The following is a 57671-nucleotide window of genomic DNA, read 5'->3' as shown; positions in this document are numbered from 1 at the left end:
GATGGTGAAGGCTACTATCCAAACATCCTTGTTTAGAATTTGTGTAAAATCAGGAAACACAAACAACCCCGTAAATTCGGTAAATGAGGATACCACCGGAATGGATACTAGATGATCTGGATTTAAGCCCCAAGAACTACCTGCGAACGCCATGCTTAGTCCTACTCCCACAAGCACAACCACTAGAGGAGCTGGAACCTTATTTAACGTTTTGATCTTCGGCCAATATATGAGTATTGCCAATGACAAAAAACAGATTATAGCGGCTCCCCAGTTTACTGCTGAAAAAATGGTGTCAGAAAAAGCTGTAATTCCGCCTCCGTTATCCAGTTCAAAAGCGTGAGATTCAGAAAGACCTACTGCTAAGGGAAGTTGTTTTAATATGATAGTAATACCTATCGCCGCGAGCATCCCTAGAATCACAGCTGAAGGAAAATAATTTCCTATCATTCCAGCTTTCAAAATACCCAGAACCAACTGTACCGCACCGGCAATTAACACCGCTAATGTAAAGGTTTCATAGGCGCCGAGGTCCTGTATAGCACCTAATACGATAACCGTCAATCCAGCGGCCGGTCCGCTGACACTAAGTGGAGAACCCGAGATAGACGCTACCACAATCCCCCCAATAACACCTGTTAATACTCCGGCAAATAATGGCGCACCGGATGCCATTGCAATACCCAAACATAGGGGTAAAGCTACCAGGAATACAACAATACTCGCTGGTAAGTCATATTTTAAGTCCCTTTTCGATAATTTTAGAAAAGCAGACATACGAGTTCCTAACATAATTTCTATAAAATTTTTTTTAAAAATCTACTGAATAATCACAACACAGACTAGTTTAGCTAAGCTGTTAGCAAACAAATCATAAATACGATGCGTAAATTTAGCAGTTAGGAGGGGGGGTGGGCACAGTAGGGTGGTAAGAGGTAATACTCCGTTCGTTTTGAAGATAAGTCTTACTCTGGCTCTGGTTTTCGATGGTGGGATTAAAAGCTAAGAAATCTATAGCATCAGGTTTGAATACTTTTACGCCATGCTCATGAAGATCTTCATTGTTAGAATTGCTATTGCTTTTTGCACTTTCAATTTCCAGTTGCATGACTACCTGAAGGATAGTTCCTTGGTCAACATTGTCGATAAAAATAGGCGTAGCAGAAATCAGCATCTTCGTAAAGAAGATAAAGAAGCAAATCTTTGCTGATACTATTCTATATACCTTATTATACATCTATTTTCTTTATTGTACTTTCACAAAAATAAAATAATTCGTTAGAAAGCCAAGCTTTTTTTTAATTATATGGTATAAATATTACAAAACTTCTTATAAAATCTACATAAATTAACGATTTGTTAATATAGAAAACCTTGTCTTGTTAAATATTGCAATAATCTCTCCAAATATTTATAAATTCGATAGCTGAAACTTTTGTTTATTGCGAATTATATTCTGAACTGTTTCCGCCTAATTAAGTTATTGAAGTTTAATAAACGTATTTTTTAAAGAGTTGAATTTTTATTAATAATACTATGAGCCAACCATTTATCGATAAAATTAATGCCTCTTATAATCCCAAGGGTTCTTTTATACAACTGGGGTCGGGGATACTTAAGGGAGAAGTCATTACGGACGCTAAAGTGAATTTGGCATTAAAGATGATGAACCGTCATGGTCTTATTGCCGGTGCTACAGGTACTGGTAAGACGCGCACCTTGCAGCTGATGGCCGAACAACTTTCGGATGCAGGCGTGCCGGTATTTATGCTAGACGTCAAGGGTGATTTATCAGGGCTCGCTGAACCGGGTAATACAAACGATGCGTTATTGGAGCGGGGTAGTCTCGTTGGCATTCCGTTTATCCCTGCCGCGTTTCCCATAGAAATTTTTTCCATTAGTGGCAAATTGGGTTCTTCTATGCGTATTACAGTAGAAGATTTCGGACCAATACTTCTTGCTAGAATTCTGGATCTTAATGAAACGCAGTCAGGCGTATTAAGTGCTATGTTTAAATATGCAGATGACACCAAATTACCTTTGGTTGATCTCGATGACCTCAAGAAATTATTGTCATATTTATCTGAAGGCGCGGGAGCAGAGGAGATCAAGGCAGATTATGGGAAGATAAGTACGGCTAGCGCAGGGACGATATTACGAAAAATAGTTGCCATTGAACAACAGGGGGTCGCGCATATCTTTGGAGAAAGGGAATTTGATATTCAAGATTTATTTGGGAAAGTAGACGGTAAAGGTGTGATTACGCTCTTAAATATAGCAGATATCCAAGATCAACCCCTATTATTTTCTACGTTCCTCTTGAGCCTTCTAGCACAGCTTTTCAAAAAAATGCCGGAGGTTGGTGATGTAGAAAAACCTAAATTGGTGTTTTTCTTTGATGAAGCGCATTTGCTGTTTAATGGAGCGTCTAAAGCTTTTTTGATGCAGGTAGAGCAGATTGTGAGGTTGATCAGATCCAAAGGGATAGGGGTGTTCTTTTGTACACAAGCGGCTACAGATATTCCTGAGAGTGTTTTAGGTCAATTGGGTAATAGAATCCAACATGCACTGCGTGCTTTTACACCTAATGACGCAGAAAACCTCCGTAAAACCGTAAAAACGTACCCTACATCCGAATTTTATGAAATCGATAAAGTTCTTACCTCGCTAGGTACTGGGCAAGCGCTGATTACGGTATTAAATGATAAGGGTATTCCCACAGAAGTCGTAGCTACGCATCTCGTTCCAGCGCGGGCGATAATGGGACCTGCTAATCCGGAGATGTATAACACTATCGTAAGAAATTCCGAATATTATTCGAAATATCAACAAAGAGTAGAGAGACGTACAGCGTCAGAAATTATAGTAGAGCGTCAAACTTCTGCTGAAGCAAAACGTGTGGAAGAAAAAGCGCAGGAGGAGGCTGAAAAGACAACTAAAACCAATACGTCTTCCAGGTCACGCAGGCAAACACCTTTGGAGGCAGCTCAAACACAAGCTAGTCGGACACTCGCCCGAGAAGGTGCTAAATTGCTGGGGAAAATTGCCAATGGGATATTAAATTCAATATTTAAAAGGAAATAGGCTCATCGAAAATAAATCGATAAAACGCGGAGCACTCATGCAATAAAAAATGAATAATGTTTTTCTATTAAGCTTTGGCGAATGCAAAGCATTTTATCTAAGTTTGTAGGATACGTAAAGGAGTTAACAAGATAAATTTATAATGAGCAAACCTACTTTATTAGTACTTGCTGCAGGAATGGCAAGCAGATACGGTTCTTTGAAACAAGTTGATAGCTTTGGTCCTCATGGTGAGACTATTATTGATTATTCTATCTATGACGCCATAAAATCGGGATTTGGCAAAGTAGTTTTTCTAATCCGTAAGGAATTTGAAACGATAATGCGAGAAAAATTTGACGAAAAATTGAAAGGTAAAATAGAGGTGGATTACGCTTTTCAGGATTTTGACTTACGTAAATTTGGTGTAGATAGAGATATTGTACGCGAAAAGCCTTGGGGTACAGCTCACGCTGTAATGAGCGCGAAAGATAATATTCATGAACCTTTTTGTGTGATTAACGCGGATGACTTTTATGGTACGGATGCATTTCAAAAAATGGGTCTATTCCTTACTACAGAAGTTTCCGATACCCACATGTCATTAATAGGCTTTAAGGTAGGTAACACGATGTCAGACTACGGTTACGTGTCGCGCGGGGTTTGTGAGGTGACTCCTGAGGGCAATATGGCGTCTGTGAAAGAACGAACGAATATTTATTATGTAGATGATGAAACAACAAAACATAAAAAAATTGTTTACGAAGAGGACGGTGTTCAATATAATCTTAATGCCGACTCCCGTGTCTCTATGAATTTTTGGGGATTTACGCCAAAGGTGTTTGAAGTTGCACTGGATATGTTCCCTGCGTTTGTGGAAGAGAATAGCGAAAATTTAAAAGCCGAATTCTTTATCCCTTCCGTTCCGGATTATATGGTAAGACATGGCTTAGCAGACTTCAAAGTGATACCGACGTCTGCCAAGTGGTTTGGTGTGACGTATAAGGAAGATAAGCCCATTGTACAGGAATCGATTTCAAGATTAATAGAAAACGGCACTTATCCAGAGAAATTATTTTAAGCAATTATCTGTTTAAAAACGATGATGATGAAAGGCTTTTCCAAATTCGGATTAGCTTTTTTTTATGACTTATAGCTTATGAAAATACTACTCGTGTTGACTTATGTTGTTGCTGGGCTTCTTTTTGTAATCTTCATTTATTTTGGTGCAGAGTTTATTTTGTCGCGTATTCCAGCTGTTAAAAAGAAGGTTTCCACATCAAAGGATGTAACCATTTACCTTCTCTCTAACGATGTACATACAGACCTTGTCTTTCCTGTGCAAAATGATTTGATGAACTGGTCGAGCATTTTTCCATTTGATAAAACCCGCGGTAAAGATACTGCTCAGCAGTGGGTTTCTATTGGTTGGGGTGATAAAGGTTTTTATCTCAAAACTCCCGAATGGAAGGACTTGAAAGTTTCGACAGCATTGATTGCCGTTTCGGGACTAGGTGAAACGGCTTTACACGTTACGTACTATAAAGATATGACAGAAAGTTCGCTTTGTTATAAAATAGCGATCGATTCCAATCAATATAAACTACTTGTAAATTATGTTTTAGCGAGTTTAGATAGCGATTCCGAAAATAATGCAGTATATATTGAGACCACAGCACAGTATAACCAGGATGACGCATTTTACGAAGCTAAAGGAGCATACAATCTCCTTTTTTCCTGTAATACATGGACTAATAATGCATTGAAAAGGGCTGGACTTCCGTCTGGAGTTTGGACCGTTTTTGATAAAGGGATTTTAAGGCATTACCGATAAGGTAAACGAAAAGTCAGTATTCGATAACATATAAATAATAAGCCCGAAGATGTAATCTTCGGGCTTATTATTTATATAGAACAACAGGTGAATTATTTCACTTCTTCGAAATCTACATCCTGTACATCATCTGCTCCACCTTGGTTCGCGTCACCTCCGGTGTTAGCTTTACCTGCATCACCTTGTGGTTGTGAGCCGTCTTGAGAAGCTGCGTACATTTCTTCTGAAGCTGCATTCCAGGCATTTTGTAATTCAGCTGAAGCGGTATCAATGTCAGTGAAGTTTCTAGCGGCGTAAGCTGCTTTCAACTTTTCTAAGCCTGCATCGATAGGCGCTTTTTTCTCTGCAGAAATTTTGTCACCGTACTCTTTCAGTTGTTTCTCTGTAGAGAAGATTAAAGCATCGGCAGCATTGATTTTATCTGCTTCTTCTTTAATTTTTTGGTCAGCTTCTGCATTTGCCTCCGCCTCTTGTTTCATTTTTTGGATATCTTCTTCGGATAAGCCAGAAGATGCTTCAATACGGATATTTTGCTCTTTGCCAGTTGCCTTATCTTTAGCAGACACTTTGATAATACCATTTGCATCGATATCAAAAATAACCTCAATTTGCGGGATTCCGCGAGGAGCCGGAGGTATGTCCGTCAATTGGAAACGACCCAACGTCCGGTTTTGAGAAGCCATAGGACGCTCGCCTTGCAATACGTGAATTTCTACCGAAGGCTGATTGTCTGATGCCGTAGAGAATGTTTCCGATTTTTTAGTCGGAATAGTGGTATTCGCTTCGATCAATTTTGTCATTACACCACCCATAGTCTCGATACCCAATGAAAGCGGAGTGACATCTAATAACAATACATCTTTTACTTCACCTGTCAATACACCACCTTGGATGGCAGCACCTAACGCAACGACTTCATCAGGGTTAACGCCTTTTGAAGGTTCTTTTCCGAAGAATCCTTTAACTGCATCTACGATTGCAGGAATACGGGTCGATCCACCTACCAAAATGATCTCGTCGATATCTGACGTGCTGTAGCCTGCATTTTTCAATGCTGTACGGCAAGGATCTATCGTGCGTTTGATTAAATCTGCCGCTAAGTTTTCAAATTTAGCACGTGATAATGTACGGACTAAGTGTTTTGGACCTGTCGCGTCAGCTGTAATATATGGTAGATTTATCTCTGTAGAAGACGTACTTGATAATTCAATTTTTGCTTTCTCAGCAGCTTCCTTCAGACGTTGTAATGCCATTGCATCTTTTTTCAGATCAAAACCATTATTTTCGTTTGAAAATTCTTCAGCTAACCAGTTGATAATTACATTATCAAAGTCATCACCACCTAGGTGAGTATCACCATCAGTTGATTTTACTTCGAATACGCCGTCGCCCAACTCTAGTACGGATACATCATGTGTACCACCACCACAGTCAAATACGACAATTTTCATGTCTTTGTTTGCTTTGTCAAGACCATACGCTAAAGCAGCAGCCGTAGGCTCGTTGATGATGCGTTCTACTTTAAGACCTGCAATTTCGCCCGCTTCTTTAGTCGCTTGACGTTGTGCATCATTGAAGTACGCCGGTACCGTGATTACTGCACGACTCACCTCTTGACCTAAATAATCCTCCGCAGTTTTTTTCATTTTCTGAAGTATCATTGCAGATATTTCTTGCGGTGTGTATTTGCGGTCGTCGATTTCTACACGAGGCGTGTTGTTGTCACCTTTAACAATGTTATAAGGAATATGAGAAAGTTCTTTTTGTGCTTCGTTAAAAGAAGTCCCCATGAAACGTTTTATGGAATATATGGTCTTATGTGGATTTGTAATAGCTTGACGCTTAGCTGGGTCACCAACTTTTCGCTCGCCACCATCTACAAAAGCAACAATAGAAGGTGTAGTACGTTTACCTTCGTTGTTAGCTATAACTACCGGTTCGTTACCTTCCATCACAGCAACACATGAATTGGTAGTCCCTAAGTCGATTCCTATAATTTTTGACATATCTTGTATTTTGTTTTTTACTTAATTTAAATAGTTGTTTCGTATATAACAACCCTTATGCCAAGAAGTAAAAACCGCTTTATACAAGAAAATAGGATCCATATTGTCGGAAATATGACATGTTTTTGTGACAAACTGTCATTTTTCTCGTTTGGACAACGTTAGTATATTAGTTGTTCTAATATCAACCGCTTATTCGAGGTATTGTTATCTTCTCTTCCACGCGAGAAAAAGCGGCCGAAGCTCTCCGAAAATTCCGATAGCGGCATACTTTTTATTTTTTTATCTTTCCAATTCGCCGGAACCAGCTCGTTAGAATAGGTTACACCCGTTGCCCAATAGTGAATGTGCATTTCGGGTATTACCAAGCCCATAATCATTCCGGGAAGGCCATGGCTTAACGCCGGCCCAGCAGATACCGGAATCTGGTCTGTGTAGTAAGCGATGAGATATAGTGAATCTGGGGTCGCACCATTCACCCTACGACATTCATACCCAGCAATGGTACGATATTCGTCTGTAAAGCGCCAGGTAATGGGGGATAGCGAATCTTTAAGGACATACTTTTCATCAATTTCAACCTGTATTTCAGCGGTCTGATCCTTTAAGTTTTGATAGAGTACTTTGTTATTTCCTCCCATTCGTCGCGCATTCATGCCCATCCCGCCCCCTGCTCCGCGGTTACCGCCTGGCGACCTTCCGCCGGAGAACCCTGCCGCTGCTCTTCCTGAGGGGCCGCCTCCGGTTTGGTTATTCTCCTGCTCGACTGCTGTCATCAAGCTTTGCTTTTCATCAAAAGTAAGTTCGAAGTATTGCGTAGAAGATTCTGGCATGTTGTCGAGATTGCCGCCCATGCGCATTATGCCTCCTCCGCCTTGCCTTCTTCCCGTGTTGTTACCGGCATCCATGTTTGCCATTAGGTCCCGTATCCGTGCTCGGGTGTACGTAATCTTTTCGAATGATATTTTGCCCTGCGTTGCAAAATATGCGTACTGTGCCTCTGCATCATATATAAAGAATAAGGCTAGTAGTATGAATAATATCCTAGTCATTTTTTTTACCTAAATTTTTGTTAAAATCCCATTTTAACCCAACAAGTATGTATTGTGTTAATATAAGTTGCCTTGATTCGGTGAAATCCGTGTCAGAAATGCTTCTGTTGACATTGTTGAACGTATTGAAGATGTCAAATGCTTTAACGCTAGCGACCAAGCTTTCGTTCTTTAATAGTTTTTTGCTCAACTCTACATTCGCGTAAAATTGATGTATGGATTGCGGGTAGAGCTTAGTTGGTCCTTCGTACGAATAGTTGACATTGGTCGTTGCCTGGAATTTCCATGGGAAAAAATACTTGATGTAGCCAGCGCTGCTGCCTGTCATATTGGTGTAGTTCAGATCCGACCGTAAACTATTAAGCTGGTTGTTTACTCCAATCCGGGCATTCACCTCAAAATCGAATCCCTTAGAATTTTGTTCATTCAAGCCCACACCGATGTTTCCGTTGGTGTTTTGAAGATTATTAAGTTCGAATGACCCAGATTCTGAATTTTCTATAAAGCTGAAACTATTCTGATAGTTAAGGCTCGAGAATATATTAAACTGTACCTGCTTGTTAAACATAGGCTTGTTGAAATTTCCATTCACACTAGCACGCCAGGTCGATCTGTCGCTTATGTTGACATATGAGCTTCTTGTTACGTTGGTTTCCCTGTCAATCTGTAGCTGGTTGATAATTGGGTTGACGACAAAGCCAATATCACCATTTAGGTTAAGATTTGTACCCCTTAGGAGGCTAATCGTATTGTAATTTAACCTGAAATTATTGTTTGTTGCTCTTTCCAGGTCAGGGTTCCCGATCGGTATAAATAATTCGTTGCGTCGGGGTTGCGTGGGCTGTAGCTGCTCGAAAGAAGGAATAGTATTGCTATTCTGATAAGAGACCCGCAAGTTTTTTCTGGTAGAAAGTCGATAGTTGATGTCCATATTGAAGCTATTATCCCAGAAACTTCGCGATAGGTCTACATCGCGGTAAGTGTCTTCCAAATTTTGATTTTTATAAAGCGTTTTGTTCGACACATTGATGTTAAGCAATTCATGGTTAAAGTTCATCGTTGCATTAATGCCTTGGTTGGTCGAAAAATCATGTTGGCGCTGCGAATAATTGAGATCGAGGTCCGATGGGGAGCCGTTGGCGTCTAGATCAAAAGCATCAAGGAAATTCTTCCTATTCGAGTTCGAAAAGCTATATCCCAATGAATAATTAATCTGTTCGCTCAAGCGATTACCAAAGTTAGCCTCAGTGGAGAAATTGTTCGAAAAATTATCCCCCAATCGTCTTTGGTTGATGTTTGTTTGTATACTGTCGACAAAAGTTGTAGTTTGTTCGTCGGTACGATTTTCGGAGTCGGATTGTGAATAATCATTGCTCACGTGTACATTTAAAGACGCCCCCTTCTTATTTAACCGTTTTCTATAGTTGATGCGAATGTCGTTTGAGTTGCTGTTTGTTTTTGTGTTTTGATCACTAATAAAGCTATTGATGTCATTCCCTTCTTCGCCACGCGTAAAGTTATTGGAACTGTTTCCACTTTCTTGCCGGGATAAACCCGCATTGATACGTACCTCCATGTTCTGGGTGGAGTCGATCCGTATCCGGAACTGGGAACGGACACCATGAGACTGATTGTTGCTCATGGATCGAGAAGAACGTGTAGTTTCTCTTACTTCTCCATTCGACTGGATCTGTTTATTGAAGCTCTCTCTTTCATTGCGGTTGCTATTATCATTTAAATTATAGTTCGCATTTACATTCAACTTTCTGTCAAAAAATTGATTTTCATAGTTTGCACCTACAGAGGTGAAGACAGGTTCCCCCTGGATTTGATTATTCATGCGGAGGTTACCTTCCCTACCCGATGCACCCATATTGTTGGTGTTGGCCGTTACCCCAATGCGTTCTGTTCGGTTGAATTTCGCCGCAAAAAGATTTCCTGCATACAAATTGTCGGTGCCGTACAACGCCTCTAAATTACCAAAAATGCCCTCCCTGGCCTCCTCTTTGAGTACGACATTGACTGTTTGTAATCGTACGCCATCGTCGATGCCGGTAAGTTCGGACTGTTCCGATTTCCGCTCATAGACCTGTACTTTATCTACTGCATCTGCTCGTACGTTTCGAATTGCAATCTTGGGGTCGTAACCAAAGAATTCCTCGCCGTCAATCAGCACTTTCGAAACAGACTTTCCTTGAGCCGTGATCGCACCATCAGCAGATACAGTGAGTCCCGGTAGTCTGCGGAGTAAATCTTCCAGCTTAGCATTCTTTTCCGTCTCAAAACTTCCTGCATCGTATTCAATCGTATCTCCTTTTAAGGTAATAGGTAATTTCTGTCTAACGATTACCTCTTCGATAAGATTGGCTTGCGAACTGATCAGTATGCTTTCCAGATCAAGGTTTTTGTCTTCTATTGTTATTTTTTGAGAATAGACTTCAAATTTAGGATAGGATACCAAGAGAATGTAAGATCCGGGTGCGACACTCTTTATTTGAAATTTCCCGTTTTCATCCGCCCGTACGAAGTACTTCATGATGGAGTCTTGATTTAACAGGACTACTGAGGCATTGGTCAGAGGACCATCATCAGCTTGGTCGGCAATCTTTCCTGAAATGACCACCTGACTTATGGCGTAGTGCCCTAAGAATAAAAATATGAAAAATGCTAAAATTCTTTTCATTAAATTGGTTGATATCTTTCCAAAGATAGAACGAGAAGTATTAAATAGTGTTAAATGAATTGCAACATTTTTATGATTTTTACTTCGATAAGAATCTCTATTTTTACATCAAAATTGGAATAATGACATTTGAAGAATACCTTACTTACTTTGAGGCCATATTGGCAAATCCGACAGATCATCCTACTTATGCAGATCCTGAATATCTCAGCTATACCAAATTGAACTGGTCGAGAATGAACCGTTGGTTGAAGAAATTTGAAGCAAATGCACATACGCGCACCGTTATTAGTGCTATTCAAACGCCACAACGTTGGATTTTGATTACAGAACCTTGGTGTGGTGATGCTGCACACTCCGTTCCGCAGATTTATAACATGGTGAAGGATAATCCACATATACAGTTGGAAATTCAGCTGCGGGATTCTCCACCACTCTTGATTAATGATTACTTGACAAATGGGGGGAAATCTATTCCGAAGCTTGTGGTTCGAAATGCGAACAACCGAGATTTAGCTATTTGGGGCCCGAGACCTGAAAAAGCACATGCTCTTTTTCAATCGATGCAATCTGAAGGGAAATCTTTTGATGAAATAAAAGAAGCCTTGCAAAGATGGTATAATGAAGATAAAGGGCAGGAGACCCAGAATGAGCTTGTTGCGTTATTGTTGACCGGTAACTAGTTATTGATGACTTGTTTTTTGTCGCGTTTTATTACTAAATTGGTGTCATATTAGACTACGGATTATGCATATAGAAGAGCTTCATCAATATTGTCTAGGTAAAACAGGTGTTACCGAAGAATTGCCTTTTGGGCCGGATACGTTGGTATTCAAAGTTGTAGGAAAAGTTTTTTTATTGGTAGGACTGGATCAAATCAATCAACTGTCATTCAATGTCAAATGCGATCCTGTAAACGCTATCGAACTGCGGCAGCAGTATGAACAGACTGTCGTACCGGGGTATCATATGAATAAAAAGCACTGGAATACCGTATATGCAAACCGCGAGCTCGATGATAACATCTTAAAAAAATTGATCGATCACAGTTACGATTTAGTTGTGAAAGCATTGCCTAAAAAAATGAAAGCAGAAATCGAAAAATTTAATTAAATTTAAGAATGAAACTAATCGTCACTTCTGTTCTCATTACTTGTATCCTGTGTGCAAAAGGGCAAAGCCAAGGCGGCCTTATTTTGATCAGCGATCAATTTTCGTTTGCGGAAGGGCCAGCGGTGGATTCCAAAGGAAATATCTATTTCACAGATCAGCCCAATAATAAAATTTGGAAGTATACTTCTGAAGGTAAACTAGACGTGTTTCTAGAATCAGCTGGGCGATCCAATGGGCTGTATATTGATAAAGATGATCATATTATAGCTTGTGCTGATGAGAAAAACGAATTGTGGAGGATTGCTCCCTCGGGCAACGTAGAAGTTTTACTGGATCAATATAACGGAAGAAAATTCAATGGGCCAAACGACGTGTGGATTTCCCCGGCAGGAGGGTGTTATTTTACGGATCCCCATTATCAACGCGAGTACTGGACCCGTAAAGGCAAAGAAATAGAGGAAGAAGCTTTGTATTTATTTCAAGGAGGTATACTCACGCAGGTGGATCCCGATTTCATCAAACCCAACGGAATTGTAGGCACGGCAGATGGACGACTTCTTTATGTCGCCGATATTCGGGCAGATAAGACATATGTATACGATATAGATGAAAAAGGAAATCTTGTTAATAAAAAATTGTTTTGCAATCAGGGTTCCGACGGGATGACCATCGATCAGAAAGGTAATGTATATCTGACGGGAAAAGGCGTGACCATATATAACGTCCAAGGTCAAAAAATACACCATATCGATGTGCCAGCAAATTGGACAGCTAATGTTTGTTTTGGTGGTAAAGAAAAAGAATATCTGTTTATAACCGCATCAGAAAAAATATTCAAGATTTATCCCGATTGGTTATAATAGAACTCGTTTTTACCCCTAAACAATTTACGTAGATATGTAGTAATCGTTATATAATATCTAATAGGTCAAGAGGGTTATGTATGATGTGATCTGCCCCGTTTTCTCTTAGCTCGGCTTCTGTTCTAAAGCCCCAAGTTGCACCCACAGCAATTACACCAGCATATTTTGCAGTTCGCATATCTACTGAGGAATCTCCGACATAATAACAGTTCTCTTTACTGGTATTCAATGTTCTTAGTGTGTCAAAAACGATGTCGGGATCTGGTTTGGCCGGATGGTCATCCCGATGGCCTAAGACAAGATCAAATTGGATAGCTGGGAAATAGTAATCGACAAGATCTAATACCGCTGCGTGATATTTATTAGAGGCTACACTAATCTTAAACCCTTTATTTTTCAATGCATTCAATAATGGAACAATATTTTCGTAAGGTTGTGTTATGTCTTTAGCATGCAGGTTATAATAGGTTGTAAAGTCTGCCTTCAATTTATCGATTGTTTCATTATCTCTAGATGCCATTGGGAGAGCTCGCTCAATTAGCGTTCGTATTCCGTTCCCTACAAACATTTTATAGTCGGCAGTAGGGTGTGTCGGAAAATTATGTATTTTCAACGTGTGATTGCAACTTTCAGCAAGATCGTCTAACGTATTAATCAGCGTCCCATCTAAATCGAAAATAATTAGTTTCATATACAGATTATTCTATCTGATCGATTAAACCCTTAATCGTATTAAGCACACGTGTCCTGTCGGCTTCTGTATTCATATCAATTCCACAGAATGTACTCCCATTCGTGGACGAATGTATAGTAAGGTAATAAATCCCACTTACAATCAATGCCAATAGCGGAGGAACGTCCGTTTTGAAATCTTGTTGGCCTATAAAATCATCGATTATTTTATTTCCGATGTCTTCGCGGTCCCGGGCAATTTTTTTTAATGTTTCATTGCCTTCACTTAACTCCCAGACCAATAGCTGCTTCAGTAGATCACTGTCATAAATAGAGGAGAATTGCTGGGTTAAGATATCTTTGACCGCTTCTTTGTTCATCTCATTCGGAATTTCCAATTTTGATAGCCAAAAATCGTTTCTTCGGAGGAATTCTGTAAGCAGTCCTTCTAGATCTCCAAAATGGAAATAAATTAATTTTTTATCTACGTTTGAAGCCTCACATATAGGAAGTACCTTTAACTCCGTAAACCCCTTTTCCGTAAGTACTTTCTCTACTGCGCTTAATAGCTTTGATTTAGTGATTAAAGATTTTTGTGTTTTTTTGTTCTCAATCATATAATAAAGATATATTAAATTTCTGTTTTAGCATATCAAAACTGTTAAGAGTTTTGTTTAACGGTTCTTTGCTATGGGAGTACGGAAGTTTTTCATGAAGACGGCCGAAGAGATACTGAATTACGAAGTAATTATTCTGATGAAAAAAAAGTAGGGCCGTAGCTATATTGCCGAATGCGATCCCATTCCGCCTTACCCAATTCATCGCGATGCGCTATGATAATCTCCTCCGGTATTTCATAATCCATGCCTTCAGTATACGCAATATACCGGAATGCGTGATGTTTCCATGCCTGAAAAAGTATTCCAGCCGTTAGGTTTGCATAGAAATGGCAATAAAGTGTTTGCTCCAACATTTCGCGGTCATCTGTTTTTATTAAAGGAATCGCTATTTCTTCAAGATACGTGCAAAATTGTATAAATCTCGCTTCTTCCAATTGTTTGTCAAAATAATGAATTACCGTATCTATAAAACTTCTCTCGGGTCTGTCGCTAAAAAGTTGCAGGGTTCCGTGTTTGAGAAGGCAATAGTGTTCTTCATCGGGCTCAGAAGTTTTATTTCCTTTTGCCACCCTAATGTCGACCATTGTTTTCTGCCCTAATAAGGTCATTAAAAACCCAAAGTCTGCCGAGGTCTCTAAAAGTTTACACCCCGTGGCCCGTGATTCACCTTGGTCTGTTGTCGTCTTCTTTTTAAAAGCAACGATCTGCTTTCGTTTAAGCTCGCCTAGGGGTCTTCTGTAGAAACTATTGATATGTAAAAAGACCGTTCCGGAGCAGACTGTTTGTATCGTGCCGAAGCCTTTTTCATTATTGAACCAATTTATAGCTCCTAGTGTCATCTTTTGTTTTCTGTTTGATTAAATAGCGCGTGAAAATAAGCCCTGATTTGGTTGTTTTCGTCGGAGGTATCTTGAAAGGTATGCTGGAATTGTTGTCCTTAAGAAGCGAATGTGTCTTATTTTTATCTGAGGGTTCATTTTTAATAAATTGCGTATCACTCGCTTGTTAATAATTGCATGCTAATACGTGTATTAGCAGTTGATCTCTATGAAAATTTCGGTCAAGGTAGTGAAATTTTCTGTTTTCACCAATAATTTCTGTTTTAGAGATGAGTTTTGAGGTAATCGTAAGAACTAATCGAAGGCGTTAACGGAGAAAAAGAGGGTATAGTATTACCGTTTGTTTTTCTGAACTGAGGTTTTGGCGCTGATGTTACCTTCAAAGGAGTGATCTAGGTTGTGTCGTTAAGAAATTTAGAGCGATTTCAACTAAAATCCCCGGTTTTCGCCGGGGATCTTTTGTTTCGTTCAGAGCATACTTATTTTTTAAGCGCTTCGTCGTATCTTTTGCTTACTTCCTTCCAATTAATTACCGTCCATATTGTAGTTAGGTAATCTGGTCTTTTGTTTTGGTATTTTAGGTAATACGCGTGTTCCCATACATCTATACCCAAGACTGGTGTTCCTTTTGCTTCGACTACATCCATTAGCGGATTATCTTGGTTCGGTGTGGATGAAACGAACAGCTTGCCGTCTTTATCTACAGATAGCCAAGCCCATCCCGAACCAAACCTGCCAGCACCGGCTTTGCTTATTTCTTCCTTCAAGGCATTCAGCGATCCAAATGTTGCTGCAATCGCTTTAGCTAACTTTTCAGAAGGCTGTGTATTCTTTTCCGGAGTTAATATTGTCCAAAAAAGCTCGTGGTTATAATGACCGCCAGCGTTATTTCTCACCGCAGTACTGCTGGAGGAAATCTTGGACAAAATAGTTATTAGATTTTCTTTTTCCAATGGCGTACCCGTTACTGCTTTATTAAGATTAGCGGTATAAGCAGCGCCGTGTTTCGAATAGTGGATTTCCATGGTCTGTGCGTCGATAGCGCCGTCTAATGCGTTGTAAGAATAAGCCAATGGCGCTTGCTTAAATTGTGCCAGGGCTACTTGCCCAGAAATTAGGGCAGCAAAGAAAATTGTGGTTTTGAATAATTTCATGATTTCGACATATGTTTTATAATACGTTATAAAGATAGCGATCCTTAAACCAAAAATTCAAGTACATTTTCTCTTACTTCCAAGACAACGGGATTTTTTAACGGCAATATCAGCTCATCGTCTACATGCATATGTTTACTTTTGCAATCAATGGTTAGCGCTTTCGCTTTAAATGTTTTCCACTTAAATTTTGCCGTCTCATCAGTCATCAGTTTTTTGATGTAGTTCGCAAAATCTTCCCGCTGTTCTTCATCTACGATGACCACATCAAAAAGGCCATCATCTGTTTTGGCTTGCGGAGATAAAATCAGGTTTGGGCCAATGGACTGGATGTTCATCACTTCCAGTAATAGCGATTTACCTTCGTAAATCGTATCATCTGCTTTTATCCAATACGTTGTTGCTTTAGCCGATAAGGTAATGTCATATAGCACTTCGAGTGCTAATTGTAATTCGTCTTTTGCAGTTTTGACCTGGCTTTGATCGACGACATCCATCTTTCGCATTAGTTTCGGGAAAAGACCATACCCCGCGCCTTCGAGAAAGAAATCTATCGTCTCCACATTTTTTATGACACCTACATCAAATCGTTGCAGTTTGCTTTTCTTCCAATCTTTAATATGGCTTTTGTAGTCCAGTTGCGGGTCGATTCCAAGTGTTTTCGATAAATTATTTGCTGTACCCATTGGCAATAGCGCTATAGGTAGTTTTTTTTCCAACGTGTTTCTTTTCACGAGTTCTTTTACTACCCTCCGTACGGTACCGTCGCCGCCAGCCACTACTGCAAAATCCGCCTGATCCAATTGCTGCTTCCAGTTATCTTCTTTTTTAACAGAAAAATAAACACAGCCAAAACCTGCTGCCTCTATAGCTTTAACGAGATCAGACTTTAAATGATCTTCGTCTCCAGCTCCCGGGTTATGTAATAAAATTGCCTGTTGCATAAATAGAATTTATAAATAAACAATTGCTTCAGGACAATTGTTGTATCATATAGAAAATATTTATCTGCGAAAACTATGAGAATTTTAATTACAAACGATGATGGTATTTATAGCCCGGGAATCGCATCTCTTGCAAAAGTGGCTAGAAAATTTGGAGAAGTAAGAGTGGTGGCACCGGATGTAGAACAATCTTCCATGGGACATGCCGTGACACATTCACGACCCTTGAGCTATAAGAAGTCGCCCATAGAGTTTGAGGATATAGAAGCACACCGGGTTAACGGGACGCCAGCCGATTGCGTAGCCATGGGCACACATCTTTGGAAAGGCGTGGATGTCGTGTTATCCGGAATTAATATGGGGCCCAACCTTGGGAATTCTATGTGGCACTCTGGAACATTAGCTGCAGCCAAACAAGCCGTGCTATTCGGTATAAAAGGTATTGCCTTAAGTACACCGGTGGGTAAAACCGAGCCGGATTTCGAGTTCTTAGAACCCTATGTAGAAAAGACACTGGAACTTTTATTACGAGATAAAGAACTTGCTTTATATAATGTTAACTTCCCCCCAAATCCGACAGATATTGTGTGGACTAGGCAATCTGTTCGGTTGTATGATGGTACTATTATACCAGGTACGGATCCTATGGGTAGAAAACACTACTGGTTTACCGTCTCACCATTAGAGCCCGCAGATGAAGGTACTGATCGTTGGGCAGTAGAAAATAATATGGTTTCTATTACACCCTTACGTCTTGATCTTACTCACGAGGCAACCTTAATGGAGAAATTAGCAGATAAATAAGCGGATACTGCTGAATTGCTAATTTACTTGGCTCAACTTACCACAAGCTCGATTCTAGACAGTGAAAGTGGTCGAATAAATCAGGAGCGGCATTACGTGTTTTTCTTGTTTTTTACGTATTCTTTTGGCGAGCATCCCATGGTTTCCTTAAAGACCTTGCTCAGGTACTGTGATGTCGTAAATCCACTTTGATACGCAACTTCTGCTACCGAAAATTGACCGGTCTCCAAGAGTTGTGCAGCTCGTTTGATACGTATTTTTTTAACAAAGTCGATCGGCGAAAGCCCCACTATCGCTTTTATCTTCCGATAAAATACAGGCCTACTCATGTTCATCGCCGAAGCTAGATCATCTATCTTAAAGTCCGTATTCTGTATATTCTGTTCAATGTCTTGGATCACACTTGTGATAAACTCGTCGTCGTAATGCGTAATTTTCGGCGTAGAGGGTTTCCATTCGTCTGCAAATCGATGTTGTATATCGACGTTCGGATTGGAGAGATAATGCTGGTGTAGCAATTGGCGCTGCTTTACTAATGCAGCAATTTTAGTTTTCAGATACATTGCATTAAAGGGTTTGGTGATGTAATCGTCTGCCCCATACTCAATACCCTTGATTTGGTCTTCTATGGAAGACTTGGCCGTCAATAAAATCACCGGGATATGCGAAGTATTTCGATTTTTTTTGACCGCTTCCAAATACGCAACACCATCCATCTGGGGCATCATAATATCACTGATCACAATATCTGGTAATTCTGTTAACGTTATTTCCAAACCTTCCTGGCCATTTGCTGCTTCTAACACTTTATACGCGGTGTCGAGTATACTTTTCATAAATTGACGCAGCTCATCGTTATCTTCAATCACCAGAATACAGGTTTCTACACGCTCTTCCAGTATCCCACTTGTCGTTGTTTCTGGCGTCTCGTCTACGACAACAACGTCATTCACTATACATTCAACATTGGTGTCGTTAGCGAAAGCTTCTAACGTAACAGGAAGCCGAACAGTAAAAGTACTTCCCACGCCTTTTTTACTTTGCACATCGACACTGCCGTGCATTAAGTTAACGAGTTCGTCGACTAAGGCGAGCCCGATGCCAGAAGAGATACTTGGATCAGCATCATTTTGGGTTTCAAATCGTTCAAATAATGGTTTGGCCTTGCGTACATTAAACCCTGAACCCTCGTCGCGCACCCGAATGAGGAGTTCTTTTTTGTCAATCTTAACGGTCAACGCTATACGGCGATCAGTGGGGGTGTATTTAAATGCGTTCGAAAGTAGATTGAACAAGATCTTTTCTACTTTATCTGTATCCGTAAATATCGTTTGCGCCTGCAGATCGCTGTATAACGTATAGTCGATCTGTTTTTTTTTGGCTATCGTTGAAAAGCTGTCGTAAACTTTGTCAATCAGCATGCGAATATCGGTTTGTTCTAGATAGACCTTCATTTTATTGTGCTGTATCTTTCGAAAGTCCAAGATTTGATTGATCAATTTAAGCATCCGATCCGTATGCTGCTTGGCGGTACGCATGTATTCCTTTCCAGCTTGGGTAAGCGGTTCATAGCGCAATACCTCTTCGATGGGGTTGGTAATCAAGGTCAATGGCGTACGTAGCTCGTGCGAAATATCCGTAAAGAACTTTAATTTCATACCGGTCAATTCGTGTTCGATGTCTACTTGCCGGCGCAGATGCAGAATATGTGTTACGATTCGTACGGCCACAAATGCAAACAGCAAAAATACACCGATGTAAATCATCCATGCATAACCGGTCTCCCAAAAGGTCGGCGTAACATGTATCAATAAAGTGGTCGTATTCTCTACCCATACACCATCGCTGTTGGTCGATTTTACTTCCAGTACATGCCGGCCCGCTGCAAGCCCTACAAAACTTGCCGAACGACTTTTATTGATGTAGACCCAACTGCTGTCCGCACTTCTTAAGCGATAGGCATATTTGATGGCTGCCGAGTTGGCGTAGTCCAGTGCGGCAAAGGAGACAGTGACGTTCCGCTCCTCTTTTGCAAGCACAAACGGACTGTGGTCTCCTAATTTTCGCTCTTCTTGCGTATCTTCTAGCTGTATGCTAGCATACGTAAAAACAATAGGAGGTACAAAGGTGCTCCGTTCGATCTGATCGGTTAGTAAGCGCAATGCGCCATTTGTTGAACCGAAAATAAGGTTTCCAGTCGCATCGATAATAGGTGCGGCTGTGGTAATGACTGGCGATAAACGGAGGTTATCCTTGTTAAAGTGGTCAAAGATTTTTGTTGCAGCATTGAAACGGCTAAAAGCATTGACCGACGCGACCCAAATAAACCCTTTATTGTCCTCTATCACAGCCAGTGACAGATCAGAGGCCAAGCCATTGGTCTGGTTTATATTACGAAAACGAATTTTGTCTGAAAGCAGTTCGGGTGAATCAGCAGTAATGTCAATTCCACCACTGAACGTGGAGATATAGATATTTTGCTTCTTGTCCTGAAAAATATGTATAATCTCATTGTTGCTCAGGCAATCCGAGCGATCTGCTGTCGAGAAATTATGAAAAAAGCTAATCTCCTCGGGCCTGCCAAATGCGTCGGAGAAGGTCAGCAATCCGTTGCTCGTGCCTATGAGGAATGTGCCTTTTGCCGACTGATAGACGTAACGTATTTTACCGCAATGACGAACAGGATAATTTTTTAGGCTATTGCCCGCATGTACAAAACGAATTTGGCCCTCTGTACCTTCTTCAACCAGATTCAGTCCACCTTCGTAGCATCCAATCCAGATCCGTTTCTGTTTGTCTTGCAGCATAGAAAATACCGAGGGAGAAGCGAGGCTATACGGGTCGCTTGTGCGTGTATACTGTGTCACCCGGTAGGCGCGCTCATTCGTCTCTTGCAAAACAAACAAACCGTGTTCGCGTGTCCCAAGCCACATACGGTCACTATCATCCTGTAGGAAGCAATAGGCTCGCGCCCCGAACACTTCATTTTTGTCGGGTACGATGCGGCCGTTACGCGCTAGATTGCCAATGTAGGCACCCCTATCGGTATAAAGTTCAATCTTTCCATTTGCCTTACCAATCCAGAGTCGGCTGTACTTATCCTTTCCGACGGCCCTTACTTCTTCTTGTGGCGTAACACTGATATTGTCATATGCCGCTTTTTCGAATGTGATATAATCAAAACCCTCGAGTGTAGATATCCAGATGTTTTTGTGGCTGTCTACCAGATAATCGCGTCCCGATACCGCGTAATGGCTCGGATTGCCGGAAAGATCATGGTGAGAAGCGAGCTCTAATTTATTACTGTCTTTATTATAGTGGCTCAGTATCCCTTCGTTAAATAATATCCATATCTCTCCATATTCATCTTCGTGGATGAAAAATGCTATACTCGGTGTCAGCTTTTTATCCGAAAAGTCTGGGTAATCCAGTATGTTTTTCTGCTCATTTTTGGAGTCGTAGCAAACGATTTTGCCGCCAGAAGCAAATACCCACAATCTGCCGTAGCTGTCGTAGTGAACCTTTTCCGAAGTGATAAATTCTTGCTGATCGGGTGGCGAAAAAGAACGGTACTTTTTTTCTACTGTATCGTATATCAGTATCTGATTAGCCGTGATGATCGCGAACTTGTTATCTGTCAATTTTTTCAGACGGTATATTGCATCAAGGGCTTTGGGAAGTTGTAGGGAGGTAAGTTTGCCATTACTGTAACTTGCCAAGTATCCATTTTGGGAGGCCAAATAAACTGTTCCATCCACTTCAACATGATGATGAAAAGGTATATTGCTGTTGACTTTTTTTGTGCCTTGGATAACAATACCCTTTTCGGTCAAGATCCATTCATCGCCTTCGCTATCCAAGAAGATGTCGTGTACGGTGCTCCCTAGGTAAGGATGGTCGGTGTGACCGAAAATGCGTACGCTATTTGACTTTTTATAATTTCGGTCATCTATCCGATACAGTTCTTTGCTCTGGGCGATAATCCAGGTGATGCCGTTATCTAGACATAGGATGCGGTCCACCAATGGATGCTGCTTTTCGATGAATACATTTTCAAAGATGTCCTGTTCCGTATTGAAAAGAAAAACTTGCCCACCGTAGGTATGTACCCATAAGTTGCCAACGGAATTTACCTGAAGTCCTTCGATACGGTTGTTGTTGAGTTTTACCTTATCTGTAGGGTAGGATTTAAAATTACGAAATGTATAGCCATCGAATCTGTCGATTCCATTCCATGTACCGATCCACATACGTCCTTTTTTATCTTGAACGATATTTTTCGTTCGGGAGTAAGACAGTCCCTCATTCATGCCGTAATGTTTGAGCGTAAAGGAGCCTTTGCTCTGCCCGAACAAACCATTAACCAGAAACAATAGTATAACGAGGGCAACTTGTTTTTTCATGGACATGGGCTTACTACACACAAACATAAAATAAAAATCCTGCTTTTTGTAGAAAGCATCGGTAAGATGGATAGTCCCCATATCGGTAACTATATCCTTCCGAGTAGGATCGATCCAAAGAAGCGCCCTCGCATATCTACCTGCGAGAGCTTTTCTTTTACATCAATTAACTATTGGGCAGTCCATAACCATTCGTTACTTTGCCTTTCGACTGGTCTATCACTGTAAGTGGGATGGGATGAAAATAACGAGGCGCCTTGGTCTCGCGGCTCACCACGCCATCCAGAATCGCAGCGTTGTACATCGCCGGGTTTGTACCGGTAGACATCGTAATGCCCCAGTTCACTCTCGCGTATCCATCCGCTACCAAAGCAGCAGCTTCGGTGCCGTTAGGATTGATGTAAGTGTACAATCCTTTGATGGCTAGGTTTTTAGCTGTTGTATTTGCGTGAGCAGCTGCATTCCAGTTAAATATGCCACGCCAACCGGGATAAAGGACCGGATTGTTGGGATCCGTACTTTCTTGTGTGACCACGGCAACAGCGCTCCCCGGATTTAGTTGAACAGGCTTAGTCCAGATGTAGTTTGAGATGGTCCGTCCACTTTCGAAGGTGTAATAACCGTCACTTTCCAATCCCGCCATCATATCGCTCATTTCTTGACGTACTTTGATCGCTCGCTCGTTAAATTTACCCGAGCGTATCATATCCCAACGTACATCACCTTCACCCAAGAGTTCCAATTTGCGTTCCGCATAGATGGCATCCAATAGTGCCTCGCCGGATAGCGAAGGGATATTGTGGTCGCTATTGCCGAATGCTCTGTTGCGGATTTGGTTGACCAAATTGACTGCGCCTGTATTGTCTGTGCCGAGGATGGCTTTGGCTTCTGCGAGCATCAGTATGGCATCTGCCATACGCATGATGGTGTAATTCATACCGGATGCACGGTTGCCATTATTGGGGATTAATGGATTGTCGCCCCGGTTCTGATCCCACTTATTGATCGCTGGTCCACCACCGCCGATACGGGTACCTGCACCGAGTGGCATCAATGCTTCACGTCCTGTCGCCGCATCGCTCCCGGTGACGACCATACTTACATCGCGACGTTTATCGCCGGCTTCGTACCCATTGTAAAAGAAAGATGGAATCATTCGGATAGCCGCAAATGTATTCAGTACAGCAACGGCTCCATTATTTGATCCGGGACGTCCTTGGGAATAAGGATGCTCTGAACTTTGTCCTGGCGCACAGGCGATTTCGAAGAGAGATTCTGGACTAGAACGTCTAGAGTTTATATGCTGCCAAATTAACTGAAACGGGTTGTTAACGGCTCTCGTATCGGTCGTGATCAAATTAGCCGTTCCCTTGCGCGTGGTAGTTGCCAAGGTCAGATGCTCCTCTGCTATGCGGATATAGTTTAAATAATCTTTGCGACGGGCATATACACAGGTCCCGTCGTCCGTACCTTTGATATCAAACTGTACATCACCATATAAGCCCTGCATATCGGTACGGATGGTTTGCCAGCCGCCGGCGTGCAACGCGATTTCGCCGATCAGCGCGTGCACATAAGAGCGATTCAAACGCTCAACCGTTATGCCACTTTGGCCTAAATCGTACATGCCGGCCTCTACTGCCTTTAGTCCTTCAATCAGCTGGTCCATAATGGCGAATCGCGAGGTCAGCTCGTAATCTTGCACGTATTGGTTTTCGTAACCAAAGGGAACATCGCCGAAGTGGCGTACGAGTTCCCATCCGCAGAGTGCCCGCATAGCTTTGGCTTCTCCATACAGTTGTGTCCATACGTTAGGTTCAGCGGCTTGATGTACCCCTTTCTTCTCCAAAGCATCCGCGACACGGGCGGCGCGGGCCAAAATAATATTTAAACTGTTGTATTGTGTGGCCAGACTGCCTATTGCCGTGGCTTCGGGTTGTAGGCGTGCAATTACGTTATTTGCGGTCGGGTATTCGCTCATGTACTCCGCATCGGAACCCAATGGGTCCTGAAAATTGTAGTTTCCGCCGGCCGCTACATTCGTACGGTACTCGCCATAGCCCCAAGACAAGGTTTTATAGGTCTCCTCTGGACTCGACGTCACAAATTCGTCGTCACTCTCTCCCGGGTTGGTAACGTCCAAGTAATCTTTGCACTGCGTAAACATGGATACTGTTAGTGCTATGCATATGTATATAGGTAATTTTTTCATCGTTCTTTTGCTTTAAAATGGTCTATTCAATGGTGTTGTTTAAAAAGAGGCATTTAATCCAAATGTGTATTGACGAGGGCGCGGGTACGCTCCCCAGTCAAAGCCGGGAGTCGGATAGCGTGCGTTATTGATGTTAGGGTTCGCATTGACCTCCGGATCAATTCCGGTATAGCCTGTTATCGTCGCCACATTGAACACCGTTCCATAAATCCGCAGGGAGCTCATACCAACTTTGCTTAGCCATTGGCTAGGCACATTGTATCCCAGCGTCAGTGTATTGAGACGTAAGAAAGATCCATCCTCGATACCGATATCACTAACATAGCCCTGATGCATATAGGTCAGCGGTAGCGTAGCATTTTGGTTGAGCGCGTCCAATGCAGTAGGATCTGTGATCCTTACCAGGTTACTACTCGCATCTATATCGTAGACTTTGTATCCATCGTTAACGATATCCAACTTATTGCTGTATAGGCCACCACCTTTATTACCATTGTATAGCGAGGCTAGCTTATTCGCATTATAGACCTGATTACCGTAGCTCCAGTTGAAGTAGGCAGCAAAGTCGATGCGCTTGTAACTTACCGTTAGGTTGAAACCGCCTGTATGCTTCGGTGTCATATTACCAATCTCTACAAAATCTTTGGTATCGATGATCCCATTGCCATCGATGTCCTCGAACTTGGGCATGCCAGGATAAGCTTGTTGGCCAGCAGGCACGACACCTTTATGGTGCGGTACGAATTGCGGTGAAAGATCCGGAACACCTGCGTTGAGTGTGTAGCCGCCAGTAGCCGCATCGTATGTAAAGTCGCTTGTTTCGTAAAAACCCCTACCTACCGTTTTGTAGCCCATGACAATACCTACTGGTTTCCCTTCCTCTAACAGGTAGTCATTGTTGGGAAGGTTGGACTGTAAGAATTGCGTGCCGTAGGCACTTTGCACACCTTCTGCCAGAAAGTCTACATTCGGATTGTTTCTGTTAAAATTACCTCCTGCACTGATGTTCCAATCATCATTGGAAAAAATTGTGCCCGAGAGCGAAATCTCTATCCCCTTATTGCTTGTCTGTCCGACATTTGCATAACTGGTATTGAAGCCTGTGATAGACGGAATATCGGTTAACATTAAAAGATCTTTCGTGTTGTTACTGTATACCTCTATCGTACCAGACAGTCGGCTGTTCAGTAATGTAAAATCAAGACCAACGTTCCGTGTAACGGTCGTCTCCCACTTCAGGTTACGATTTGCAAACTGTGCCGAGGCTAGGTCGTAAGCCGGTTGAAGTAGGTTATTCAATATACCTTGGCTTCGCGGATCGGTTTCAGCTACCCACAGTTGGTTCCATTGATTCGGATCGATTGCATCGTTTCCGACTTCTCCGTATGAGGCGCGCAGTTTCAAATCGGTAATCCAACTTTGGCTTTTCAAGAAAGACTCATTGGAAACACGCCAAGCCGCCGCAACAGCGGGAAAATATCCCCATTGTTGGTCTGGAGAAAACCTGGATGAGCCGTCAGCACGCATAGTCGCGGTAAGGAGATAGCGATCTAGGAGCGAATAGTTTGCTCGGCCAAAGTATGAAAGAATACGTGCCGGAGTGACTGCCGCAGTAGATACGGTCATGTTGGTTGCGACGCTGCTGTCAAATTGGTTCATCATCGCAAAGGCGTTTTCTTTCGTAAAATTGGAGGGGAAGCGTAGGGCATTGATACGCATATCGCTACCGCCACTTGTTGTTACTTCTTGCCCCCCTAGGACATTCAATCGATGCGTGTCGTTTTGTAAAATGTCGAAATTCAATGTATTGGTCCAACGTAGATTCCATCTGTCGTTAAATCTGGAATCCGCATTACCCGCAAAAATAACGCGGTCTATCGTTTCCATTGTTCCGGTCGAGACGAAAAAATTGGGATCTGTTGTAGCACCAGACCAATTCCTGTCTTTGTTGTACGTGCGCGACAAGGTCAATTCACTGAAATAACTCAAATTCTTCAAGATATTCCACCTCGCTCCCGCGGTCCCTAAGAAATTCTGTTCTGTAGCCACATTATCGATGTCTTTAGTTCTGTTCACCGGGTTGGTAACGTCGTTCATCACCGATGCTTCCTCACCCAGTGTAGCGTGTGAAAAGATACTCTTGTCGCCCAACATGTCACCGACTGCAATAGGACGGAATCGGTAAGCTGAAGATAGGATAGATCCCGCACCACTGGTTGTTCCCTCATTACCTTGTGTTCTACGGTCTGTATAACGCAGGTCTAGATTAAATTTTAGGTTCTTGCTGATCTTCTGGTCAATCTTAACAAACGCGGAAGCACGCTTGGCATTGGACATCAATTTCATCCCGTCCTCATCCATATAACTGGCCGCGACCAAAATTTTGGTCATATCGGTGCCCCCCGCAATGGATAGATCGTGATTATGGGAGAAGGAGCTGTTGTATAGTTCTTTTTGCAAATTGTACGGTTGTACATTTCGGTATGCATTGATCCCCAAAGGGTTGCTGTAGGTCACATCGTCTTTCGTGAACGTACTTTTGTCGCCAATAGCAAATAGTTCTTTAAACGGCGTAACATAATCAACATCTTGATACGCATCGAGCATGGCCCATTTAAAAGCCAAATAGTCATACGGATTCAATGCTTCCATGTATCCTGTGGGTGCATTGAACTTGCCAAAACCGCTGTATGTAATAGAGCTCTTTCCTGCTTTAGCCCTTTTGGTTGTTATCAGAACTACCCCATTTGCGCCACGAGCGCCGTATATCGCAGTAGATGAAGCGTCTTTTAGTACGTCTACGCTTTCCACCATATCGCTTGGTACATCTGCGATTTTGCCGGGAATTCCGTCAATCAAAACTAAGGGCTCGTTACTTTGGGAAATGGAACCGCCACCCCGGATGCGGATGGATACGTTTCCGTTGGGACGACCATCCTGGGATGTAACATTAACGCCGGGAAGCTTACCCTGTAAAGCTTGGGCTACGTTTATTACCGGAGCGGTAGCCAGTTCTTTTCCGCCAACAGAGGCCACTGAACCGGTCAGATCGCGACGTCTTACTGTTTGATATCCGATAACGACGACTTCATCTAGCGCTACATCATCTTCCAGCAAGGTGATTGATAAGTTCGTATCTGCGTGGGAAGGAACCTCTTGCGTAATATAACCTGTGTAGCTGATTACCAAAGTGCTTTGCGCTGATATTCCTGACAATGTAAAATCACCGTTACTATCGGTAAGTGTTTCGTTTGTCGTTCCTTTTATTTTTATATTTGTACCTACAATAGGTGCCCCCGATTTGTCTTTGATGTTTCCTTTCTGAACAGTTGTCTGTGCAAAGGTCCATGGTGTCATCAATAAGCAGGGAAGCAGGATTAAAATGAATCGCGCTTTGTTAAGTATGTTTTTTGTTTTCATTTAGTAATGCATTAGGTTTACAACTACGTTTTTGCTTAAACAGTGATGCCGGAAGTAATAGCAGACATCGCTTCGTACTGATCTCTAAGACGCGTACAATCCATTCACAATATCATATCCGTGTTCATTTATCGAGCGTTTATTTTTAGGAGTATAAAAGTATGCACAAATGTGCTTTACACTCGTTATAATGCAGCGTAATATCTGCTCATTTTTGTACACTTTTTATTCATGTAAGGCTACCTTTGATCATTGGTTGGTCGTATTGGCTGTTTTTTAACACGACCAGAGCGGAATCATATTTTTCTTCGCAAGTTACTTATCCATCTCCTACTTAAGATATAGCGGTTTGGAATACGTTAATGCCGCCCCCTTTCGTAACTAAATCATAACATCTTATGGCCTTCGGCTTCGAGAGCCGGTCACGAGATTATGCTGTGGTATGGGGTATTTGCGTTTTATTTCATTTTGTTGTATGCTCTGTGGTATAATTGCGCTAATTAGCGCAATTAAGCATATTTTAAAGGTGTTTATCTGATTTTTTTCACGTTTTTATGCATTTTTATAAAAAATTATACAAAATAATGCATAATTGTGAATTAATCACTATACTTGTATAAGCCAAATGTAAATCTCTGTCGTTTAACGGGATAATTAGTGCAACCATATTTATTAATGATAATCATAGCTTATGAAATATATTACTTTACTCGCGCTATGTCATTGTACCAGCAGCCTACTACATGCCCAGCAGTTCACGGTTGAGCAATTTACCATGTGTCAATTTCGATCGAAATGGGGGATGTCTGCGGGTATTAGCAATAGGATAGCCGTAAGCGTCAGAGAATATACCCAATCATTAACCAGAAAAGTTTTACAAATAAAAATCTTCAGAATAAAATGAAAATAACTTGGATAAGCTTATATATAGGCTGCCTTTTTATTGGGTGCTCCCCACAAAGTAAACATCATATTGATGCATACGATTATGAAATCGTTAAAAAAGTCGAACGTCAGAAAGCTGCTGTGGTTAGTGCCCACCCATTGGCTAGTGAGGTCGGGGCTCTGGTCTTAAAGAAAGGAGGGAACGCAGTGGATGCGGCCATAGCCACTCAGCTTGCGTTGGCCGTGGTATATCCCAATGCGGGAAATCTTGGCGGAGGTGGTTTTATGGTATTGCAGACACACGAGGGTGATATAGCTACTTATGATTACCGCGAACGAGCGCCTGGTATTGCTTCGCGAGATATGTACTTAAATGAATCAGGAGATGCGGACAGTACCTTGAGTCGCGATGGTCACTTGGCATCAGGAGTACCAGGTACTGTAGCGGGGTTATTTGCTTCTCATGGAGATTACGGCCGGTTGCCGATGGAAGAATTGATCCAGCCAGCTATTGATTTGGCGGCAAAAGGATTCGCTATCACCGAGCGGGAAGCCAGAGGTCTGAACCGGACGAAATCAGATTTCGAAAAATACAATACTGTCGCACCCGCATTTGTGAAAGCCCAAGAATGGCGAGCAGGTGACACATTGATACAAGCTGACCTCGCGCATACCTTGGAGCGGATGCGCGACCAAGGTGCTTCCGGTTTTTACGAAGGAGAAACAGCTGACCTCCTGGTCGCAGAGATGAAACGGGGAGGTGGCATTATCAGTCACGCGGATATGAAGGGTTACCAAGCGGTAAAGCGTGAGCCTATCCTATTCGATTACAAAGGATACCGTATTATCACGATGGCATTGCCTTCAAGTGGAGGTGTCATGATGCAACAAATGATGGGTATGCTCGAGAATTATCCCATCGAAAACTATGGCTACGGTTCGCCCAAAGCTGTGCAATTGATGACAGAAATTGAACGACGGGCCTATGCCGACCGTACGGAGTATATGGGTGATCCCGACTTCGTAAAAGTGCCGGTAAACGAGCTAGTCGATAAAGCTTATCTGAAACAACGTATGAGCGATTATGATGCAGCGGGACCGACGCCCAGTACGGAAGTAAAGTCAGGCTTGATATTAGAACACGAAGAAACCACCCATCTTTCTGTTGTGGATGAAGAGGGTAACGCTGTAGCGGTAACAACAACATTAAACGGTGCCTACGGTAGCCGGGTAATCGTTGGGGGGGCAGGATTCATTCTGAATAATGAAATGGATGATTTCAGTGCAAAGCCAGGTACTCCCAATAAATTCGGGTTACTCGGAACGGCATCCAATGCCATTGCGCCAGGTAAGCGGATGCTCAGCTCGATGACCCCCACCATCGTATCCAAAGATAATAAGCCCTATCTGGTACTGGGCACACCTGGAGGGTCTACCATTATCACATCCGTATTCCAGACGCTGGTTAATCTTCTGGATTTCGAATTGAGCGTGGAAGATGCGGTGAATAATCCCAAGTTCCACCATCAATGGCAGCCCGACGTGATCTATATCGAGCGAGATTTCTCCCCCACTGTACGTGCATCATTAGAGCAGATAGGGTATCGATTTGTAGAGCGAGGCCCCATTGGACGAACAGAGGTCATCCGACTAACCGAATCGGGAGTTGAAGCCGTAGCTGATAAGCGAGGTGATGATAGTGCAGCTGGTTATTGATATACATGAATTTTAAACTTGGCCAACCTTCGGTAAACGATAGCTGGTGAATAAACAAAGGATCCTATAATTATGAGTTTAACATTATTGATTAAACAGATTGCATTATTGACCGTTATCGGTATGATGGTTGGTATTCAAAGCTGTTCAAATACAGTCCGGAAAGATGAAGACAAATTTACACCCATTGAGCAGGCAATTTTAGCGGACACATCGAGTTTCTATTATGTGAATTTTGCCCAATATCGGACTGATGACGCACAACTGCCCATCGGTGTGTTTGATTCAGGGACCGGCGGACTGACTGTGTTAGATGCCATTGTACGATTTGATGCTTATGGTAATGGTGATCAAACAAAAGGCAGTGATGGTCAGGTCGATTTTGGAAAGGAGCGATTTATTTATTTAGCCGACCAAGCCAATATGCCTTACGGAAATTACCACAGCGAGCATAAAACCGATCTGCTGATCGAGCACATCTTAAAGGATGTACAGTTTTTACTGTCGGATCGGTATTATCCTGATGCAAAAGCTAAGTCCTCTTTGGGTAAGAAACAACAAATCAAAGCGCTGGTTATTGCCTGCAATACGGCTACTGCCTATGGAAAGGAGAGCATCGAAGCCTTTCTACAGAAAGCTGGAATAAATATACCGGTTATTGGGGTCATCGATGCAGGAGCCAGAGGAGCCTTGGATGTATTCGATCCAACGGAGGATGGTTCTATTGGTGTCTTTGCTACCGTAGGCACCATCGCTTCTAAGGGATACGAGCGTACGATTCTGCGCATTAAGAATGAGCGGGGCTACTCCGGCGATATTCAGGTCTATAACCAAGGGGGGCATGGCGTGGCCGAAGCCGTAGATGAAGAACCCGATTTTATCAACCACCAATCCACATCACCCCGCTCAAATTACCGTGGGCCGGGCTTAAATCATTCCGACTATGCCATTGACAAAGCGTTGATGGATGCTTATGCGTTCGATTTTCGTAATGGTGATATGTTGTGTGATGAGGAGGAATCAGCTATGGACTGCAATATTCTTCAGCTGAATTCTACCGAAAACTATATACGTTACCATTTAGTGTCCCTGATGGAACAATTACGGAACCAACCTCGTGCAAGACCGCTAAAGGCCTTGCTGTTAGGCTGCACACACTATCCCTATCTCACCGACGAAATCCATAAAGTTCTCGCTGAGCTTTATAGTTACCAACGAGATGGTAAGTATATCTACCGACCCTTAATGGAAAAAAACGTCGTTCTGATTGATCCTGCCGAAAACGTATCCCATGAGCTTCATGCCTATTTGAAAGATAAGCGTTTGTTCAACCCGTCGGGCAACTTAAAGGGAAGTGAATTTTTTATCAGTGTGCCTAACCCCGATAATCCAGCCGTAAAAATAGATAGTCTGGGACGTTTTACGTACGATTATAAATATGGACGGAATGCCGGCGACATCCAGGAATATGTGAAAGTAGTACCATTCAGTCATGCCAATATCCCTAACGAAGTTGTACATCGTATGGAAGATGCTATCCCTGAAACATTTAAATTAATTAATGCTTTGCACCGACCTAATGCATCCCAAAATGCAAAAACCATTAAATAATATAAAAAATACCGATATGAAATATAGGCTCGTAATAGGAATATCTATGTTGTGGTTATTTTTTCTCAGCATTCCATCTATTGTTTCTGCTCAATCGTTGTCGGATCAGGTTATCATCCGGCGTACAGCATTTGGTATACCACACATTTATGCGGATAACCTGCGAGCAGCGGGTTATGCAATGGGCTACCTTCAATTAGAAGATTACGGAACGCAGGTGGTTGATGGTTTAGTGCAAGCACGGGGCGAGTGGGGGCGTTACCATACCGCTCGCAACCCAGAAATGCAAATTGACGAGGATGCAGCCGCACTTCAGAGACATGCACGTGCTTCCGAAACGTTTATGTTGTTACACGTCGATACACGCGATATGTTGGAAGGGTTTGCCGAGGGCGTAAATCGTTACATAACGCTACATCCGAAAGAATTCCCTACCTGGATGAAACCCAATTTCTCGGGAACTGATGTGCACGCCAAGGGGATAGGGGGACACAGTAACGCAGCTGTCAAGCGTTTTATCGAACGGCAGAAACAGCGGCATACGTTGGAAAGCGAAACAAATTACGCCGTTTGGGCCCGGTTGCCGATAGGAGATGAAAAAAGTCATCCCGATGATGGCTCCAATGCTTGGGCACTGGCACCAAGCCGCACCACCTCCGGAAAGGCTATTTTACTTCGTAATCCACATTTATCCTGGGGTGCCGGTTATTACGAAGCACATATGGTTGTACCGGGGAAGCTCAATTTTTACGGTGATTTTCGCATCGGTAGTCCCATCGGTATTATCGGCGGATTCAACGAACACTTAGGGTGGTCTACGACCAACAATTATCCGGATATTGATGAAATTTATGCATTGGAAATCGTTTCTGGCCGTCCAGATCATTTCCTGCTAGACGGTATAGCACATCCACTTGAAAAGAAGGAAGTAACTGTTGCGTACAAGGATGGAGATGCTGTCGGGAAGGCGAAGCGGGAATTTGTTTCCACGCCTTTTGGTCCTGTCATCCATCGTGACGAACGCCATATCTATATCATCCGAGCTGCCGGAGATGGTGAATACCGAACCAGCGAGCAGTTTTTACGGATGATGATGGCCCGTAATCTCGACGAGTGGAAGGAAGCAATGCGATTACACGCCAAGACAACTTCTAACTTTACCTACGCAGATGCGAAAGGTAATATTTTTTACGTATGGAATGCCATGGTACCACATTTACCTCATCCGTCAGGTGGAGATACGGTAGCCGTTTTGGCAACACGTACCGATCAGATCTGGAAAACATTGGTTCCGTGGGATGAGCTACCTCAATTGACCAATCCTGAAGGCGGATATCTTCGTAACGAAAATGATCCCTTCCACTATACCAATCTGAATGCCATATTTGATCCGGCGGACTTTCCGGTTAATTTCCCTGAACCGAAGCTGCGTTTACGAAGTCAGCATTCGCTTGAATTAATTGCCAACGAGCGTAAGTTTTCGTTGGAGGATGTTATCCGGCAGAAACATAGCAAGCGTATGTTGCTTGCTGATCGGGTAAAGGACGATTTGGTCGCTGCAGTAAAGCGAGTCGGAGCCACAGGGGAAGTAGCCAAAGCAATAGACCTTTTGGATGGATGGGATAATACATCAGCAGCGGATAGCCGTGGAGGTCTGTTGTTCGAGATTTGGTGGCACCGTTATTTAAGGCTCTCAAACGGTGGAAACACGGTACCCTCAACACCTGTCTCAGCCGGATATTCTGCCGAAGCAGATTCGTTGTTTGCCGAGCCTTGGTCTCCAGAGCGCCCTACCACTACACCCAATGGACTGGCCAGTCCATCCCGTGCTGTTGATGCATTCGAATGGGCGGTAGACAGCTGTAAAAGGCAATTTGGATCGTGGGACGTTCGTTGGGGGGATGTTCATCGGGCGCGTATGGGATCCAAGGAATATCCTGTAGGCGGCGGTTCCGGCGATATGGGTAATTTCAGGGTATTGAACTTCGAAACACATCAAGAGCACAAACAGAAACGTCAAGTGAGCGGAGGTGACTGCTGGATACTAGCCATTGAATTCGGTGATACGCCCCGTGCATATTCGGTGTTGGCTTACGGACAAAGTAACCAAACGGATTCCCCTCATTATAACGATCAGCTGGAGTTGTTCGCTAATGACAAATTGAAGCCGGTGGCGTTTACGGAGGAAGCCGTCAAGCAACAGCTTCTTAAAGAATACCGCCCGGGTAAGGCAGAATAATTAATTAACAATATAACTTATGAAATATTTGATTTTACTCCTTCTTTGGATTTGCACAAATAGCCTCATTTGGGCTCAGGAGCTTACCATGGAACAATTTACCTCGTATCCATTCCCTTCCGAATTGGTATCTGCAGCTACAGGCAACCGCATAGCGGTGGCTATTAACGAACAAGGGCGCCGCAACATTTATGTGGCCGAAGGGCCCCAATTCGAACTCCGTAAACGAACGGCTTATGATGAGGATCTGGGCGATGAAATCACGAGTCTACAGCTTTCCCCCGACGGGCAGTGGGTGGTCTTTGTTAAAGGAGGCGACCATGGCGGCTCCAATTCGAGTACGCCGCGTAATCCAGCCTCCCTGCCGGTTGCTACGAAAGTTCAGATATGGAGCATGCCCTTCGAGGGCGGTGAACCAAGGCTGCTCGTAGATGCAGACAACCCCGAAATTTTGCCTGATGGTAAGCGGGTGTCGTTTTCACGCCAAGGGCAGGTGTGGGTATGTCCGATCGATGGATCGGGCAAAGCCGAACAGCTGTTCTATGCACGTGGATCCATTGGTTCTCTGGATTGGTCGCCAGATGGGAAGAGCTTGGCGTTTATCTCCTCGCGTGGTGGTCATTCATTACTTGGTGTGTATCGTGATAAGAAAACACCTATCCAGTGGATCTCCCCAACTTTTGCCCGTTATGGATCGCCAAAATGGTCGCCAGATGGGAAGGAAATTGTTTTTATTAAAAGAGAGGCAGGTGGCGGAGCACCCGATTCGATCTTGGCTCCGACGATCAGTCCCTGGTCCATTTGGAAGGCAAATGTAGCCGATGGGCATCTCAAGCAGCTGTGGAGTTCTCCGAAAACGCCGGAAGGTTCTGCGCCAGGTGGCAACCTGTTTTGGTCAAGCAAAGGACGGATCACTTTTCTGTCGTATCATGATGGCTGGCAACACCTGTATTCGATCCCAGAAGGCGGAGGCGAAGCTATGCTACTAACACCCGGTAATTTCATGGTGGAACATGTTAAGCCCTCGACCGACGGGAGTTGGCTTTTGGCAAGTGCAAATACAGGGCCGGATGCCGACGATATTGACCGTAGGCACCTCATTCGTACAGCAGTAGATAAAGCTAATATGCAGGTCGTCACCCCGGGAACTGGTATAGAAACGTATCCAACCACTACGGGGGACGGAAAGCATCTGATATTTCTTAGTGCTACGGCCACGCGTCCATCTCTACCCGCAGTACTTCCCTGGCCTAATTCCAAAGGAGATATACGACTGCTCGGCGAACACTTGATTCCAGCCTCTTTAGCAAACGCCCCTTTGGTGGTGCCAAAACGTGTCGAGTTTAAAGCCGAGGATGGTGTGACGGTTTACGCGCAGCTGTTCGAGCCGAAAGGAGGGAGTAGCAAGAAGCCTGCGGTCGTGTTTATCCATGGTGGTCCCCAACGGCAGATGCTGCTAGGTTGGCATTATGGCGATTATTATTCCAATACCTATGCATTGAATCAATATTTAGCCAGTCGCGGCTTTATCGTCCTTTCGGTAAACTACCGCTTAGGGATAGGCTATGGATTTGATTTTCATAGGCCCCCATTTGCGGGAAGATATGGAGCCTCCGAATATCAGGATATCAAAGCAGCTGGCGAGTGGCTGGCGGCCTTACCTCAAGTTGACCATAAGCGGATAGGGGTGTATGGCGGTTCTTACGGCGGGTTCCTCACGGCGCTAGCTTTGGGTAAAGATTCGGATCTGTTTGCAGCGGGTGTAGATATCCATGGTGTGCATAATTACATCGGTCGTACCTCCTCATCCAGTGCAGAACCCGCTCCCGATGTGGCAAAAGCGATTGAACTAGCCGTAACATCTTCACCGATATCCTACGTCGATAGCTGGAAGTCTCCCGTGTTATTCATCCATGGAGATGATGATGCCAATGTCGATTTCGGGCAAACAACAGATCTCATTAGACGGTTCGAGCAAAAAGGAAAACCCTTTGAAGCCATTGTTGTACCTGATGATACACACCATTGGATGTTGTACAAAAATCAGGTGTTAGTGGATCAAGCGATAGCCGATTTTCTTCAAAAATATTTAAAACCCTAATAGATACTAAATTATGAATACCAGTAAGCTAAGAAAAAGTTTAATGCTGCTTTTTTGTAGTATTTCGGTAAGTTTTGCGATGGCACAAGGCTCGGATCTTCCTCCGGATTTAGACAACTATATCAATCGAGTGCTAGAGCAGTTTAATGTACCAGGAGTTGGTGTAGGTATTGTAAAGGATGGTAAGGTGTTGATGACCAAGGGATATGGCGTAAAGCGGATGGACAGTCCGGATCCGGTTGATGAAAATACCTTATTTACGATCGCCTCTAATAGTAAGGCATTCACGGCGACAGCATTGGCTATGCTCGTGGAAGAAGGCATGCTCGGTTGGGAGGATCCGGTCACGAAATACCTTCCTTATCTCAAATTTTCGGATAATTATGTAACGACACATTTAACGGTGCGGGATTTGTTGGTGCATCACAGTGGACTACCTGCTTATACAAATGATTTTCTCCTATTCCCGCCTTCTACCTTCAGTCGCAGAGAATTGTTGGAGAAGCTCAAAGATGTACCGTTGGCTCATGATTTCCGATCAGTATATGCGTATGACAATATTTTATACGTGGCAGCAGGCGAATTGGTTGAGGCTGCCTCTGGTATGTCTTGGGAAGATTTTGTTAAGGTCCGAATTTTCGATAAGGTTGGCATGCACAATAGTATTAACCGATATTCGACGTTGAAGAAACAACCCAATATAGCCTATGCGCATACGCAGCGCAACGGGAAGCTGCGTGTCGTTGAGAACTACTTTGATAGTAATATCGGTGACAATGGCAATCCGGCTGGCGGCATTGCATCTTCTGCTGTCGATATGTCCAATTGGTTGATTACACAGCTGGATTCAGGACGTACACCCAATAATGGTCGGATTTTCAAGCCTACCGCTACCCGCGAGCTTTGGAAAATTGTGCGTACCATGCCCATCAGTAAAGAACCGGAATGGCTAAGGCCCAATCAAAAGCATTTTTATGGATATGCGCTGGGGTTCCGTACGTATGATTACCGTGGCGAGCAAGTGGTAGGCCACGGCGGGTTACTCACCGGTTTTGTGTCGCAGATCGCGATGGTGCCCGAAAAGCGGCTCGGTGTGGTGGTATTGACGAATCAGCTTTCTTCGGGGGCGTATTGGGCGATCATCAACCAGGTGCTCGATTACTACCTAGGGGCCGAATCCTTTGACTGGATAGCCGGTTACAAAAAACAACTTGATCGTTCAGAAGGGCAGGAAGATTCGACACGACGTAACGTCAAGCCGGTGCTGCCGGATCCGATGCTCAAGCGTTCGCTGCCTTTGAAAGACTATGCCGGCGTGTATCGTGATGACATCTTCGGACGTGTAGTCGTGAGCCTCGCGGGCGACTCGGCACTGCGGCTCGATTTTGCCAAATCGCCCCAGTATTGCGGTAAGTTACAATACTTCCATGGGGATATGTTCCGATTGGTATACGACAATCCGGATCGTGGAGAGGGGCCTTTCCTGACGTTTGTACTGAATGCCGACAAGTCCATTCGCGAAGGACGTTTTGTTGGGGAGCGATCTGGCGGTCGAGGTACGTTGGGAAGGGTATCACTAACTCCTGATACGCGTGCCATTCTGGACACGGCCGATCTGAAATCGCGGATTCAGAAAATATTGGCAAAACAACCGGAAGGCCGATTTGCCTACGCATTTATGGATTTGCAGACCGGAGAGCAGCTGTTATTCAATGCACAGGAAATGTTTCATGCAGCAAGTACGATGAAAACGCCTGTCATGGTAGAAGCTTTTAAACAAGCCGCTGAAGGGAAATTTTCATTGTCAGATTCGATTACGGTGTATAACAACTTCAAGAGTATTGTCGACAAAAGCAAGTTTTCTTTGCCGGTCAATACCGATAGTGAGGGCGACCTATATGCGCGGGTAGGTACAAAAATAACCCGGCAGGATCTTATTTTCCGTATGATTACGGAGAGTAGCAATCTTGCGACTAATATTGTCATAGATCAGGTTGGTGCTAAGAATGTGATGAAGACGATGAAAAGCATTGGAGCGAATGACATTCAGGTATTGCGCGGCGTCGAAGATACTAAGGCCTTCCAGAAAGGAATGAATAATCAGGTTACTGCGTACGATCTGATGCTTATTTTCGATCGGATTGCCAAAGGTACGATGATCGATGAGCCCGCAAGTAAAGGAATGATCGAAATCCTAAAGGAACAGAAATTCAATAGTGTTATTCCGGCACAGTTGCCTGAAGAGGTTCAAGTGGCACACAAAACGGGGTCGATAGATGGAATATTTCACGACTCGGGAATCGTGTACCTGCCTAATGGACGGGCGTATGTGCTCGTGCTGCTCTCTGAAAATGTGAAAGATAACATCGTGAAGAAGACATTAGCGGATGTGTCGCGGCAATTTTATAATTATTTTTCAGACAAGTAAGGGCAGAGAATAGTCCTGCTTGTTATTTCGATTTTAATAAAACTAGTTGCACAAAGATGCTTATACATGCAATGGAGCATTTTTATAGCTTGATTTATGGAGATTTAATATTTTTTTTTGCGTTTTTTTTAAAAAAAATACAATATCATGCATAAGTCAGAAATTATTTCTTATACTTGTCTAACCAAATGTAAATCTCTGTCTTTTAAGGGATAATATTGACAACCATATTTATTAATTTAAAATCTAGCTTATGAAAAAATGGCTTTTTTTATTGCTGCTTGGGTTAGTTCTCAGTTTTCACTCCACGTCAATGGCGAGGGAGAAAGATGTTAGCGGTATATCGATTGCATTGCAAGATCCCTTAGAAGTTACCGGACAAATTACCGACACGCTAGGGGCTCCACTGCCGGGGGTTACCATACGGCTTCGTCCCGGGATTGAAACCACAACAGACCAAAATGGTCGATATGTTTTGGCGATACCTAATGAATTTGTCAAAGATGCGGTTTTGACTTTTAGTATGGTGGGATTCACCCAACAGCAGATCACGGTGGCCGGCCAAACCAAGATCGATGTCCGACTTGCCGAAGCATCCAACCTGATCGGAGAAACTGTGGTCACGGCCTTCGGCCAACGGGCAAGAAAGGAGGATGTCGTTGGTGCGATTACCACGGTCAACCCTTCAGATCTAAAAATTCCTTCCAGTAACCTTACCACGGCTCTTGCCGGTAGGGTGGCAGGGGTCATCGGTTTTCAGCGATCGGGGGAACCGGGTGCAGATAATGCTGATTTTTTTATTCGAGGTGTTACGACATTCGGATACAAAGTAGATCCGCTTATTTTGATTGACAACGTCGAGTCCACGACTACTGACTTAGCGCGGATGCAGGTGGATGATATCGAGAGTTTTTCCATTTTAAAGGATGCTTCTGCTGCCGCGCTATACGGTGCCCGCGGTGCAAACGGCGTCATATTGATCACGACCAAAGTAGGCCGCCGGGAAACCCTCAGTGTATCTTTTCGTCTCGAAAATTCGCTTTCCACAGCTACACGTAATGTAGAGATGGTCGATCCGATCACCTATATGAAACTGGCTAATGAGGCAACAGTGGGTAGAGACCCTTTGACAAGGGGTGACTATAGCCAACGACAAATAGAATTTACACCGCCCGGAGGTTCCTTGGAATATCCAGCTGTGGATTGGCAAAAGGAACTGCTGAACAACTATGCGATGAACCAACGGGCGAATTTAAGCGTTAGGGGAGGTGGGAGCATTGCGCAATATTATGTTTCTGGGGCGTTCAATCAAGACAATGGTATTTTAAAAGTGCCTCAGGTGTCCAACTTTAATAGTAATGTGAATCTCAAAACGTATTCACTATTGAGTAATGTTAATATCAATCTAACGGAAAAGACCCAATTGATTGTCCGTTTGAGCGGTACCTTTGATGACTATATTGGTCCCTTGCAGAGCGCTACGAAGGCATACCGTGATATTATGCGAGCCGTACCGACACGATTCCAGCCTTATTACGAGCCGGGAGAAAACTACAAGTATCTGAATCACATCATGTTTGGCAATGCCGACGAAGGTCGATTTTTGAATCCCTATGCAGAGATGGTCAAGGGGTACCGTGAATATTCTCAATCTAGGATGCAGGCCCAACTTGAGCTGAACCAAAAATTAGACGTCGTTACCGAGGGATTATCTTTTACAGGACGTGTAACAACCAAACGTTATGCCTATTATCAGATAGGCAGATCTTACGTTCCATTCACATATGAATATAGCGGAGCAGATAATAATGGCAATAATCTGTATACGCTGCATAATCAAGATACAGGTAGAGAAACCCTAGAATATGATGTTAACCTAGGTAGAAAAGATGTAACTTCTATATTTTTTTTACAGGGCATAGCCAATTACCAACGTAAATTCGGAGAGCATTCGGTTACCGGTTTGTTGGTAGGTACCATGAACAGCGAGCTTGCCGGCAATACAGGTAGCCTTCAATTGTCTCTGCCACATCGAAACCTCGGTGTAGCGGGTAAATTTACCTATGGTTACTTAGGTAAATATCATGTAGAGGCCAACTTCGGTTACAACGGTTCAGAGCGATTCTCGGAAGAATATCGGTACGGCTTTTTTCCTTCTGTCGGAGTAGCCTGGCATGTGTCTAAGGAAAACTTTTTTGAGTCGATGCAACCTGTAATATCGAACTTGAGGCTAAGGGGTACTTATGGTCTGGTGGGAAATGATGCGATTGGTGCACCTGATCAACGATTTTATTATATGTCTGAAATTGTTGCCGGTCCTGGTTGGGTATTTGGTCCCGCTCAGGACGAATCGTTGGCAGGAGTTGCTGTTCGTCGCTATCCAAATCCTAATATCACTTGGGAGACCGCCTATAAGTCTAATGTTGCTCTTGAGTTGGGGCTATTTAATAACGCCGTGGAGATACAGGCTGATTGGTTTACCGAACAGCGAAAAAATATATTTATGCCGCGAGCTGATATTCCCGCCACGATGGGATTGGCTGCTTCTATATATGCCAATATGGGCGAAGCAAGAGGTTCCGGCATTGATATGTCTGCGAGCTACAAGAAGAGTTTTTATAACGGTTTGTGGATACAAGGTATGGCAAACTTTACCTATGCCACCAGTAAATTCGAGGTTTATGAAGAGCCTCCCTATGAGTACCCTTGGCTTTATCGTGCCGGATATCCAATCAATATAGCCCGGGGATATATTGCTGAGCGGCTGTTTATCGACGATCAAGAAGTACGCAACTCGCCTGAACAGCAGCTTGGGGGAAGTGTATCAGGTAAGCCTGCTATGGCTGGAGATATTAAATATGTCGATGTCAATGGAGATGGTAAGATTACCTCCTTGGATCAAGTTCCGCTGGGATATCCCACTGTACCGGAAATCAATTACGGATTTGGTATTTCTTTGGGATACAAAGGCTTTGACTTTAATATCTTTTTCCAAGGCTTAGCCCGAGAGTCCTTTTTTATTGATCCGGCAGCTACCGGGCCATTCCGCAGGTATATATACGATCAAGAAACAGTAGCGGGCGATATTCAGAATAATGTCCTGCAGGTCTATGCGGATAGCCATTGGTCTCAAGAAAACAGGGATGTATATGCCCTCTTTCCGAGATTAAGTTCGCAAGCGGGGAATCCTAACAACGAGGTAACAAGTACTTGGTGGATGCGAAATGGGGAATTTTTACGACTCAAGCAGTTGACTGTTGGATATACCTTTGAAAAAAAGGAGACAGGGCTGTTAAAAAGGATTGGTCTTGGGTCCCTACGTGTCTATGGTGATGGGCTTAATTTGCTGACCTTTAGTCGGTTTAAATTATGGGATGTAGAAATGGCTGGCAATGGTCTGGGATATCCCATTCAACGCGTGATTAACGTAGGTGTAAAAATGGACTTTTAAAGAAGATGATGATGAAGAAATTTATAAAAATATCACTGGTTTTCTTAACCTTACAAGGCTTATCAGGATGTAACTACCTAGATGTCGTGCCGGATAATGTGCGAACGATCGAGCATTCGTTTGCTTTACGGATCGAAGCCAAGCGGTACCTATATACCTGCTATTCTTATTTGCCACAACATGGACAGCTCACCTCGCAAAGTCCGTCTTTCGCGGGGTTCGAAATGTGGCCTTTGGCTTTTAATGCAACCAATACTTCCCAGTTTGTTATGGGACAGCAAAATGTATCAGAGCCCCTATTGAATTATTGGGAAGGAAGGGCTGGTGGAAAAGATATGTTTCAGGCCATCCGGGACTGTAATATTTTTCTGGAGAATATTCAGCAGGTTCCCGATATGCAACAACCAGAGCGCGACCAATGGGCAGCTGAAGTTAAGTTCTTAAAAGCCTATTACCATTTCTTTTTAATGCAACTGTACGGACCTATTCCGTTGATTAAGGAGAACTTGGAGAGCGATGCGGAAATGTCGGAGGTACGTGTCCGGCGTCAGCCCGTAGACGCGTGTGTAGACTATATTGTAGAACTTTTGGACGAGACGTTAGTTTACCTGCCTAATCTACCTTTACAGCAGATTGATCGACCAGAGTATGGCCGAATTAATGCGTTAATGGCTAGGGGGCTAAAAGCAAAGGTGCTGGCGACAGCGGCCAGCCCACTATTTAACGGGAATACGGATTATGCCGATTATATCGATCCTGAACTGGGTCCTTTGTTCAACCAGACCTACTCGGCTGAAAAGTGGCAAAGAGCGATGATCGCTGCGAAAGAGGCCATTGACAACGCTACGGAAATTGGTATGAAGCTCTATGAGTTTCAGCCCGGACCAACGTTGAATCTTTCCGATACAACGCTCTTTGAATTGAACATACGGGAAGCATTTGCCACCAGAGACGCCAATATCAATGGCGAAGTGATATGGCCTAATACCGGCGGAAATGCGCAACAGAGTGCGATAACACCGCGTTCTTGGAGTCCAACTCTGACCAGTGCGAGTACTGCGGGCGCTTATGGACCTCCATTACAGATCGTCGAAATGTTCTATACAGATAAAGGTTTGCCGATCGAACATGATAAAACTTGGGATTATAACGGACGGTATGATTTTCGTATTGGAGATGTCCAAAATAACCACCATGTGAAAGAGGGGTATGAAACAATTAAGCTCCACTTTCATCGCGAGCCTCGATTTTATGCCAATATCGGTTTCGATGGCGGTATATGGTACGGTCAGGGTATATATGACGATAAGGCGAACTTTCATTTAGAAATCAGGGGCGGTCGTTATTCGTCAGTGCGGGAAACGTCTGCTCATTCACCGACTGGCTACTATCCGAAAAAACCGATCAACTATCAAAATTATTTGGAAGGAAGCAGTTATTTCGTAACGAGTTACTTATTCCCGAATATGCGTTTAACGGAATTGTACCTCTTGTATGCTGAAGCTGCAAACGAATTTAGCGGGCCTAGTGAAGAGGTATTCTATTATCTGAACGCTATCCGTACTAGAGCTGGTGTCCCAACTGTAGAAGAATCTTGGGATCTGTATTCTAACCAACAAGGCAAGTACAGTACCAAAGGCGGATTGCAGGATATCATACGCCAAGAACGTCGGATTGAGCTCAATACCGAATCGCAGGTATATTGGGATTTATTGCGTTGGAAGACAGCAGAGACCATCTTAAGTCAACCGATTTTGGGATGGGATAAGCGTGGTGTTTTGCCTGAGGAGTTTTACAAGCTTACGGTGATATTCCAACGTCAATTCAGAAAGCGGGATTACTTTATGCCAATCCGCGAGTACGAATTGCAACGCAATGAGAACCTGCTTCAAAGCCCGGGATGGTAGGGGCTCTTGATGGAAAATAGATTACTTTTATATACATCGTTATTAATAGTGTTATGAAAATTTTAAAATTATTGATTTATTTCTTCTCGCTCGTTGCATTGTTCTCTTGTCAGGAGGAGAAGCACGGGCCCCTCTTCGTAGGGGATACGCCAAATGCCTTATCGCAGTATAGCATTGAAAACCTGCCAGGTGCTGCAGCAATTAAATTTAAGCTCGATGACCCTCGCACGACCTACGTAAAGGCGATCTACACGTTAGAGCATGGTCTGACAAGAGAAGCGAAAGCGTCTAAATACGACAATAAATTGTTGGTAGATGGTTTTGCGCAATCCAGGGAATATTCCGTAGCGCTCTATGCGGTAGGGAAAGACGAACAAGAGTCTGCACCTGTCTATATTACGGTACATCCAGGAACCCCGCCCTATCAAACGGTGTTGGCCGAATTGGATGTTGCCGCCGACTGGGGTGGAGGACGAGTAAAAGGAGCGAACCCGACGAGTGCGCAGCTCATGATTGGTATAGTTAAGAAGGATCCAACTAGCGGAGAATGGGTGGATGTGGAAGTTTTCTTTACGGAAAGCCAGAGTTTTAATTTCAATTTTCGCGGACAGGCCCCTGTGAATACAGAGTTCGGAGTTTACACCCGAGACCCTTGGCAAAATTTTAGTGATACAATAAGTGCTGTATTCGAGCCTTGGGAAGAGATTAAACTACCTCTGACCCATCAGAATTTCAATCAGATTGTCATGACGGGAGATGCCATAGGTCAGGCCTCGTATGGATTGAGGCGTCTGTTTGATGGAATCAAATCCTCATGGACAGACGGATATTATTCTTTAGCCAGTTCGGTCTGGCCAAAAACGATTACGATCGATCTCCTCAATACGTATCAGCTAAGCCGGTTTAAATACTGGCAGAACTTGAACCTCTATTATCAATCTGCCAATGCAAAACATATCCGTATCTGGGGAAATACTACGCTAGACCCCGATTTTGATAACTGGCACCTACTGGGTGAATGGGATGATTGGAGACCTTCAAAACGACCGCCCACTACGCTTAATGCGGGGCTTACGGAAGAGGATTTAGCTGCCGCGCAAGCCGGAAATGATTTTGACTTCCCGTTGGGCATACAGGGGGTGCGCTATATCCGTATAGAGACGGTGGCTACATGGGAACCACGGACGCAGGTATATTATCCGGAACTGGAGTTTTGGGGAAGACCCATAAAATAGTAATAACAATAACAGCTTAGAAATAAAAATGTTATGAGAAAGAATAGTATTTCGATAATCGGTGGCATTTTTTGTGCAGGAGTGATCTTTTTAGCCTCTTGTACAAAAATGGACCATCACTATAAAGATTATATCATAGAGCGGACATATATTGGCAAGCCTGATTCGATTTGGGTACAGCCTGGTGATCTGCGTGTACAGATTGGGATGCTCACACCAAAGGACGCTGAAGCCAGAGATTTGATCATTCGATGGAATACGACAGACTCGTTGGTTTTTCCCATTGATCACGATATGGAAAGTCAGTCCGTTATAATTGATAATTTAGAAGAGCGCGATTATGTGTTTAACGCCTATACTACAGACAGAAAGGGGTACCGCTCGCTCCCGATGGAATTGAGCACCAAAGTTTCTGGAGATGCCTTTAGAAGTACAATACAAGATAGGATCTTGAGTCACAGTGTTGTGTTCCCTGATTCCATAGCGCTTGTGTGGAATGCCATGTCATCGGAGTCTTTGTTTGGTGTCGAAGTCGAATTTACAGACAATACAGGGGCGAAACAGCAAGTTTTTTCACGTTCGTCCACTTTAGTAAGTACGTTCCAAGATGCTGATCCAAACGAGCCAATTTCGGTAAGAACCGTATTTCGCGCGCATCCCAATGCCTTTGAGTATTTTTATACAGATCCGGTTAATGTAGATTTGATAGCGACAAAGCGAAACTCCCTAACTTTAGTGAGCAGAGAGTATGCTAATGCAGAATTCATCGATTTTAACTTCATTAGAGTATTTCTTGAAGCCAATATACCAAGGCCGATAGGAACGGATATAGATATGTGCTACACACTGGGCGCGGGATCGAGATCTAATTTATTTACGATCGATGGTACAGGATTTGAAGCATTTGCGGCTAATTGGCAATCAGCGATAGGTTTTTGGCCCGTTCGTAATGTTGCACGATTAAAACTAAACAGGGGCGCGGCAGCGGTTGCACTGTATAATGAGTTAGACGAGATGGATAGAAGCCAGATGGTTGCTGCTTATGAGAATTCAGCTGTTACAGGCTTAAATCGGGTTTCAGGACTGTTGGTCGATGATGTTATTCTGCTTCACTCTTCGGATAGAGATCTTTACGTAGCGATTAAAGTCGTTTCGGTGCCTCCGGCTACGTCTGGTGTCTACGGAACATTAGGAATTGAATTCAAGATTTCAAGACCTTAATAAAAAAAGCTATAGCACAAGTCTTCTTTGCTTTAAGGTGTCTTAAAGTAAAGAAGACTTGTTTATTTGTCCTCACCCGATTTAAGTGTACCCCTATTAATGAAATTACATAATCTTAATATTCTAATAGCCGCTGTTTCCTATTTTGGGCTCATCTATTATAAAATCATCAATAAAGGTAAAGGTGGTATCGCGAATGTAGCTTCTACAGCGGGTCTGAAAGGAGGGGCAAACATGTCGGCTTATGCGGCTTCGAAAGCTGCTGTTGTTTCCTTATCGCAACCGATGATGGCAGAATGGCGTAAAGAAATATTCGCGTAATTACATTGACACCAAGTACCATTGCTTCCGACATGAGTATCCAGGGTAGACATACGGATGGCAATCCGGAAAGCGTATTACAACCAGAAAGACTTTGCGCAATGGGTATGCTTAAAATGAATAAAAGAGCTTTAGTGGCTAGTGCTCCCATATTCTCGACCAACTCTTAGAAGTTCCGGGAGAAGATAAAGACAAGAGGGCACTATTTGGCAATACCAAATAGTGCCCTCCTTTTATCTCTATTTTAAGGAGTTATAAATCAAACCTAGCATAGGGTATACGTACACCCTTTACCCGGTAATAGTAAGGGTCATAATTGCCATCACTTTCCTGAATAGCCCCATCCCCCGTGTCCACACAGGCGCCAAAATTCATGCTGTAGGTAACCAAAAGTTCATCTTTCCCATTAACAGACGACGCATGAATCAATGGAGTATACACTCGCGCATTTTGTCCTTTATAGTACTCCGTAAAAGTATGGACTAATTTTTTTGGGGTAAATGGTCCTGTCGGACTGCTTGCTGTGGAAATATACATGTTGATTAAAGGTATCCCACAATAAAACCCCTGATCCATCGTAAGGTGTATATATTTTCCATTAAGATAGCTCACATAGTTGGTGCCCATGCCCGTATTTACATGGGCTGTTGCTGTAGTACTTGCCGTCGCCAACCACGAACTCCCATTCCAAAATGTCCAGTTTTGGGGATCGTTTTGCGGGAACCGCGCTACGTATAGCTGTGTTTCAAAACCAAAGCTATCCGGGAGTTGACGGCTACCATACACGTATACATAACCATCATTTGTCTTAACCATTCCACTGGCATACCGCATAATCTTCTCCGAAGCAGTCAAGCCGGCCGGTGTCGTCCGTTCGGTCTGCCAGTGGGTGGAACTAACTGGAGTTAATTTAAAAAGTGATTGGTGGTCATTGTCCGATCCAAGTCCATCACCTTCCGTATTGTGTATATACACCACATTATCGATTTCAACGCCAGCTCCCGGCCAGCTCCAAGTTTTACCGGGGTATCTAGGAATTAAATTACCAACTCCTCCATTGGCCCGCCCGTCGGCTGTCATCATTGGTGCAGCCGGACTCCAATCGCCAATAGAAGGCTGAATGATAACCGAGTTGGTATAGGATATAAAATGGTTACCATACAAGTTACCATTAGGAGCCATCGACCCTTGGTACCATGCGTCCTGTGTCACCCACAGCACCCTGCCATCAGAAAGCGGTATACTGTTGCCCTGATCGAATGCGACCGAGCCTGTCGTTCGCTCAAAGAAATGACATACGTCGTCATCCCGATAACTATCCTTCGGTAACTTTACGATGTCCCATTTTTGTCGATCATCATCCCCTTTCGGCTCCTGCGTAATAAACACCTTATCCGGTGTACTGGTCATGGAAACATACAGTCCATTCGCTTTATTCGATATTTCATATTTACCGGTCTGATTAATTTCCGTTATTTTCCACAGTTGTTCGTCCAAGGAAGTTGCAGGCACTCTTTTCTGTTTCAGTTGCTCCCCAGCGGCAGCACCTGCAGTTAAGAACTTTCCACTATGGAGATTTCTGAATTTATAGTATTTTATATCTTCTTCTGTAGCATGATAAATAATATCCCACTCCTGCCATCCCTGAAGATTTTCGCCATTGGCTATTTGCGGATTTCCGATATCTATACCCGCGTCCTCTAGATATTTTTCATTGAATTTGTTATCACCCGCAATCTGCATTACCCTGCCGTTCAGTATACTTGAAATGCTATAGGTATCGTACTCGCTGATCTCGGAATCATAGACAGCAAATTCCACTTTCCATTCCCGTTGCTGCCCAGAAGCCGAAGTGACCGTGTAAGTCACGGTTTTATTTGCCGAAACATTGATTATTTCACCCGATGCAGGTAGAATTGTGGCATCGTCCGAAATTTCAATAATCGGTTTTAGCGCACTTAGATTGGCATCGGACGTTACTTTCACCAAGACCTGATGAACATCATCCCGTGAAAAAATGCTGGAATTACCATATTGACCCGCTTCTAGCTGGAAATTTTTAATCATCCGCCCTGGATTTGGTGGCAACGTATAGTCTACTTTACAGGATCCTAGTAAGAGCAGAACAACAAAATATAAAAGATTTTTGGTCATAATTTGTTCGATTTAAAATTGAATTCTAGATTTCATTAGTTTATTGTAGCGATTTATAGATAAGTAGACGACCATGAAAACGGCCAATAGCAGTATCCCCAAACTGACTAGCTGTGCTTCGGAAAGGAGGAAACCAAATACATCAAATTTGTAATTGACGCGGATGAACTCAATCAGAAACCGTTCAATACTTATCACAAATAGATAAATGGTAAAAAGGACACCAGGCATTTTTATCCTGCCCTTAATTATCCACAGTACGGCAAAAGCGAGCAATATCGCGGTAGACTCGTAAAACGATGTCGGGAAAACACCTTCGGGCAGCACATAACAATATTTGTCGGTACAACCCGGCATATACACCCCTTGATGAATCACATTATGTGGGAAATTAAAAGACCACATCCAGTTAGGCAACCAAGAAAAAGGTTTTTCTACGGTATTTACAATTCCCCAATCACCATCCCCAGAGAGATGGCATCCAATCCTTCCCACGCCGTAGGCTACCAACATACCTAACGAGCCAATATCGGCCAAATGCCGCCAGTCTATCCCTTTCCGCATACCAATGTACAAGTAACTCGTCGCGCCAAACAGAAGCCCGCCCCAAAATGTTAACCCGCTAAAGCGCAACATGTCCCATATGGAGTGCGATTGATAGAGACGATAGTCCTCGAAAATATTAAGCAGTTTCGCCCCTATAAATCCGGTGACGGCCGCCCAGAGAACCAATGTAGGCATAAGCTCTTTGGGGTGTACTGTCCGTATTCCGTCCTGTGCAACCTTCCTTTCTGACCGTTTGTACGTCAGTAAAATAAAGGCCACAAACAAACTCGACAGTATCAGCCCTCCCAACAAGTGACCGTCACTAGAAAATATCCAACGGAAAGGATTAGCCCAAAAAGCTGTTGCATCCAAAAAAAATGCAATCCCTTTATATCCAATCAGGAACCCGGTGACGCCATAGCCGATCAGAATGACCCATATTATTTCCCGTACGGGCGGTGTTCGCTCTTCAAAAGCCGTAATCGCACCTATACGCTCCTTCCGCACAAACTCCGCTCGAAAGGTCAGATAGGAAAGTACGAACGATAACCCCACAAAGAACCCAAATGTAGGTATGGGCCAGGAAAAATCCGTGCCGAGCAGATAGTTGACGAGGTGAGAGAGTGTCGGAAACATATGCTGTCATTTACCAAAAGAGGAGCCCATCAAATGAAACGGGTATTCCACCTAAATTATAAGTTGACAACGAAACATATTCCAAATTGTCTGCCGTAAGCTCATCCGGTTTGTTAAACTCATAATTTTGGGTCGAAATACCAGATTGAGAAATTGTCAAACTTATCGGATGATAACTTATACCTCCATTCCAAGTTATTCTACCCGTTACAGTAATGGGCGACGGAATGGGGACATTTATAGTTGTATCATTATCTGCATAGACGTAGGATACAATTCTGTAACGGTTAAGCATAGGAGAAGGGTCTGGCTCTTTATTTACAACGACGCGAACCTTATAACTTGATATAGAAGGTTGGTTGAGATCATTTTCCTTCAGATGTGTGTCTCTTGCAAATAAAGAAGATGCACCACTTGCCACGATAGCAAAAACTAATATTCTAATTAAGTTTTTCATATTAAATATAGTTAAAAAATTAAAAAATCATTAAAGACCGATTTGAATACCTAAATTAATAACACGTTGATTCTGATAAGCGTCCCCTGCTGTATTGGATGTCACCTCAGGATCTTGTTGATACAGCGAATAATTTGTCCAGGTCAATAGGTTATACCCACTGAGGTATATCCGCGCATTACTGATCTTCAAAGGTAACCAACGGTCAGGCATTTGATATCCCAATTCGACCGTTTTTAGCCTCAGGTATGTCGCGTCGATCAACCAAAAGTCTGACATGTAGGATGACGGGCTATTGATGGTTGTCGGATTAGTGGTCAAACGAGGGAATTTCGCTGTCGAAGCCGTTTCGGGAGTCCAGCGTTCTTGATGGATGGGTTGGAACTGGCTTTTGAAAGGTTCTATACCGCTACCCTGTACACTAAAACTATAGTCTGTTGTTCCCTGTAGTAAAACACTGAAGCTTAATCCTTTAAAGCTGCCGCCCAAGGTCAGTCCGAAACTTGTATTGGGAACATTCGGCCTCCCAATAACACTTTGGTCGTAGTCGTCGATCAGCCCGTCGCCATTAAGGTCTTTGTAGCGCAAATCACCGGGACGCGCCTCATACCCACCTGCCGGTTTCGGACTGTTGTCGAGATTTTCTTCCGTGTAAAATCCGTCGAACAAATAACCCATTGGCTGTCCTACTTGATGCCCTGTTAGTTGTAGCCAAGGGAAAGCCGGTGTAGGTTCGTCCTGAAATAGGATCTTGTTTCTAAAGTAGGTCAAGACACCCTTTACGTTATAATTAAATGCCCCGATATGATCGTTGTAGTTGAGTTCAAATTCTACCCCACTGTTTCTGACGCGTGCAATATTAGTTGGAGACACGCCTACACCAATATGTAGGGGCAGTGATTGGGAAGTCACTAATTGATCATATCGAATGTTGTTAAAATAATCTGCCGCTAACGAGAACTTGTTGTTGAATAAACTCATATCCAACCCGATGTCAAGGGAAGACTGTTTTTCCCAGGTGACATTGCTATTGCCTAGGTTTCCCTCGTAAATCGTACCTTCCGGTTGATGCGCTACCCCAAAAGAATAACTTCCTCCCTCATTATAAACCTGTTGGAACAGGTAACGGTCGCCAGCAACCTTATCCGATCCGACAACGCCGTACGATCCTCGGAACTTGAATAAGTCGACAAAATCAAACCGCTCCTGGAAGAATTTTTCCTTTGCCAGGTTGTATCCCACGGAAACAGCAGGGAAAAATCCGTACCGCTGGTCCGCTTGAAACCGGTCCGAACCGTTGTATGCCACGGTCAAATCCGCGAGGTATTTCTCTTGATAATGGTAGCCTGTCCTTAACGTAAAACCCTGGAAATTTTGCGGGATCCAGTTTGTTCTCTTATCTCCCCGGCTATTATACGACTCACGGTTGTATAATAATAGCGAGTTCACATGGTGCGCACCAAAAGTCCTACTATAGCTCAGGTTGGCCTGTACGTTTACGCGGCTATTGTAATCCCCTTGAGTTGCCCGGAGCGTATAATTGTCCATGACGTAAGGAGCACCACCTTTTAAGATATACGAGTCGGAATCGGGAAAATACCGGTATACAGGGATTCTATCGCGCCCCTGCTCGCGGCCGTTGGATTCGATACTAGCATAGGCTACTCTAGTAGAGAGCGATAGGCCTTGTGTAATGATATTTAAATCCTGAGTACCCCCAAAAAGCATGTTGATATCGTTACGTCTGTCCACATGATATCCCGAAGTTCCCAAGCGCGCATTGACGGTAGGCAGTAATTCCTGGGTATCGCTAGCATAGGCATACGAACCATCGGGATTTAGAAAGGGAGCCGACCAAGGACGAATCTTGTTGAAATCAAAAACCTCTCCAACAATATTACCTGCTCTGGGTGTATTTATTCGATTGAAATTTGCTCTCATATCCAGTCGCAGCTTCAAACTCTTTGTTGCTTGGACGTCAAGATTAGATCGCAGATTGAAACGGCGGTAATAATAGTTGTTGTTGACTTTATTCCCCTCGTTTTCAAAATCGTATAAGTTTCCATCTTGGGAAAAAGCCCCTCCCGATATAAAATACTTGATGGCCTCGCTACCTCCGGTAATGTCTACATTACTGTTGTATTGCAGACTGTTTGGTTTGAAAATACGCTCATACCAGTTTACATCCGGATGCCCGTACGGATCATCACCATCGCGAAAATGAGCTAAGGCCTCGGCGCTAAAAGGCTGATAAGTGTTGTCATTTGCCGTATTCGCAATAGCTTCATTCCACAGCAAGGCACTTTCATACGCATTCGCAAATTTCAATCTAGTCACCGGGCTTTGTAAACCAGATTCTAGACGTACATTGATCTTAGGCGTTCCAGATTCTCCACGACGTGTCTTTACGACCAATACACCATTGGCGCCCTTGATCCCGAAGATAGCAGTCGTCGATGCGTCTTTTAAAATCGAGATACTTTCAATTTCGTTCACATTAATCTGCGATAATTGGTCGTAGGTATATTCGATGTCATCGACAATGATCAGAGGTTGGTTACCGTCTGGGTTTAGTGAACTGACGCCCCGTATGTAAAAATCAGAAGCATCCCTTCCGGGTTGCCCAGATCGTTGCACAGACACAAAACCCGGAAGCCTTCCGGTTAGCGCATTCTGTACACTTGAGGTGGGTACCTGCCGTATATCTGCGCCTTTAATGGAGCTCACTGCACCGGTACTTGTTAATTTTTTTGTTGTTCCGAACCCGACTACCACCACTTCATTGAGATCCTGGCTGTTGGATTGGAGAATAATTTCCAATTCATCCCCTTCGTTAACCGTGCGTTCTTGCAACGTGTAGCCTACACTTCTGAAGACAAGAACGCTACTTCCCTGTAGCCGTATACTAAAGCGTCCGTTTTCATCGGACTGAACCGTATTGGCTACTCCTTTCTCCGAAATGGTCACCCCGACCAGAGGACCCGCTGTATTTTTAACAACACCTGTGACAGCGGACTGCGCCCATGTCAATAATGGGGCAATAAGGATTGCTAATATGAGATAAATATTTTTTTTCATGTTGTGTTACCTAATAGAAAATAAATCATTTGCTTACCATTCCGGATTCTGTACCATGCTCGGATTTTTGATCACCTCACTGAATGGGATGGGGGCCAAATACATCCGTTTTTCAAAATTCATTTTATAAACAGGGGTTTCCTGCCGAATTGTTCCGGTACCCGTTTGGAAAATAATCGCGGCATGCAACTCTTTATTGAATTCCTGTTCGGCGAGCTTCCATCGCCTTACATCATAAAAGCGGTGCTCTTCAAAGGCCAGTTCTTTGCGACGTTCATTTTGGATGAACCCGCGCATTTGATCCTTATCCAGTCCTGAAGGAAGTTCGGCGGGAACGAGTCCCGCACGCCGCCGGATACGTTCCACAGCTTGATATACGGTTTGATCCGGAACAGCTAGACGCTCGTTACGTGCTTCCGCAAAATTTAAAAGTATTTCAGCATAGCGAAAAAGGATATGGTCGTGGTTTACGTTACTATAGTTCGTGGCCATTTCGAAGTTTCCCATAAATTTTCGCAAGTAATAGCCCGTCTTTGTTTGCTGCCTGGTTCCGCCCGGCTTGTCTGCTCCGCCTTCAAAGGTCTGCACCGGCCGGCTCAGCCACATGGCTCCAGAATAGAAAATAGTCGCATAAAATCGTTGATCTCTGCCCGCGTAGGGATCGTTTTCATCATATCCCGAGTTGGGATCTGTAATCGGCAACCCATTCTCCATCCCGAAAGCATTGACCAATTCCTGCGTAGGGCTGGTTCGGCCATTGTTCACTCCTGCCGAATACCCGATTGGACCATTATTATTTTCTACGCTGGTATTATTATCCCCTTGTTTCGAGAATATCCTTTCGTTATTCCGGCTGATGAAGACATTTTTAAACTCGGGTTCAAGTGCAAACAATTCCAAATCCATAATCGCCTTCGCTGCTTCCTCCGCAACCTGCCATCTTGCTGCCGAGAAATCCGTATAACCCGTCAATAAATTTTGAGGATCGATATTACTCCCGTTAAACAGTGGGCTCGCTGCATAAAGTAGTACCCGCGATTTCAGGGCCATTGCCGCAGACTTCGTCGGCCTGCCGTAGAATGCAAGATTAAAAGGATCTACCCGCAGGCTATCTTTTACCAAGTCGCATTCTTTTACAATAAAATCTACACATTCCTGGAAACTTTGTCGGGGTAAGTTAATGTCGTCATTCAATTGGTATACCTTGTCGCCCAGCAGTGGTACACCTCCGTGGCGTTTTACCAGCTCGAAATACAGCAGCGCCCGGATGAAGCGTGCTTCCGCCTTCCATACGCGGTTGAATGGAGTCCCATTCTCCAATTTGCCTTTTAACGGAACCTTGTCGATATTTTGGACGAAAATACTTGTTCTTCGAATTCCTTGATATCCGGTCGCCCAAAAGTTGTCTGGATAACTATCCGCGGTATATGTGCCTAGCGCCAATTGCTGTGCAGACGTATTTGTGGGGTTAGACGATACCGCGTCATCGGTAGCGGCGTCCAGAAAATCTCCGCCCACCCGGTTACCCGTATTGGGCAGAAATCGGTAACAGTCTGCTAAAAACCTTTCCGCATTTGCGCCCGCAGAGTCCCTCGGGTTGAATATCTCTTCAAGTGTCTGCAGTTCAATGGGCTCTGTCTCCAAATCACTTTTGCAGGAGTACATCAAGACTGTAAGGCCGATAAGGGCAAACCCTGTTAGATTTATATACTTCATATCTGTATGTGTCTAAGGTTATAATTTGATATTCACACCAAAGTTGATCACGCGCTGGATAGGATAAGCTGTGTTGCTATAGATTTCCGGGTCCAGTCTATCATACGGTGTGGTGGTAAACAGATTTTGTGCGTTTGCGAAAATACGCAGTGCCGAGACGTTGATTCTCTTGCTTATGGCATATGGAAACGTATAGCCTACATCCACATTGCGAATGCGCAAATAGGCCCCCGAACGTGTCCAATAGCTGGAATTATTCAAGTAAGGTGTGTTTGTAGGATCCAGACCAATCGTTAAACGAGGGTACGTAGCCGTAGCTCCCGTCTCGGGAGTCCATCTTCCCAGCATGTAACTATACCCCTGTTTATCGCCATCGATGCCGAAAGAATAATCCGTTTGTTGATAAGTTCGGTTTGTCACGCCCTGAAACAATATACTACAGTCGAAACCGGCGACATTAAAACCCAGTGTCGTTCCAAAATAGAGAATAGGCTTCGTGTTTCCAATCGCCGTTTGATCATATATATTAATCACACCGTCTCCGTTGAGATCGATCAGTTTGACGTCGCCCGGATACACGATATTCCCCGCTAGCTTTGGAGCAGCATCTGCCTCCTCCTGCGTTTGGATCAAACCGTTTGCCTGATAGCCGAATGTTTGCCCTACCGGCATACCTGTACGGTGGTTCCAAGAATATTGCTGGTAGATTTCATTCATGTAAAGCACTTCTGTGCGCATACGTGAGGCATTCGCCGCAACAAAATAGTTGAAATTACCAACCCGATTCTGATAGGTCACTTCCAGCTCCTGTCCTTCATACAGATTTTTGCCTATATTCTCGTTTGGATAGCTCATTCCCATCAAGTCGATCGTCGATCCACGTTGTTGTAGCAAGTCGGAATAGCTGTCGCGAAAATAAGCCGCATTCAAGGTGACCATAGACTTCCATAACGAAACGTCCAATCCTACATTGAGTTTGCTTCCCTTTTCCCAAGTCGCATCCACGTTTGCCAAGCCCCTTTCCACCAAACTGTTTACATAACTGTATTCAGAGCCAAACCTATAGCCGTCGCTACCCCCTTGGCCATACGAGGCCCGCCAGCTGTAATAGCCTAGCGCCTCCTCATTTGTATTGCCTGTTCGGCCGTACGTAGCCTTCAACTTCAGCTGGTCCAACCAATCAGACTGTTCGGACAAGAAAGACTCCTGTGCCAGGTCCCAGCCCAGACCAGCGGCATAGAACAGTCCAAATCGATTTCCTGGTTGAAAACGATTGAATCCCGAATAATTCAGCGCCAGCTCAGCAAAATATTTATTGCTGTAGGCATAATTACCGGTCGCGGCAATATTTGTATAGATCGACGGTAGATCGAACTGATAATTTGATGTTTGCTGGTCAAAGAAGATTTTTCCACCGATCTGGTGTAAACCGTCGATGCGTGCGTCGTAACCAAGCGCTCCTTGGAAATAGAAAAAGTTCGCAGTTGATGTCGTGGAGAAGGCGTTAGGTTGGTCAGCAATATCCCCGAAACGAACATACGTCAGGGCGCCTTGTTCGTCGTTACGCACATCAAAAACCGGCTGTCTGCGGTTTCGATCTACTAAGCTCGACGAGGTGGAAGAAACATTCACCTTTCCTTGTGCATATAGCCCCGGCAACCAATTATCAAATTTATATTTCAAATCTAGGTTTGCCAGAATATCCCGGGTATTATCCAGCAGATAGCCCGAACCTGTTGCCTGTTGGTAAAGGTTTGTCCTGAACACCGACGAACCTCCGTAAGAACCATCTGGATTAAACAGGGGATAAGCATTATTCGGTGTCGAAAACAGCCCGTTCAAGATATTTTGGGTTCCTGCCCCCGGCTGTCTCCCATTTTGAATCCGCCCAAAAAGTTGCAACCCTATGGTGAAATCGCTCGTTACATCCACATCGATTGTACTATTAATGAGGTAACGTTGCTGGTCCAGATTGGTATCGTAGTCAAACTCATCGGAAGATTGAAACATCCCTTCTTGACGTAAATAGCTTAGAGAAAGTGCATAACGGGCGTTTTTTATCCCTCCGTTGACGCCCAGATTATACTTTGTTATCGGATTATTTTCCTTAAGAATGGCATCATACCAGTTTACATCCGGAAATATATAGGGTGAACTGCCCGTTTTAAAGGCGTCGTAATCATCCTGAGAATATACCGCCTGCCGGCCGGTGTTCAATAGTGCTTCATTATACAAATACGCATATTGGTGCGCGTTCAACGGTTCAGACCGCTTTAACGCATGTTGT

36 protein-coding genes (2 of these 36 cut by a window edge) are annotated in these 57671 nt (G+C 43.6%); 17 read left to right on the top strand and 19 right to left on the bottom strand.

The genetic code is table 11. The features are described from left to right. Positions 1 to 792: the 5' portion of a SulP family inorganic anion transporter gene (locus C4F40_RS18680; RefSeq protein ID WP_196940941.1), read on the bottom strand. 783 nt of this gene lie to the left of the window's left edge; only the first 792 of its 1575 coding nucleotides appear in the window; it begins with the start codon at positions 790 to 792; its stop codon lies off the left edge, out of view. Positions 793 to 892: 100 nt separating this feature from the next. Next, complete coding sequence (locus C4F40_RS18675; RefSeq protein WP_196940940.1) at positions 893 to 1237, bottom strand: hypothetical protein; 345 nt, start codon at positions 1235 to 1237, stop codon at positions 893 to 895. A gap of 299 nt (positions 1238 to 1536) precedes the next feature. On the opposite strand from C4F40_RS18675, the gene C4F40_RS18670 reads away from it, so the two are divergent. From C4F40_RS18670 to C4F40_RS18660, 3 genes are all read left to right on the top strand, one after another. Beyond that, on the top strand, positions 1537 to 3084 hold the full coding sequence (locus tag C4F40_RS18670) for a helicase HerA-like domain-containing protein (RefSeq protein ID WP_196940939.1): 1548 nt from the start codon (positions 1537 to 1539) through the stop codon (positions 3082 to 3084). A 142-nt stretch (positions 3085 to 3226) separates the two neighbouring features. Continuing rightward, entirely contained in the window at positions 3227 to 4144 is a 918-nt protein-coding gene (locus tag C4F40_RS18665) for a sugar phosphate nucleotidyltransferase (RefSeq protein ID WP_196940938.1), read from the top strand. Between the two features lie 78 nt (positions 4145 to 4222). Next, complete coding sequence (locus tag C4F40_RS18660; protein ID WP_196940937.1) at positions 4223 to 4897, top strand: TIGR02117 family protein; 675 nt, start codon at positions 4223 to 4225, stop codon at positions 4895 to 4897. A gap of 92 nt (positions 4898 to 4989) precedes the next feature. Here C4F40_RS18660 and dnaK read toward each other — a convergent pair whose 3' ends face one another. The 3 genes from dnaK to C4F40_RS18645 all read right to left on the bottom strand — a co-directional run bounded on the left by dnaK (position 4990) and on the right by C4F40_RS18645 (position 10638). Continuing rightward, positions 4990 to 6903: a molecular chaperone DnaK gene (dnaK, locus tag C4F40_RS18655; RefSeq protein ID WP_196940936.1), complete on the bottom strand. Its 1914-nt coding sequence runs from the start codon at positions 6901 to 6903 to the stop codon at positions 4990 to 4992. 161 nt (positions 6904 to 7064) lie between these two features. Beyond that, complete coding sequence (locus tag C4F40_RS18650; RefSeq protein ID WP_196940935.1) at positions 7065 to 7955, bottom strand: GLPGLI family protein; 891 nt, start codon at positions 7953 to 7955, stop codon at positions 7065 to 7067. Further along, on the bottom strand, positions 7948 to 10638 hold the full coding sequence (locus C4F40_RS18645; protein ID WP_196940934.1) for an outer membrane beta-barrel protein: 2691 nt from the start codon (positions 10636 to 10638) through the stop codon (positions 7948 to 7950). Before C4F40_RS18645 ends, C4F40_RS18650 begins: the two co-directional genes overlap by 8 nt. A gap of 122 nt (positions 10639 to 10760) precedes the next feature. On the opposite strand from C4F40_RS18645, the gene C4F40_RS18640 reads away from it, so the two are divergent. The 3 genes from C4F40_RS18640 (at position 10761) to C4F40_RS18630 (ending at position 12611) form a co-directional block, all read left to right on the top strand. Then, a complete protein-coding gene (locus C4F40_RS18640; RefSeq protein ID WP_196940933.1) occupies positions 10761 to 11321 on the top strand; it encodes a thioredoxin family protein in 561 nt (186 codons plus the stop codon). A gap of 64 nt (positions 11322 to 11385) precedes the next feature. Continuing rightward, positions 11386 to 11751, top strand: coding sequence for an MmcQ/YjbR family DNA-binding protein (locus C4F40_RS18635; protein ID WP_196940932.1), 366 nt, complete (start codon positions 11386 to 11388; stop codon positions 11749 to 11751). Positions 11752 to 11759: 8 nt separating this feature from the next. Further along, complete coding sequence (locus tag C4F40_RS18630) at positions 11760 to 12611, top strand: SMP-30/gluconolactonase/LRE family protein (protein WP_196940931.1); 852 nt, start codon at positions 11760 to 11762, stop codon at positions 12609 to 12611. A 49-nt stretch (positions 12612 to 12660) separates the two neighbouring features. On the opposite strand, the gene C4F40_RS18625 is transcribed toward C4F40_RS18630, so the two are convergent. The 5 genes from C4F40_RS18625 to C4F40_RS18605 all read right to left on the bottom strand — a co-directional run bounded on the left by C4F40_RS18625 (position 12661) and on the right by C4F40_RS18605 (position 16843). Then, positions 12661 to 13305, bottom strand: a complete 645-nt coding sequence (locus C4F40_RS18625; protein WP_196940930.1) for an HAD family hydrolase — start codon at positions 13303 to 13305, stop codon at positions 12661 to 12663. A gap of 7 nt (positions 13306 to 13312) precedes the next feature. Next, positions 13313 to 13903, bottom strand: a complete 591-nt coding sequence (locus tag C4F40_RS18620; protein WP_196940929.1) for a TetR/AcrR family transcriptional regulator — start codon at positions 13901 to 13903, stop codon at positions 13313 to 13315. 131 nt (positions 13904 to 14034) lie between these two features. Beyond that, the gene (locus C4F40_RS18615; protein ID WP_196940928.1) at positions 14035 to 14745 is read right to left on the bottom strand and encodes a cold-shock protein; all 711 of its coding nucleotides are present in this window, start codon (positions 14743 to 14745) and stop codon (positions 14035 to 14037) included. A 479-nt stretch (positions 14746 to 15224) separates the two neighbouring features. Continuing rightward, the gene (locus C4F40_RS18610) at positions 15225 to 15899 is read right to left on the bottom strand and encodes a superoxide dismutase (protein WP_270049220.1); all 675 of its coding nucleotides are present in this window, start codon (positions 15897 to 15899) and stop codon (positions 15225 to 15227) included. A gap of 44 nt (positions 15900 to 15943) precedes the next feature. Continuing rightward, the gene (locus C4F40_RS18605) at positions 15944 to 16843 is read right to left on the bottom strand and encodes a diacylglycerol/lipid kinase family protein (protein ID WP_196940927.1); all 900 of its coding nucleotides are present in this window, start codon (positions 16841 to 16843) and stop codon (positions 15944 to 15946) included. Between the two features lie 75 nt (positions 16844 to 16918). On the opposite strand from C4F40_RS18605, the gene surE reads away from it, so the two are divergent. After that, positions 16919 to 17647, top strand: coding sequence for a 5'/3'-nucleotidase SurE (gene surE / locus C4F40_RS18600; protein ID WP_196940926.1), 729 nt, complete (start codon positions 16919 to 16921; stop codon positions 17645 to 17647). A 92-nt stretch (positions 17648 to 17739) separates the two neighbouring features. Here surE and C4F40_RS18595 read toward each other — a convergent pair whose 3' ends face one another. The 3 genes from C4F40_RS18595 to C4F40_RS18585 all read right to left on the bottom strand — a co-directional run bounded on the left by C4F40_RS18595 (position 17740) and on the right by C4F40_RS18585 (position 27682). Then, complete coding sequence (locus C4F40_RS18595) at positions 17740 to 22050, bottom strand: hybrid sensor histidine kinase/response regulator transcription factor (protein ID WP_196940925.1); 4311 nt, start codon at positions 22048 to 22050, stop codon at positions 17740 to 17742. Between the two features lie 166 nt (positions 22051 to 22216). Continuing rightward, positions 22217 to 24262 (bottom strand): RagB/SusD family nutrient uptake outer membrane protein, encoded by a 2046-nt coding sequence (locus C4F40_RS18590; RefSeq protein WP_196940924.1) that lies wholly within the window; start codon positions 24260 to 24262, stop codon positions 22217 to 22219. Positions 24263 to 24301: 39 nt separating this feature from the next. Further along, a complete protein-coding gene (locus tag C4F40_RS18585; protein ID WP_196940923.1) occupies positions 24302 to 27682 on the bottom strand; it encodes a SusC/RagA family TonB-linked outer membrane protein in 3381 nt (1126 codons plus the stop codon). A gap of 900 nt (positions 27683 to 28582) precedes the next feature. On the opposite strand from C4F40_RS18585, the gene ggt reads away from it, so the two are divergent. The 10 genes from ggt (at position 28583) to C4F40_RS18535 (ending at position 46797) form a co-directional block, all read left to right on the top strand. Further along, complete coding sequence (ggt, locus tag C4F40_RS18580; RefSeq protein WP_196940922.1) at positions 28583 to 30283, top strand: gamma-glutamyltransferase; 1701 nt, start codon at positions 28583 to 28585, stop codon at positions 30281 to 30283. Positions 30284 to 30355: 72 nt separating this feature from the next. Continuing rightward, positions 30356 to 31894 (top strand): glutamate racemase, encoded by a 1539-nt coding sequence (locus C4F40_RS18575; protein ID WP_231390136.1) that lies wholly within the window; start codon positions 30356 to 30358, stop codon positions 31892 to 31894. A 16-nt stretch (positions 31895 to 31910) separates the two neighbouring features. Next, a complete protein-coding gene (locus tag C4F40_RS18570; protein ID WP_196940921.1) occupies positions 31911 to 34133 on the top strand; it encodes a penicillin acylase family protein in 2223 nt (740 codons plus the stop codon). A 19-nt stretch (positions 34134 to 34152) separates the two neighbouring features. Then, positions 34153 to 36234, top strand: coding sequence for a S9 family peptidase (locus tag C4F40_RS18565; protein ID WP_196940920.1), 2082 nt, complete (start codon positions 34153 to 34155; stop codon positions 36232 to 36234). 13 nt (positions 36235 to 36247) lie between these two features. Further along, positions 36248 to 38662 (top strand): serine hydrolase, encoded by a 2415-nt coding sequence (locus tag C4F40_RS18560; protein WP_196940919.1) that lies wholly within the window; start codon positions 36248 to 36250, stop codon positions 38660 to 38662. A 253-nt stretch (positions 38663 to 38915) separates the two neighbouring features. Beyond that, complete coding sequence (locus C4F40_RS18555) at positions 38916 to 42113, top strand: SusC/RagA family TonB-linked outer membrane protein (RefSeq protein WP_231390135.1); 3198 nt, start codon at positions 38916 to 38918, stop codon at positions 42111 to 42113. Positions 42114 to 42124: 11 nt separating this feature from the next. Beyond that, positions 42125 to 44020 (top strand): RagB/SusD family nutrient uptake outer membrane protein, encoded by a 1896-nt coding sequence (locus C4F40_RS18550; RefSeq protein ID WP_196940918.1) that lies wholly within the window; start codon positions 42125 to 42127, stop codon positions 44018 to 44020. A gap of 53 nt (positions 44021 to 44073) precedes the next feature. Further along, positions 44074 to 45255, top strand: a complete 1182-nt coding sequence (locus tag C4F40_RS18545) for a DUF5000 domain-containing lipoprotein (RefSeq protein WP_196940917.1) — start codon at positions 44074 to 44076, stop codon at positions 45253 to 45255. Between the two features lie 33 nt (positions 45256 to 45288). After that, complete coding sequence (locus tag C4F40_RS18540; RefSeq protein ID WP_196940916.1) at positions 45289 to 46476, top strand: DUF4998 domain-containing protein; 1188 nt, start codon at positions 45289 to 45291, stop codon at positions 46474 to 46476. Positions 46477 to 46575: 99 nt separating this feature from the next. Next, the gene (locus C4F40_RS18535; protein ID WP_196940915.1) at positions 46576 to 46797 is read left to right on the top strand and encodes an SDR family NAD(P)-dependent oxidoreductase; all 222 of its coding nucleotides are present in this window, start codon (positions 46576 to 46578) and stop codon (positions 46795 to 46797) included. 252 nt (positions 46798 to 47049) lie between these two features. Here C4F40_RS18535 and C4F40_RS18530 read toward each other — a convergent pair whose 3' ends face one another. The 6 genes in view from C4F40_RS18530 to C4F40_RS18505 are tightly spaced (at most 33 nt apart) and all read right to left on the bottom strand, a layout consistent with a single transcriptional unit that may run on beyond the window. Then, on the bottom strand, positions 47050 to 48951 hold the full coding sequence (locus tag C4F40_RS18530; RefSeq protein ID WP_231390134.1) for an RICIN domain-containing protein: 1902 nt from the start codon (positions 48949 to 48951) through the stop codon (positions 47050 to 47052). A gap of 12 nt (positions 48952 to 48963) precedes the next feature. After that, positions 48964 to 50133: a prolipoprotein diacylglyceryl transferase gene (locus C4F40_RS18525; protein WP_196940914.1), complete on the bottom strand. Its 1170-nt coding sequence runs from the start codon at positions 50131 to 50133 to the stop codon at positions 48964 to 48966. Positions 50134 to 50143: 10 nt separating this feature from the next. Continuing rightward, complete coding sequence (locus C4F40_RS18520; RefSeq protein WP_196940913.1) at positions 50144 to 50590, bottom strand: hypothetical protein; 447 nt, start codon at positions 50588 to 50590, stop codon at positions 50144 to 50146. A gap of 30 nt (positions 50591 to 50620) precedes the next feature. Continuing rightward, complete coding sequence (locus C4F40_RS18515) at positions 50621 to 53668, bottom strand: SusC/RagA family TonB-linked outer membrane protein (RefSeq protein ID WP_196940912.1); 3048 nt, start codon at positions 53666 to 53668, stop codon at positions 50621 to 50623. Between the two features lie 33 nt (positions 53669 to 53701). After that, positions 53702 to 55384 (bottom strand): RagB/SusD family nutrient uptake outer membrane protein, encoded by a 1683-nt coding sequence (locus C4F40_RS18510; protein WP_196940911.1) that lies wholly within the window; start codon positions 55382 to 55384, stop codon positions 53702 to 53704. 18 nt (positions 55385 to 55402) lie between these two features. Beyond that, positions 55403 to 57671: the 3' portion of a SusC/RagA family TonB-linked outer membrane protein gene (locus C4F40_RS18505; protein ID WP_231390133.1), read on the bottom strand. The gene runs 848 nt beyond the window's last position; the window shows 2269 of its 3117 coding nt (coding positions 849-3117); the start codon falls outside the window, past its right edge; the stop codon is at positions 55403 to 55405.

The organism is Sphingobacterium pedocola (assembly GCF_015209965.1).
Lineage (GTDB): Bacteria > Bacteroidota > Bacteroidia > Sphingobacteriales > Sphingobacteriaceae > Sphingobacterium > Sphingobacterium pedocola.
This window is presented reverse-complemented; position numbering and strand designations above follow the sequence as displayed.

Excerpts from the sequence above, each read along its gene's own strand:
- C4F40_RS18675 (WP_196940940.1), bottom strand. The coding sequence starts at position 1,237 with ATGTATAATAAGGTATATAGAATAGTATCAGCAAAGATTTGCTTCTTT.
- C4F40_RS18670 (WP_196940939.1), top strand. The coding sequence starts at position 1,537 with ATGAGCCAACCATTTATCGATAAAATTAATGCCTCTTATAATCCCAAG.
- C4F40_RS18665 (WP_196940938.1), top strand. The coding sequence starts at position 3,227 with ATGAGCAAACCTACTTTATTAGTACTTGCTGCAGGAATGGCAAGCAGA.
- C4F40_RS18660 (WP_196940937.1), top strand. The coding sequence starts at position 4,223 with ATGAAAATACTACTCGTGTTGACTTATGTTGTTGCTGGGCTTCTTTTT.
- dnaK (WP_196940936.1), bottom strand. The coding sequence starts at position 6,903 with ATGTCAAAAATTATAGGAATCGACTTAGGGACTACCAATTCATGTGTT.
- C4F40_RS18650 (WP_196940935.1), bottom strand. The coding sequence starts at position 7,955 with ATGACTAGGATATTATTCATACTACTAGCCTTATTCTTTATATATGAT.
- C4F40_RS18645 (WP_196940934.1), bottom strand. The coding sequence starts at position 10,638 with ATGAAAAGAATTTTAGCATTTTTCATATTTTTATTCTTAGGGCACTAC.
- C4F40_RS18640 (WP_196940933.1), top strand. The coding sequence starts at position 10,761 with ATGACATTTGAAGAATACCTTACTTACTTTGAGGCCATATTGGCAAAT.
- C4F40_RS18635 (WP_196940932.1), top strand. The coding sequence starts at position 11,386 with ATGCATATAGAAGAGCTTCATCAATATTGTCTAGGTAAAACAGGTGTT.
- C4F40_RS18630 (WP_196940931.1), top strand. The coding sequence starts at position 11,760 with ATGAAACTAATCGTCACTTCTGTTCTCATTACTTGTATCCTGTGTGCA.
- C4F40_RS18625 (WP_196940930.1), bottom strand. The coding sequence starts at position 13,305 with ATGAAACTAATTATTTTCGATTTAGATGGGACGCTGATTAATACGTTA.
- C4F40_RS18620 (WP_196940929.1), bottom strand. The coding sequence starts at position 13,903 with ATGATTGAGAACAAAAAAACACAAAAATCTTTAATCACTAAATCAAAG.
- C4F40_RS18615 (WP_196940928.1), bottom strand. The coding sequence starts at position 14,745 with ATGACACTAGGAGCTATAAATTGGTTCAATAATGAAAAAGGCTTCGGC.
- C4F40_RS18610 (WP_270049220.1), bottom strand. The coding sequence starts at position 15,899 with ATGAAATTATTCAAAACCACAATTTTCTTTGCTGCCCTAATTTCTGGG.
- C4F40_RS18605 (WP_196940927.1), bottom strand. The coding sequence starts at position 16,843 with ATGCAACAGGCAATTTTATTACATAACCCGGGAGCTGGAGACGAAGAT.
- surE (WP_196940926.1), top strand. The coding sequence starts at position 16,919 with ATGAGAATTTTAATTACAAACGATGATGGTATTTATAGCCCGGGAATC.
- C4F40_RS18595 (WP_196940925.1), bottom strand. The coding sequence starts at position 22,050 with ATGAAAAAACAAGTTGCCCTCGTTATACTATTGTTTCTGGTTAATGGT.
- C4F40_RS18590 (WP_196940924.1), bottom strand. The coding sequence starts at position 24,262 with ATGAAAAAATTACCTATATACATATGCATAGCACTAACAGTATCCATG.
- C4F40_RS18585 (WP_196940923.1), bottom strand. The coding sequence starts at position 27,682 with ATGAAAACAAAAAACATACTTAACAAAGCGCGATTCATTTTAATCCTG.
- ggt (WP_196940922.1), top strand. The coding sequence starts at position 28,583 with ATGAAAATAACTTGGATAAGCTTATATATAGGCTGCCTTTTTATTGGG.
- C4F40_RS18575 (WP_231390136.1), top strand. The coding sequence starts at position 30,356 with ATGAGTTTAACATTATTGATTAAACAGATTGCATTATTGACCGTTATC.
- C4F40_RS18570 (WP_196940921.1), top strand. The coding sequence starts at position 31,911 with ATGAAATATAGGCTCGTAATAGGAATATCTATGTTGTGGTTATTTTTT.
- C4F40_RS18565 (WP_196940920.1), top strand. The coding sequence starts at position 34,153 with ATGAAATATTTGATTTTACTCCTTCTTTGGATTTGCACAAATAGCCTC.
- C4F40_RS18560 (WP_196940919.1), top strand. The coding sequence starts at position 36,248 with ATGAATACCAGTAAGCTAAGAAAAAGTTTAATGCTGCTTTTTTGTAGT.
- C4F40_RS18555 (WP_231390135.1), top strand. The coding sequence starts at position 38,916 with ATGAAAAAATGGCTTTTTTTATTGCTGCTTGGGTTAGTTCTCAGTTTT.
- C4F40_RS18550 (WP_196940918.1), top strand. The coding sequence starts at position 42,125 with ATGAAGAAATTTATAAAAATATCACTGGTTTTCTTAACCTTACAAGGC.
- C4F40_RS18545 (WP_196940917.1), top strand. The coding sequence starts at position 44,074 with ATGAAAATTTTAAAATTATTGATTTATTTCTTCTCGCTCGTTGCATTG.
- C4F40_RS18540 (WP_196940916.1), top strand. The coding sequence starts at position 45,289 with ATGAGAAAGAATAGTATTTCGATAATCGGTGGCATTTTTTGTGCAGGA.
- C4F40_RS18535 (WP_196940915.1), top strand. The coding sequence starts at position 46,576 with ATGAAATTACATAATCTTAATATTCTAATAGCCGCTGTTTCCTATTTT.
- C4F40_RS18530 (WP_231390134.1), bottom strand. The coding sequence starts at position 48,951 with ATGACCAAAAATCTTTTATATTTTGTTGTTCTGCTCTTACTAGGATCC.
- C4F40_RS18525 (WP_196940914.1), bottom strand. The coding sequence starts at position 50,133 with ATGTTTCCGACACTCTCTCACCTCGTCAACTATCTGCTCGGCACGGAT.
- C4F40_RS18520 (WP_196940913.1), bottom strand. The coding sequence starts at position 50,590 with ATGAAAAACTTAATTAGAATATTAGTTTTTGCTATCGTGGCAAGTGGT.
- C4F40_RS18515 (WP_196940912.1), bottom strand. The coding sequence starts at position 53,668 with ATGAAAAAAAATATTTATCTCATATTAGCAATCCTTATTGCCCCATTA.
- C4F40_RS18510 (WP_196940911.1), bottom strand. The coding sequence starts at position 55,384 with ATGAAGTATATAAATCTAACAGGGTTTGCCCTTATCGGCCTTACAGTC.